The sequence below is a fragment of the Marinoscillum pacificum genome, from assembly GCF_024714495.1.
Lineage (GTDB): Bacteria > Bacteroidota > Bacteroidia > Cytophagales > Cyclobacteriaceae > Marinoscillum > Marinoscillum pacificum.
In genome coordinates, this window is the sequence record NZ_JAMZMJ010000008.1 from 173,015 (window position 1) to 226,466 (window position 53,452).

Below are 53,452 nucleotides of genomic sequence, written 5' to 3' on the forward strand. Positions count from 1 at the left end.
ATAAATTTAATAAATCCAACTATTAGCACTTTTGCATCAGACATCAATCAATTAAGAATATAAGATCGAAAGACATGATAGAATTAGCAGAAGACAACTTAAACGAAATCATAAATAGCAACGAACAAGTAATGGTGCAATATGGCGCGACCTGGTGTGGCAATTGCCGAGTTACCAAACCAAAGTTCAAAAGAATGGCGGGAGAGAATGAAGAAGTTGTTTTTGTCTATGTAGACGCTGAAAAACTTCCAAACTCGAGAAAACTAGCCGACGTAAGCAACCTTCCAACTTTTGCTGGATTTAAAAACGGGTCGCTAGTATCTCAAGCAGCAGGAAACAAAGTAGAAACCATAACCAATATCCTAAATGAGGTTACCAATAATTAAGCACATCATTGATTTCGTAGATCAGAATGATGAGGATTGGGTAGTAGAAACCATTGAATTATTAGAACACATGTCGGAAGCCAAAGGCATCAAAGATGAAGAACTGGATGTGATTGGCGAATTATTATCTAACATGTATGGTGCATTGGAAGTACACAAAGAAGTGAAAAACGGAACTTCTCAGAAAGAGGCACTGAACGGCTTCATGAAACGAGTCATGGGCTCAATCAACTAACACTGAAACTATCTTAATATATAGAAGGCTCCCAATAGGAGCCTTTTTCATTTATTTGATAACAGTAGGATCTAATATACCAGCAGCTAACCAAGCCAGAAAGATCAGAGCCATCAATATATTATGAGCTAATTTCTTTTTCACATCAAGCCCTAAAAAAGCAAATAATACAATAATCATTGCATACTGAGGAACTTGCGAAGATGGCGCCCATCCTGAAATGAACACATTCTGCAGATAGCTCATCACTACAATTGCGAACATGACTAAAAAGAGGGGTTTCCACTGATCAAAATAATACTCCTCTAAATCATTCTCATGACTTCTTAAACCAGTTGGGAACAACATACGAGCCAGCAAGTACAACAATATGGGATATACGAGCAAAAACATCACCAGCGGAGATGTCCACTCCTCAATCTCATGAGTATACTCATAACTATACCACCACTCCTGAAAGTGCATTAAAAAAACAATAAGCACCATCAACGTGTGAGCAAATCCCAATTTCACATTCTTGAGATTTGAAATAGCATCTGCCGCTCCGGTAAGAAGCTGCGCAATACCCAAACCCAAAATCAGCGATTGCAAAACAATGAAATACTCAAAAGGATCCATATTACTCTTATTAAAGTTACAGTATACACCACTACAATAAATAGGTTATTCTTTTGAATAAAATTATCCATTAAATGTCAATCAGTTGACTTTCGAGGCCTAAGCTATAACTACAAAACACCATAACAAGCTTACTTAGAAATGGCAAGCGACACCACATTAAGAAAACTTGAATGTATTTAAACAAGCCTTCTAATAAAAAACTCGATGAAATCTATCAGAACTGAAAGTGATAGGTGCCAAGGGATTGAATTTAGGCACAAAAACTCGTGGATCCACAATTTCGAACCGCATGGTTCTCAACCCACAAAAATAGGCATAAAAAAACCCTGACAGAATTTATCAGGGTTATAAGTGGTGGGCGCTGAGGGATTCGAACCCCCGACCCCCTCGGTGTAAACGAGGTGCTCTGAACCAACTGAGCTAAGCGCCCTTTTTGTCTTTTTCTGAGTTGCTTTTCTGTAAGCGTTTCAAAATCGGATTGCAAAAATAGTAAGGAAGTTTACTAATGCAAGGACCTAGTAAAAAATATTTGAAATAATTTTCAACTTACTGCCACAGCAAGGTAGTCATTGAATGGTTTCATCTGCTGAAATACCTTCACAACCTCCTCTACCACAGAATCTTGAGAAACATTTTGATCACTCACTTCTGTCATAACCGTATAACTTTTCAATTTCAAAAATTCTATGTTCGGATGATCCTTTGGATATCCTTTTGGAGCTGCTTTTAATTTTTCCCCTCTGATTTCTCCAAATACTTTATGAAAATCTGATTGCTCAACAATTTTTTTCAGCTCTTCTGGATTGTAATCTACCTCTTGACGGATCTTTTTTAAGATTTCACCTGCAGGCATGTAAATACCTCCTCCAATAAAGTTTTGACCAGGCTGTAAGTGGAAATAATATGAGGGGTTTTCGGAATGCTTACCACCTTCAGAAATAGCCGCTCCAAAATTGACCTTGTATGGCCTTTTGTCATTGCTAAATCGTATATCTCTATTGATCCTAAAAATGCATTTTCTAGCCTCAAGATCCGCAACAGCAGGTTCAAAAGCAGACATCTGCATTAAAACTTCAGAAATGACCCCAATAAACTCCTGCCTACACTCTTGATACCAAGCCTTATTAGCATCCATCCATTCCTTCGAATTGTGGGCATTTAATTCCGTTAGAAACCTTAAGCTATTTGATAAATTCATGTTGTTATAAACTGATCCAGTTGAAAGTGGTTGTCAGAGATTGACATTTTTTACTCTACGGAAATTAACTAATTTCAACACCATGTCAGACAATAATTCATCCAACAGAAGGAGCTTCCTCAAAAAAGCTAGCTCTGCCGCAGTTATAGCTAGTTCCACAGCCGGACTCACCTCCTGTATATCCGAATCCACAAAAACGGTCAACATAAACTTCAACAACACCTATAAATGGAAAATGACCACTACCTGGCCTCCAAATTTCCCTGTAGTTGGTGAAGGCTGTAAAATGATGGCAGAATGGGTGAAAGAAATGTCTGGCGGTAGAATGGAAATCACGGTTTATGGAGCTGGGGAACTCATTCCTGCATTAGAAGGATTTGATGCAGTGAGTAGTGGCGCTATAGAAATGAACCATGGTGCTGCTTATTACTGGGCCGGAAAACTAATATGTGCTCCTTTCTTCACTGCAGTACCCTTTGGCATGAATGCACAACAAATGGGATCATGGATTATCTCTGGAGGTGGACAGCAACTTTGGGAAGAAGTATATAAACCCTACGACCTCCTTCCTATAATTTGTGGAAACACAGGTGTGCAGATGGGCGGATGGTTTAACAAAGAAGTGAACTCACTTGATGATTTGAAAGGCCTGAAAATGCGCATACCTGGTCTTGGAGGAAAAGTCTTCGCCAAAGCAGGAGGAACGCCTCTACTTGTTTCTGGTGGCGAAATCTATACCAACCTGGAGCGTGGAGTGATAGATGCCACCGAATGGATTGGCCCATATCATGATTATAAAATGGGTTTTCATCAAGTAGCTAAATACTATTACTATCCTGGCTGGCACGAACCAGGACCCGTACTTGAATTGATATGCAACAAATCAAAATTCAATGAACTTCCATCTGACTTACAAGAAATAGTGCGAACAGCAGCTTACAGGCTCAACAGATGGATGATGGCTGAATTCGATTACAAAAACGGCGAATACCTTCAAAAAATCATTAACGAGACAGATGTAGAACTAAAGGCTTTTCCGGCTGAAGTAATGCACGGTCTCCAACAAGCTACCAAGGACACGATAGATGAGTTGGTTGAAAAAGATGAACAGACACGCAAGGTTTATGAACACTACTCTAACTTTAGAAATAACATCAAAAGCTGGATGAACATCAGTGAAAAGATTTTTTACAACGAAATAGGTTAAAAAAACACAGCCGATCTAAGGCTCAAAAACTTGAACTAAAGATCGGCCAACTCCCAACCAGCTATAGGAATTCTTCTGTGTCTTTGTAGTGATCTACCACAATCACTACCCCGTAATGCATATACCAAATCTAACGACACATAGTGACCACATCAAGGAAGGTGGGACGGATAGCCAAATACAGGGACAAAGAGCATTCAATAATAACGCCATTAGACTATTTACCATGCAATTCCCTTAATACTTCGGCTTTAAAATTTCTTGAAATAGGGATTTCCGCATTATTCTTCATTTTACACATATCCCTTTCAACCAACGAAATCTGCCTTTTATTAACCAGGAAGGAGCGATGAACCTGCAAATAATATGAAGGAATTTTATCCAAAATTTCTTTTAGAGTCAATCGCACTTTAATGGCGTTTTCATCCTCATTAATAGCATGAAAAATCAAATAATTTCTGGAAGACTCAATATGATTTATTTCTCTTAAGTCGATATTAAAAAAATGGCTTCCTGAGCCTACATGCAACTCATTAAACTCAACATCAATTCTCGCCTTTGCCAACTGGATTTGAGCTATCAATTGCGCCTGCGTAAATGGCTTGACCAAATAACCCAATGGCTCCACCAAAATAGCTTCTTTAAGCGTATCGGGATCTGAATAGGCCGTAATGTAAATAAAGGGAATATCCCTTTCTCGCAAATAACGACCAATCTGAACACCTTCTTTTCCTTCTCCCAGATTAATATCCAGAACAACCAGGTCCGGACACAAATCACTCATCAATTCTAAGAAGGCATCCTTAGAATACTCGCTAGCCACCACTTCACACCCCATTTCCTCAACATACTGAACAATGAGGTTATTGATAATCGCATCATCTTCACAAACAGCTAATTTCATTGCAATGGATAGTTGATGGACAGGTAAATACTATCAGAAATCCCATCATAAGTAATTGTACCCTTCAGTTGATTAACTAACATTTTAATCAATTTCAGGCCAACAGTCTGTGGATTACTAAAGTCAAGCACTTTTGAAACATCCACAGCACTATCAGCTATTTTCAGACACAACTTACCTTCATTTAATGAGACTCCAATATCGACTGTACCACCATTAATTGGCAGCAATGAATGTTTTATAGCATTGGTAACCAACTCGTTGATAATTACCCCTAATAAAACAGCCTTATCACCAGGAATAACAATGGACTTGAGGAGCGAATTCACATTCACTGACACATTAGATGTGATATTTTCAATTTGCATTTTGATTTCAGAAATCAAATAATTCAAATCTACCCCTTCAAGATTTCCTCTAGAAAGCAACGATGCGTGAAGCATAGCCATGGATTCGAGACGCTCCTTAACTTTATCTAATTCAACTTTTGCCTCCTCGCTGGATGACTGTGATTTTTGAAGTTGTATTAGACCGATTAAAAAGCTTAAATTATTCTTAACTCTATGATGCACATCCTTGAGCAATTGCTCTTTGTTGGTAACAGCCTCTGATAATTGACCATTGATTCGATTTATTTGCTTGTTTTTTGATTTCAAAGACAAATAAAAAATTAGCACAACAACAAGTAAAGCTCCAGCTGTGACTAATGCGATGAGGATTAAGTTAAATTTCTGACGTTCCCGTTCAGCTCTGGCAAGCTCTACTTGCAGTTCCAGTTTTTTACGCTCTACTTCTAAGTTTGCAGTCCTTACCGCAACCTCTTTATTAACTAGTGTAGAACGTTCCAAACTAACTGCTGCTTTGGCAGAATCTAAGTATCGATAAGCTAGCTTAATATCATTGGACAAGAGACTGATGGTTGCCAAATGCTCGTAGTAAGTATATAGGACAGAATACCACTGATACTTTCTTATTACCGGCATTACCTCATTAATTAATTGACTTGCCTTATCAAATTGACGCATTTCAATCCAATGGCTACATAAATTACCCGCAGCGCTCACCCAGTACCGATCATATCCAGCCTCCTTCCACAAATCAATAGCAGTCAACAGTAATCCTTCTATCTCTGCATCATCTCCCATTCGCGCCAAAACAGATGCCAATTCATTATAAGCTTCAGCCATCAAGACTTTATTCCCTGTTTTCTTAGACAGATCCAAATATTTCCTTGTAGTTATTAAAGCAGAGTCCAATTGGTTTGACTCATTGAAAACTGCAGCCTTTCTGCTGAACTTGTAAAGCTCCAACTCCATAGTGACATTTGAAGCGCTTGATAATTTATCCGCACCGTAGAGGTATTCTAATGCGAGCTCAAAATTTCCTATTGCTCGATAATATTCTCCAAGGTTCACATACAATATGACCAGACCAACGTCATCTTTTGTTAATTGATAAACCTTCAGTGCTTCTCTAAATGCTTCAATAGAATTAGCATAATCTCCAGTATACTTTAACAGCCGGGCCTTCAACACCAAACAGTCAGCCAACAAAGATTCATTAAGACTATTACTCATTAAAATAGCTAAATAATCCTTCGCTTCATCAAATTGACTTAGACCGCCCAAGGCTTTAGCTCGGAAATAAGAGAAAACTTGCTTTGATTCTGGACTAAAATCATCAGACATCAACAAACTATCAATCATCAATAAAGACTGAGAAGCATCACTAGTTAGCAGTCTTGCAAATTGATTCATTTCTCGATTAAAGGCTCTTCTCTCCCTCTCATCTATATTAATATCATATAAATCTATGAGTGTATGCACCGGTCGATACTGGTATGACGCTGAAGCACCAAAGAATAAATTTACGAGTGTGAATAGAAATAATAGCTTCTTCACCATTGGAGAATAAGATAGGCCTAAATCCTATTATTTAATAGATTAGCACAAAAAAACCGACTCCTCTTTTGGTGAAAAAGTTGAAGTCGGCTTATCCCAATCAGCTATGATTACTTTTTATTCGCTCTTTCTTAAGTCCCTGATTTTTTTAATCCCATACACTCCTCCCGCAGCAAGCAGCAAACTCAAGCCCCCGTCAATCGGTGTAGCAGGTGGAGCTGATGGCTGAGCCATCGCAGGAAGAACTAATAAAATTGCTGGAAGTATGAATAGGATTTTATATAATATGTTTTTCATGATTGTTTCGGTTATTTCAAGACTACTTTAAATGATTGCTTGCCATCTGTGACGAAGTATACCCCCGCAGGTACTGACATCTGAACTTGCGCTGAATGCTCCAAACTTAGAGTCATAACTTGTTGACCTGAAAGATTTAGAACCTTAAAGTTCCTTTTCACACCGTCTTGAATAGTGAAGTAAAGCGTATTATTAGCAGCATAAACATGCAAGTTATCATCAGTCAATCCAAGAACATTTCTGCTCCTAACAAGAACAAAACGACCATTATTCTGCCCTGACTGAGCCGAAAATTCATATCCAGCACCAGCATCTACGATTTCACCCGTCAGATTATCTCTCAGATATAAAAACTCTCCTTTTGATTCGCTAAAATCTAATTCAATCTTATAGATTCCTTGCTCTGACACATTAAAAGCCAATGGAATTTGCTCCTTTAAGTGAGTGATCGTTTGTATCGCCAATGCATCTTCACCTTTAATTGAATAGATGAGATTAGGTGATGAAGTACTAAATACTCTTCCATCATATCCTTTAGAAAACTCAGTGTTGCTTGCCTCATCATTCCACCCAACAATGGCTTGCTTGAACAGGCCATTGGCATTTGTCAAATTAACTCTAACAATTGATGCTTTTTCATCAGAAGATCTAAAGAAATTACCATCAGCATTGCTGGCACTTACCCTCATAGACTCTGTAAATTCCACCGAACCTGCGCTACCATCCATCTGAATGAAAAAACCTTGCATTGACCCGATATGACCATTCCATCTGGACTCATTATCAGGACCATTATTATCAGTAGCGCCTGTTTTAGTTACCACTATATAATCGCTATTGGACCCTCTTCCAGTATCCGATCCATTGTCATCCCAAACATAGAGCGTGCCTGTAATGTCAGAATTACCATCAATGAACTCATTTACATCTATTGCCGCAGGATAAGGATTACTTAATAAGTGAAATCCATCATTGACAGCAGAAGCAGTATAACTCACAGTACCATCATTTGGTCTTCCTGTGAATTCAATAATTTGCTGCTCTGCCTGGGTATAGCCTCTCCCTGGCACTAATGCATCACTACTTGCGTCTATCCATCTCGCTAAATCATCAGATATCTCTGAAGCTGACTCGTCATAGCTATACACATGACTTCCTAATTGGACCCCAGTTATGGTGCTTCCACCATTTTCCACAGGCACTCCCACAAAACTGTACTTACCGTCACTGTATCTTGTATTTCTAGAAAAAGTAATGTTTTCTGCAATGGTGTTCCCATCATAGGTAATCAAAGAGGAACCTGAAGACACTTCAAAAGTACCGTCATTTGTTAGGTCACCATGAACTTCAATGGACCCATTCAGCACTATACTTGCTCCTGATGAGATGCTTAAGTTATTGCATTCAAACCCAGCAGTATATGTTCCAGATGCCATAACTACATCATCATTAATAGAAGGACCAACACCATTACTCCACGACGATCCATTCCAGGTGATTACATCACAAGACTCTCCACCATCTAAAATGCTCCAGTTAAAATTGTCAATAAGCATTTGTCTGGCATTTCCTCCAGCGCAATAAGTGAGACCATTAGCACCCAGCGACAGGTTACTTTGAAGTCCAGTATTTTGAGCCCAACCGATCAGTGTGTTGTCATAGTTTTCTGTGCTCAAGCCAGCATTCTTAAAAATTCCTCCTAACGTGGTAACACTACTCAAATCCCAGTCTCCCAAGTCCTGATCAAACGAACTAGCACCTTCAAACAAACCACTTGTAGTAGTGACATTACTTACATCCCATGAACTGACATCCTGATTAAAGACGGTATTATTACTAAATGTGGAGCCCATCGAGGTTACGCTACTGACATCCCAGGATCCAATATCCCCATTGAATCCCGAGTAGGCAAATGCCCAATCCATATTAGTAATATTGCTAACATCCCAATCACTTAAATCGCTGTTGAAATTGGAACATTGATAAAATGCCCTAAACAGACTGGTTGCAATCGATAAGTCTGGTATATCTGTTGCAGTCATTTCCAGATTGGTGCACTGAGCAAAAGATCCATTCAAGTCCCACCACTGCGTATCTCCCCATTGCACAATTTCAATGAGTTGCTTCATCCCTTTATTGTCAACTACTCGGAAGGTATGATAATCGCCACTTACCGAAATTAAATAATCTCCATCAGCAGCATAGGTATGCGTGGCTTCTTTTACCACATCTTCAGACACCTGACCATCACCCCAGTCAATGTCAAACTTTCCAAGATATACTCCACTTGCATAGTACCTAACCTGGTTATAATCCGCAGTACCATCATCTTCTATATGCCACTTGGTGATGAAAGGATCTGGACAGACTTCTGTATCCCCTTCAATATTCCAATTATATGTATCAATCAAAGACGCTCTTCCATCTCCGCCTTCACAGTATTCCAAACCAACACCTCCAAAACGAACATTCGATTGTAAACCGCTCAACTGGGACCAGCTATTAAGTATCAAATCGTAATTGGAAGAACTAAGTGAAGTATTATCAAAAATATTCCGCATGTTGGTCATACTGGTCACGTCCCAGTCGCTTAAGTCCTGATCAAATGATGACGCGCCAGAGAACATAAAGTAAGCAATAGTAACGTTGCTAACATCCCAACCTCCAATATCTTGATTGAATGATGTAGCTCCAGCAAACATGCTCCCCATATTGGTAGCAGATGAAGTATTCCATCCACTGATATCTGCATTGAAGCCAGGCACATTCTGAAACATTACCGAAAAACTCGCCCCGGAACTAACATCCCAAGATGAAAGGTCGGCAGCAAATGCACTTGCATTTTCGAACATGTTATTAAAGCCCGAAACCGAAGACACATCCCAGCTCCCAATTTCTTGATTAAAAGCAGTGGCACCTCGGAACATGCTGGACATATTGGTCACATTACCAGTATTCCAAGACCCAATATCCTGATTAAAAGCTGTTGCATTGTAAAACATCAAATACATATTAGTCACCTGACTTACGTCCCAACCTCCAATGTTTTGATTGAATGACGAAGCGCCTCTAAATGCAGCATATAAATTGGTAACTGCTCCTACATTCCACGATGAAATATCTCCATTAAAATTAGTGGCATTATAAAAAATCTGCTGGAGATCTGTAACTGCACTCACGTCCCAGCCTGATATATCTGAATTGAACGAACTGGCTCCATAAAATAAACTATTCATATTGGTGACGCCACTTACATCCCAGCCACTAAGGTTTCCATTGAATGAAGATGCATTTTTAAAGACACTGGTCATGTCTGTAATCCCACTCACATCCCACGAGGTGAGGTCTGAATTAAAATCTGTAGCATTCTCAAACATGTTGTTCATAGCAACCAAAGCAGGGGTAGTCCATCCACTTAGATCACTCGCAAAACTAGAGGCTCCATAAAACATGTATGACATATCGGTCACACTACTCGGGTTCCAGGTACTTAAATCGGAATTGAAGGAGGAAGCTCCATAGAACATTCTATTCATATCAGTTACAGCACTAACATCCCAATCACTTAGATCTCCATTGAAGGAAGATGATCCTATGAACATTTCACTCATATTGGTAACACTACTCACATCCCATCCGGTAAAATCAACTGTACCAAGACCTGCGTTTTGAAACATATTGGACATGTCTGTCACGTTAGTAAGATCAGGAACATCTGTGGCACTAACCACCAGATTGGAACAATTACGAAACATCTGATTCATGGAAGCCCACTGAATATCTCCCCATTGAACCACTTCAACTAGCTCCCATGTATATGAAAAACTGAAAGGAAAATTCAGAATCGGATACTCTCCATAAATCTTAATGGTTTTCACTCCCGAGGTTGCATAATCATGCACCACTCCTCCACTGGAGGTTTTTGACTCAATAGTACCATCTCCCCAGTCTACGGTGAAGTTGTAACTGTAACTGGAATTTTGAGGAAGCACCACTCTTACTCCTCCATTAGTATCCCATTTAGTGATAAACGGATTTCCGGTAGGTTGTGAGAAAAGAGCAAAACTTGCCAGAAAAAGCAAGCACAATAGCGGTATAGTTTTATTCATCTTTTGCTGTTTAGGTTTATAAATCAGCAGTGAAGATGTCTTTAAATCAATAATGAATCATCCCGCTTTTAAGGGAAGAGCGAGTAAAACCTAGTAAAAAGAATGTTAAAATGAGTAAACGGAATCCCTACAAAACCGGCAAGCTATCCATAAAACTCTTGCGGTACGACTTACCAATCTGCACCTTATGAGCTCCAATAAAGACATATCCTTCAGAAATAGAATTGATCTTATCAAAATTGATCAAATGCGACCGATGAATTCTTCTAAAACCAAAAGGGAGCAACTTATCTTCAATACTTTTGAGGGTATGACTGATGAGATATTTTCCTTTATCGGTATAGATGAATGAATAATTGTCACTAGCCTCTACGAAAAGGATATCTGATGACATGACGGAAACCACCTCATTTCCATCTCTAACAAAAAACTTTTCCGGGGTACGATTGACGATTTCAGATTGTCTAGTAACTGAGCGGGACAGGGCAATTTCTAAATTAACAACCAGGTCTTTTTCGCTAAAAGGTTTTACCACATAGCCTGCCGGATTTGTCAGTTTTGCACGGTCTATTGTGGCCTGATCATAATAGGAAGTAAGAAAGATAAACGGAATATCTAAACGAGCAGCCAATTCTATCCCATCCATCTGTCCTTCGATATTCACATCTAGCAATGCAATATCGATATCAGATTTGGCAATCTCCTCTAAAGCATCGGCAGCCTCATCCACCATAGCCACAACTTCGTAATTGTTCTTTGTTAGTATACCCGAGATATCATAAGCAATCAACGGCTCATCCTCTACTATCAGTACTTTCGCTTTGCTCATCACACCAATTTATATCTACTCATTACCAATTCCACTGAGGTTCCTTCTGCATTGTTTACTGACAGTTTCCCTTTTACTTTTATGGACAAAATATTCACCATCTTCCACCCAAATGAATTTAAATTGGAGAGATCAACTTCATTCATACCCACTCCATCATCTGCTACTCTGGCGACTAATTGATCTCCTTGTTGCTCCAGTCCTACTTCTATATGACCAGTTTTGCCATCAGGGAATGCATACTTGATACAATTTGTGATCAGCTCATTAACAATTAATCCTAACGGAATGACAGTATCAATGTCCATTTTCAAACCCTCAGCATTTACCGAAAAATCCACCCGTTCTCTATCCACCCCGAAAGCACTGAACAGCTCACCACATAAATTCTCCAAATAGTCCTGAACATCCACTCCCCTGACATCATCAGCAGAATACAACCTTTGATGAATCAATGCCATGGATTTTACCCGATTTTGTCCCTCACGCACGGCATGTACTGCAGCATCATCTGTCAGTGTATCAGCCTGCAAATTGAGCAAACTAGAAATTACCTGTAAGTTGTTTTTAACCCGGTGATGAATCTCTTTCAATAGAGTTTCACGCTCAGCGAGGGACTCTGATATTTGGTTATTTTTGATTTCAAGAATCTCAGAAGTTCGTTTTTTAGTATTGTACTGATAAAACAAAAAGCCCGCAACAACCATCAACAACAAAAACCCTGAAATAAAAATATTACGCTGGTTATTAGACCTTGCTAATGAAAGTGCCGCATTTTTTTGCACCAACTCAAGCTCCGCAATTTTCTGTCTACTTTCTGCGGTCTCATACTTAATGTTAAGTTCTTGAACCAAAGACTCCTGACGAATACTGTGCAAGCTATCCTTGAGGTAATCATAGTACTCCATCATTTGTTCCGCTCGCTGATAGTTATTGTGCAGCTTTTCAAATTCCACATCAATCCCAAGCAACTTGATGTACACATTCAGGTCTCCAATTCTTTTTGCAAAATAATAGCCACTATCAAGACAAATCCGAGATCTTTCAAATTCTCCTCTTAAGAAATGGTATTGCGTAAGGTTTTGATAGACAATGCCAAGTGCAGAAAAATTACTTAGTTGACGATTATAGCTAATCGCTTGATCACTAAACTCAATGACTTTTTCATGATTGCCCAATTGATCATGAATGATCGCTCCATTCAAATATATTTTAGCCATCAAACGTTTTTGGTTTTGCAACTCCTTGTCTTGGAGTAAACCATTATAAATAGCTAGGGCTGAATCCGGCTTATTTATCCTACCATACCATGTTGCCAAATATATTCTTGCGGTATAATTCTTATCCTTTTCAAGTGCCAGAGATCTATCATAAAAACTTTTAGCTTTTTCCAGATCATTTGACCGCTGAAACAAAAAACCCATAGATGTATATACCTCTGCAACTCGATCAGGAATGCCAAGACTATCATAAATTCGTATTGCCTGAGTATAATATTTCTGAGCTATACTCATTCTCCCCAAAGAAAGATTCACATCACCTAAACCACTCATATTATGAGCCAAAAATTTTGGTTGTGCATTACCTTCCGCACTTTTTAACCCTAATTGATAATAAAACAAGGAAGAATCGTAATTGGCTTGAATCCAAAATGCTTTACCGATTAGTGCATTCATTTCGGATGATCTAAGAGAATTGTTCTTTGACCTCAATAACTCTTTAATATAATAAATCGCTGAATCGGGATTATTATCTAAATAATGCTCAGCTTTTTCTATGTATTCATGGTCCATTTGACAAAAACCAAAAACAGTCTGAGCATATAACACCATCAAAATGATGTATCGCAGTGAATAACGCATAGGGCCACGTTGTAATTAACTGATAAAAGATATAACCAAACTAAGAATAAATACTTTGAATTGGAAAAAATCAAAGACTCTATTAGACGAAACACGTCAAACAACCGTCTATTGAATCATACAACCTTACAATAAACGTACAATTTGCGTTTATTATTCAATAGCTATCTTAGACTGAACATTTCACAATATAACCTTATGAATCGCAACTATTTTGGATGGTTTTTCATCACCGTTTTATGTTTCAATTATTCTCTGTTAGTAGCTCAACCAACCAATACTGAGTGGAAAGATGAAACCATATTTCGTGTGAATAAGGAAAAACCACACGCCTGGTTCATTCCTTTTCAATCAATAGAAACTGCAAGATCAGGTGAAGCATCTAAATCAGATCAAGTCCTTTCTCTTAATGGAGATTGGAAATTCCAATATTATGAATCACCAAACGATGTAGAGATCGGCTTTGAAAGCACCAGTCTCAACGACAAGAAATGGGAAACCATTCCAGTACCGTCAAATTGGCAAATGCAAGGTTACGGTTATCCAATCTATGCCAATGTTCAATACCCTTTTGCTAACTGGGGTCTGGATGGATCAAAAGCACGCATTCCTGAAGCATACAACCCAACAGGTCTCTACAGAAAATCATTTACGTTACCGAAAAATTGGAATGACCGAGAAGTGATCATTCATTTTGGAGCGGTAAAGTCTGCATTCTACCTGTATGTCAATGGGCAGTATGTGGGTTACAGCCAGGACAGTAAGACTCCTGCGGAGTTCAACCTAACTAAATATTTAAAAGAAGGGAGCAATCTAATTGCGCTAAAGGTGATCCAGTGGAGTGATGGGTCTTATCTTGAAGATCAAGATTTCTGGAGAGTCTCTGGAATCGAGAGAGATGTTTTTCTTCTCGGAACCCCTAAAACTAGAATAGCTGATTTTGACATCAAATCAGGTTTAAATGAAGACTTTTCCAATGGACTGTTTGAATTGAACATAGACTTATTGAATGCAACAAACAGTACATCAGGTACAGTGAAACTCTTGGATGGAGATGAAGTTGTGTTCGAAAAATCGTCGGCTGCCTCTAACAATCAAATCAACTTCTCGAGCACCATAAGCAATGTTGCAAAGTGGTCTGCTGAATTCCCAAACCTGTACCAGTTGGAAGTTGAGATTAAGGAAGGAAATAACGTTTTACAAGCATTTGTTCAGCAAGTAGGTTTCCGAAAAGTGGAAATCAAAGATGGTATGCTTCAGGTAAATGGCCAACCGATCACCATCAGAGGAACCAACCTGCACGAACACCATGGCACCACAGGTCATGTGATTGATTTAGCGACCAGAATTAAGGATCTGGAAATCATGAAGCAAAACAATGTGAACGCTATCCGAACGAGTCACTATCCACAAGATCCAGTTTTCTATGAATTGTGCAACCAATACGGCTTTTACGTTGTGGATGAAACCAATATGGAAACTCATGGAATCGGATACAATCTTGACAAGACATTAGGAAACAAGCCCAACTGGCAAGCAGCTCATCTTGACCGATCCATCAACATGGTGGAGCGAGATAAAAACCAGCCTTCGGTGATTATCTGGTCTTTAGGTAATGAAGCTGGAAATGGCACGAACTTCTATGCTACTTATAACTGGATAAAAGAAAATGATCCAAGCAGGCCTGTACAGTATGAGCGTGCCGGACTAGAATGGAATACGGATATTTACTGCCCAATGTATGCGGGAATGGACTGGATGGAGCGATATGCTCAGCAATACAAAGATCGTCCGTTGATCCAATGTGAATATGCACATGCAATGGGCAATAGTCTGGGCAATTTCCAGGATTACTGGGATTTGATCTATTCATATGACAATCTACAAGGTGGATTTATCTGGGACTGGGTTGATCAGGGAATTCTCACCAAAGATGAGAACGGAAAAGAATACTGGGCATACGGTGGAGATTTTGGTCCTGACACAGTCGTTAGTGATAACAACTTCTGCATGAATGGTGTAGTCAATGCCGACAGAACTCCTCACCCAGCCCTGTATGAACTCAAAAAAGTTTATCAACCAGTTTATCTAAAATCAGTAGATCTAAAATCAGGAACGATTCAACTGATTAATCACTATTCGTTTGATGATTTATCCAATCTGGAAGTTCAATGGGAAATACTGGAGAACGGCACAGCAATCAAAACCGGTGAGAACAGTGGAGTTATTGTAGCTCCTGGTGAAAAAGGCTTGGTTTCACTTGATTATCCTGCAATTGATTTTAAAGTGAACGCAGAGTATTTCCTCAATGTCAATCTAAAAACGAAAGAAAAGAAAGGCTTGACGCCAAAAGGACATACAGTAGCCTATGAGCAGTTTTTCATTGGGAAATCCACAGTATCTAATCCCTTGGCATTATCTACTGATAAGCTTACAATCAATGAAACGAGTGACCAAATCAAGGCAACGGGAAATGACTTCAGCATTACTATTAGCAAAAAGACTGGCTGGATAGCGTCTATTATTCAAGGTGGAGAAGAAGTATTGTACAGTCCAGTAACTCCAAACTTCTGGAGAGCCCCAATTGACAATGACTATGGCAACAGAATGCAGAAAAGAACAGCAATTTGGAAAAATTTATCGGATGGTTTTGAGGTGAAAACAATCCAAACTACAGATCTAGGAAATTCAACAGCAGAAGTAAAAGTCAGATATAACATCAAGCCTATTAAGTCAACAGCTGAGATAACTTATTTAATCTCATCAGATGGTACTATTACGGTGGCTAGTGAGTTTCAACTCGTTGGAAAAGACCTCCCTGAAATCCCTAGAATCGGATATAATTTCCAAATTCAAAAGGAATTTGATGAGGTAAGTTATTATGGAAGAGGACCACATGAAAACTACATTGACAGAAACACCTCTGCCTTGATTGGTGTATATGAGTCCTCAGTCGCTGACCAATTCTTTGCTTATTCTCGACCACAAGAAAACGGATATAAAACAGATGTGAGATGGTTTGAATTAGAAAATGGAGCAAAAGCAATCAATTTCACTGCTGATGAGCCATTTGGTGCAAGTGCACTTCCATACAGCCAAGCTGATTTGGATGATGAAGAAGACAAAGAACAAAGACACCCTACCGACCTTACAGTTCAACCGTATACAGAGGTGCATATTGATAAAAAGCAAATGGGAATTGGTGGTGACAATAGCTGGGGAGCATGGCCTCATGACGAGTACTTGATTTACCCTGGAGTTTATCAATTTGACTTTACCATTAAACTGAAGTAACTAAAAAAAATCGGCCCTCTCTTATCAAGAGTAGAGTGGCCGATTAATTCCTAAATTCGATTCAACATCGATTCAGGACGCCCTATGCTTTCCACCTCATGAGTGACCAGCATGACATATCACGCTGGGATTCTGTCTATCACCCCAACCCCTCTCCTCGAGAAGGGACTTCCTATTAATTGCTCTTCCTATGATCTCTAAGCTTCTTAATACCGTAAGCACCGCCTGCAGCCAATAGGATACTTAAGCCACCATCAATTGGTGTGGCAGGAGGAGCGGAAGGCTGTGCCAAGGCTGGCAACACAAGGAATAATGCTGGTAGAACTAGTAAGCTTTTATATAGTAGATTTTTCATGGTATTTGCTTATTTAACCGCACCCCAAACCCCTCTCCTATGATGAGAGGGGCTTATCGGAGAAAGTTTTATTTCAAAATGATTTTATGTGATTGCTCTCCGTCAGTGATGATGTAGACACCTGGTGGGAGGTTTGTTTGGATCTCAGTAGAGCTTCTCAATTTCCTGGTGAACACTTGCTGACCATCAATACTCAAAAGCTGATACGTTCGCTCTTCACCTTCCGGTTGATTGATGTAAATCGTTTGATCATGTGCGTAAACTTGAATAGCGCGTTCATCTAACCCAAGAATACTCATATTTATCAATAGCTCAAACCTATTGGCAAACGAGCCTGCTTCTGAAAAGAAGGTATACTCATCTTCTACTGTCAAGTCGATGGTTTGCCCGGTGTGATGATCATACAGCACAGTTGATAAATTCTCATGGGTTTGGTTTTCAAAACTCATGGATAACATACCGCTTTCATTCACTTCGTAAGCAAGCCTGATGGTATCCTGCTGCCATGGTACAGGCCTGCCTTGAATGCCTAAATAATCCTTACCCAGCACAGAGGAAATGGATAGATTTTCAAATATACTAAGTCGGGGGGCATCAAATCGATCATCCAGTCCCACCAACGCATCACTGTGAAAACCAACCAGGGTTTCTGAATAGCTGGATTCATTACTTACTTTGACTTTAATGGTTGAAGCCACACTCTCAGCCTTCCGGAAAAACCAATTATCAGGGCTTGTGAAAGCTCCGTCCCTCATTTCAGGTGTGAACATTAGCGTTTTCCCAGGACCTGTGGCCCGCACGAAAAAACCCTGAAAAGTACCAAGCCAGCCACGGTAATCCGATGAGCGAGCCAGGTTGCCAGAAACCTCACCTAATTCATTGACAATTAAATAGTCAGCATTGGACCGTCTACCCAAATTACTCCCACCATCAGCCCAGATATAAATAGCACCAGTAATTGCGCCAGAGCCATTGGGGCCATTGACATCTAAAAATCCATCTAAATTTCGGACTTCATTATCTAATACGGTGATCCGCGAAGGATAGGGGTTGGACACCAGGTTCCAGCCATCATGGGCCGACTCATCTCCCGCACTCGTTGTATACGAAAGAGGAACATTGACTGTACCCGTATTTGGTACGCCCTCTACAGTGATCGTACCTGTGTAAGCTGAAAAATAAGCTGTGCCGGGCTCAATAGTCTCTGGGTCGGACACCTGAATAAAGCGATCCAGGCCTTCATTATCACCGTAATCAACCGACTCATCGTAGTAGTAGACCAGGTTTCCCAGGTTAGCCGTTGACCCGCCACTTACCGGACTCCCAACAATGCTATAGCGCCCCGTAGATTCATCAAAAGTGGTGTTTCTTTTAAACTGAAAATCATTACCTGAAAAAGAAGAACCAACCTCGTTGTAAAATGCTGAGCCCGATTCAAATATTAACGTGCCATTATTAACCAATGAAGCCCCAGCCTTCAAATTGATGTTTTTATGAATCTTCACCGTCACTCCTGGATCTATCGTGAGTGTACCGGATTCCAGTCGTAGGCCATTGTCGTTTTCTTCTAAATCCCCAACAAGGTTATATTGAGTACCATAAAAATAGATATTAAGGACATCAAATGCCTGACTCAGGAGCGAGCCATCAAAGTCTATTTCAACCTCCTCATCTGACCAGAAATAAAGATAATTGGTCTTGTAAATTGCATTTTTACTAAAGCGAAAGTCTCCGTATACCGTAAGCTTGTTCAGCTCAAATGTGGGGTTATTCGTCACATTCGAAGCAATGAAATCATGACAGTAATGATCTCCTCCACTTGGTGAACGCACCTCCTCAGAAGGACCTGTAAAACTATTTTCATCAAAAATGAGATCACAGTTCTCATCTGGCGCAAAACTATGCTGTGTACTTCCTCCTGATGTAGTGGCCCAGTGACCAGCATTTTCACCGTTTCCTGTAACGAAGAGGCCGTCTCCACCAACCCAAAAGTACTTGGCATAATCACTGGTAAAGGTCTTTGAAATCTCGGTTGCTTCATTGTAGTTATCATCCCCAGCCTGCTGTGCCGTAATGGTCACCTCACCTACCTTTTTAATTTGTAGCTCCCAATGATCAGTCACAAAAGAGGGTTCGGCCACATCGTTATCCGACGAAACAAAACTTACGTCCAATCCTGAACTGGCAGTAGCCTCCAGATCAATTACATCGCGATAAGTCGCAGAAAGCGTTTGACTCCAGGTGATGGCTTGATCGGCTTTATTAATGATGGTTTCAATGTAGTCTGTAGCGGAGCATCCGTTAGCGTTCGTGACAGTTGCTGCAAACTCTCCGGCTGTGGTAACGGTAATTTGCTGAGTAGTTTCACCTGTAGACCACAAGTATTCGGAATAGCCCGCCCCGGCATCCAGTTCAAAGCTATTTCCCTCAGGGTTATAAATCTGATATTCGTTGCTCCCCAAACTAAAATCTGGCTGAACACACAACACTGACATGTCTACTGAATTGATTCCTGCAGCCAACACAAAAACATTCTCGGAAGTAATAAAGCCCAAATTGGCATCATTCGAGTTCTCAGTCACTCCGTAAAAGGATTTTATTTGACCTCCTGTAGCTCCACGAAATACCACCTCACCAAGGCGTTGGCGATGGTTGTTTCCTTCATTATACTCTTCCACCAAAGTGCCTAGCACACCATAATAATCCCCAGAGTTTTTCTTATAAATCTTAGCCCCTACCGAGCTGTAAAATCCATGATCAGTACTACCCGATGAGGTTTCGTAAACCTCCAGAAATGAGCGAACGCCCGTAATTGCATTATATCGGGCAAAGACAAGCTTGTCAACAGACTCCAACTCGCTACTTCCAGTCAGATAAAGATCTGCACTATAGATAAAGGCATCCTTTACATCATCCAGGTCTGCTTCAGAATAAGTGTAAGTACTGCCACCCGAAAATGTGAGAAAGTCCGTACTCGATCCGGCATCCCGAACTACCGAGGCTCTGCTACCATCCGCAGAGGCTGTAAGTGCTACTATTTCATTCCAACTTACATCTACCAGCTGATCCCTATCGGGAGTAGTAGAATTTGAAAACACCTTATCCAGCTTGAGATAACGGAGGTCTCCAAACCCGGATTCATCCGGATCCGCGATGGCCATTATATGCAAGTGATCATCGCTTAAGGCTATTTTATGTCCGTATTCCTTGCTGTAGCCATTGTCGTAGGTCTTTACCGTGCGGGTACCTGTAGGGGTGAATTTGGCGATCAAAATGTTTTGTGTAACTGCCGCACCACTGTATTGAGTACCCACTGCATACAAATTGGATCCATCCCACTCTACATCATTATAAACCCCATCAAAGATACTGCTACCGCCCCCACTAAAGTTATAAGCACTGACCCACGCTACAGAACCAGTACTACTATATTTCACTACAAGCGCCTCTATTTTGCCAGCTCCATCTGCATCTGTAGAACCAATTACATAGGCATTGCCAACATCATCAACAGCCAGCCCGTTGGGCATATCGTCATGCCCACCATCGTAAGTTCGCTCCCATACCAAACCGCTGCTGTTATATTTTACCAGTACTATATCCGTATCAAAAGAACCGTTCTCCTCTGAGCCGAGTAAGTATACATTGCCGAGATCATCCACTCCCGCATCTATAAAGTCATCAAAATATGTGGAGTAGGTGACTTCATCACTCCATTTGTCGGTCAAATCCTGACCAGTTAAGGTACTGAGAGCCAGTAGAGCTAATAAAAATGTGTTAAGGTATTTCATAGGACGTGATTTGAATATAACTTCCAAATTGGCCCTATTCGGATTATTTAAACAATGCTATTTAGTAGGAATGATGATTCCTTTAGTAGGACACCTTAATTTTTTAGTAAGTCAAATCATCGTTAAGCGGTCCATAAGGTCTTTTCGAAAAGTCTTACTTATTTGAACCTTATGTCCTTTTAAAAAGACATAGTTTTCAGCGATGCTATCTATTGCTTCAAAATTGATTAAATACGAGCGATGCACCCTAAAAAAACCAAGATGCTGAAGCTTTTCTTCCACTTTTTTTAATGTATGACTAATAATGTATTTATTATCCGTTGTATAGATATTGGTATAGTTATCATAAGCTTCAGCATATAAAATATGATCCGACATTAGCGCGACAATTTCCTGATCCTTTTTTACAAATAACTTTTCAGGAGCGGTCAGCAAGTTCACTTTAACTTTCTTTCTTTTTAGCCCAAGCTCTACATTGGCTATTAAATCCGTATCCTGAAAGGGTTTTACCAAATACCCTGATGGGTTCACACTGCCCGCTCGCTTCAAGGTATCTTTATCATAATAGGAAGTAAGAAAAACAAAAGGAATAGTTAACTGTCGGGCCAAATCTATTCCATCAACCGAACCTTCAATGTTGATATCTAGAAGAGCCAAATCCGGGGCATATTGCTGGATGGCCTCTAAAGCATCAGAAGCTTCATCCACAATAGCACAGACCTGATAACCATGTGCTTCCAAAGTTTCTGAAATGTCATCTGCTATCAGCGGTTCATCTTCTACTACAAGTATGGAAGGCTTGCTCATAAAACTAATTTATATCTTGCCAGCGAAAGAGTTACAGTGGTACCCTGATTATTAATCACTTCTATTTCAGCCTTCACCTTTCTGGATAATGATCTGATCATCTTCCATCCGAAGGAATTATGCTGCTCCATAGCTGATTCATCCATACCCACGCCATTATCCTTAAGTACTATAATTAATCGATCACTTTGCTCCTCTACTGACAAATCCAGGCGAGCGTTATCCATATCTACGAATGCATATTTTAATGCATTGGTAATTAATTCATTCATAATTAGTCCCAAAGGAATCACTGTATCAATATCCATCTTCAAACCAGATGTATTGACGTCCGAGCTAACATCGATTGCCCCAAAAACCTGTTTAAGTTCTAGTAGAAGGTTTTCAAAGTAATCCTGAATATCCACTCCCCGGATATCCTCAGCACTATACAGTTTCTGATGGATCAGGGCCATTGATTTTACTCGATGTTGGCCCTCTTTAATGGCATCAACTGCAGCCTCATTCTGAAGAGACCCAGCTTGTAATTTTAGCAAACTGGAGATAACCTGTAAGTTGTTTTTTACTCGATGATGAATTTCCTTTAAGAGTATTTCTCGTTCTTCCAAAGCCTCTGTTATCTGTTGGTTTTTTACTGACAACAGGTCGGAAGTCTTCTTTTTAGTCTGATATCGGTACAGCAAAAAGCCAGCTGCTATGAAGAAAACGACGAAAGCTGAAATGAAAATATTTCGTTGGTTATTAGAGTTTGCCAAAGCAAGAGATGCGTTTTTTTTGTCGAGTTCGAGTTCTGCAATAGCTCTTTCCTTTTTCTCCGTTTCATATTTCTGATTTAACTCTTCTACTGCATTTGCTTTCTCTATTCCAACCAAACTATCATTCAAAACATTATATCGCAACAATAACTCATAAGCCTCCCCACTATTTCCTAAATGAAAATGAGCATCAGCGAGCCATTTCACACCATTCTTTGTTGTTTCCAAATGACCAATTTCCTCTGAAATTTCAAGCGCTTTTTGATGGTATTCCAGTGCTTTTGAAAACTCACCTCGATTATTGAAAATTTGCCCTATGTTATTATAGCTTATTGCCTGACCAGTTTTATCTCCCGCTGCCACCTGATAAGCAACCCCACCCTGGTATTGTCTCATTGCCTCATCATATTGGTTTAAAGCCATATACACATTACCCAAATTGCTTATGGCAGAACCAATTGCCTCATTGTTGTTGCTCTGCTTAGCTAAAGCCAGTGATTGGTTATATACATCAAGTGCCAGATCATACTGGTTGGTTTTCTCCAGCGCATTACCCATGTTATTCAATGAATTGCTTAACCAAAAAGTATCTTTAGCTGCTTCAAAAAGCTGAATTGCACTTGCATAATATCCACTAGCTTTTTGATACTCTTGCATCTCGAAATATACGGCACCTATGTTATTGGAAATTATGCCCGTATAACGATCATTTTCCGTTTTTTCCGATAAAGCCAGAGCCTGAAGATAATAATCCATTGCTTGCTCAAATTGTCCATTAAAGTAATAGGTTACACCTGTGAGAGTCAGACTACTCGCTATCTTCTGATCACTATTCATTAACTCTGCGGCTTTCAAAGCAGCTTTAAAGTATCCTCGTGCAGAATCTGGGTAGTCATACATTAATGCGTAACCGATCTCGGTATTAATCATATGTCTACTGGAGTCTGTGTCAGCTGTAGTCAAGAGATTCAAAAGACTATCTGTTTTTTGAGCGAAAACAGAGAAGGCAATTGATAAGCAAGTACAGACCAAAGAGAATTTCATTTGGGAAAAATAGGCTTTCTACCAAGAAATTGGAACAAATCAACTGTTTTGTTTCATGTTATCAAAACTTGCTAGCCATTAGATTTTTATAAAGTAAAATCTAAAAGACTTTCAACAAAAAAACCGACCCATACGAGTCGGCTTAATGCCTGAACCAGAACAAGACCGGTTCAGAACGCCCTATGCTTTCCACCTCATGAGTGACCAGCATGACATATCACGCTGGGATTCTGTCTATCACCTCACCCCAACCCCTCTCCTCGAGGAGAGGGACTTTCTATTAATTGCTCTTCCGATGATCTCTAAGCTTCTTGATGCCGTAAGCGCCACCTGCAGCCAATAAAATACTCAGCCCACCGTCAATTGGTGTGGCAGGAGGAGCAGAAGGCTGTGCCAATGCTGGCAACACAAGAAATAATGCTGGTAGAACTAGTACGGTTTTATGTAGTAGATTTTTCATGTTATTTGCTTATTTAACCTCACCCCAACCCCCTCTCCTATGATGAGAGGGGCTTATCGGAGAAAGTTTTATTTCAATATAATTTTATGTGATTGCTCTCCGTCAGTAATGATGTAGACGCCTGGTGGGCGGTTTGTTTGGATTTCGGTAGAGCTTCTCAATTTCCTAGTGAACACTTGCTGACCATCAATACTCAAAAGCTGATACGTTCGCTCTTCACCTTCCGGTTGATTGATGTAAATAGTCTGATCATGTGTATAAACCTGAATAGCGCGTTCATCTAACCCAAGGACTCTGGAATTGGTCAACAACTCAAAACGATCTGTGAAGTGGCCTGCATTTGTATTGAAACTGTAGCCTTTACTATTTAGGACCACTACTTCTTCAGTTTGTTTATCCCTCAAGTAAAGTGATTGGCCTTGCGCTTCTTTTAGATTCAAATGGATGGTATAAATACCTGCTTCTTCAACCTGATAAGTAATTGGAATTACTTCCTTATTTCTGGTGACCGTCTGAATGGCTAAAGCATGATCACCTTTCATCGAGTAGATTATGTTCGCACCTGATGTTCCGAAAACTTTTCCATCATAGCCTTTGGCCAATTCAGTATCGCTTACCTCATCATTCCACGCTACCACTGCTTGTTTAAACAGTCCTTCAGAATTGGTTAGGTTGATTCTGGCAAGTGGTTTCGAATAGTCACTTGTTCTATAGAAGTTGGCGTCTGCATTATTTCCCCTCACTCGCATGTCTTCTGTGAAAGTGACAGTCCCCGCTGATCCGTCCATCTGCACAAAAAACCCTTGCATGGAACCAATGTGGCCATTCCATCTGCTAACATCCGGATCTCCATTATCTGTAGCTCCAGATTTGGTTACTACGATGTAATCGCTATTGGATCCTCTTCCTGTATCCGATCCATTATCATCCCAGATGTAAATCGTCTCCGTGGTAGCCGCATTACCATCTATGAATGCATCTACATCAATTGCTGCAGGATATGGATTACCCACCAAATGATAGCCATCATGAGTGGCTGAAGCAGTGTAATTAATTGTGCCTGTGTTTGGTATTCCTTCAAATAAAAGTAACTGCTTGTTGGCCTGTGTATATCCTCTACCTGGAATTAGCTCATCAGTAGCGGCACCAATCCATCGACTTAGCGCATTCGGATCAGAGGAAGCTGCTTCATTGTATTTGTAAACATGCGCACCTAAATCTGAGCCAGTGACAGAAGAATTCTGTTGAACCGGTGTGCTAACAAAACTGTATTTACCATCTGCGTAACGGGTTTCTCTTCTAATCTCTATTGGGTTACCCGTCACCATATTACCTTCATAAGTAATGAGCGAAGAGCCGTTCAAAATTCTGATCAATCCATCATTTTCTATATTCCCATTGATCTCTAAGGTCCCTGCTGAATTCACATAGAGTTCACCATCTGAGGTAACTACCAGATTTTCACATTCAAAACTACCATTACCGAAGAAGGTGTAAAGCCCATCGATGATCACATCGTCTGACGGGAAAGGGCCATCAGTATTGCTCCATGCTGAACCGTCCCAGGTTACATAGCAATACACATTGCTAAAGGTAACTCCCGGATCATAATCGTATTCTGCAAAAGCGATACCCGTATCAAAAACTGTGGCACATGTCAGTGTTGAATTATCTCGAAGATCCACGTAATTTACACTTCCAAGAGTGACATATTTTAACTTGTTGCTTCTAACAGAAACTTGACCAGACTCACCATTAACCTGAGTGAGATTAACCTTGGCAAGACTATTATGATCCAAATCCACATAAGCATAATCCCCGGGGATATAAGGAATCTCAATCTCCTTCAGCCCATTATATTCTAGATTTAAACGTAAAGAATTGTAGGTTAAACTAGGTAACTGGATTGATTCTATACGGTTTGCTCGTAAATCAATATCTCGTAAAGATGGTCCTGAAGGTAATATCACCTCTGTCAAAGTACCAAACGCTGTTGGTACTCCTTCAGTCGATTCTCCAGCAGCATACAGATACTCCAAATTAGTGTTTGAAGACAAGTCTAAGGAAACAAGTGCCGCTTCCTCAGCCCTAAATTCTTCTAAGGTCAGAAAGGAGGAAACATCAATAGAAGTGACCAGCGTACCACTCATATCCAATGAAACCAAAGGAGCACTATCAGGCAGTGTCAGATCTGCTATTGGTGATCGCCTTAGGTTCAATGTCTCAAGCTGGGTATTGGCAGAAATATCCAGTGTGGAAAGCTGTATTTCCTGCAATTTCAACTCTACAAGCTGAGTACAAGTACTTAGATCAATCGTAGCTAAATCAAGTTCAAAAAGATTAAGAACTTCTAAATCAGGGTAATTTGTAAAATCAATACTGCTCAAATCGAGATTAGAAAGTGTAAGCTCAACTAACTCGGTATTCTCACTTAGGTCGATTGTACTGTAGGATTCATTAAGCGTTAAAATAACCAGCTCTTTCAGACCGGTATTTCCAGACAAGTCAAAATGATCAATATTCGTGTTGATAGAGTTAGAATAACTTATTCTATTGATGTTGGTGAACCATTCCAAACCTTCCAGTGATTCAGTAAGTGGATTAATACTGATATCACCAGTGAATTCTCCTGCCTCTGCATAAGATATTACACCATCTGAATTAGCATCACTGGTAAAAAGGACACTTCTCAGATATGTATCTGGAATAAATACCTCTGCATCTGGGTCGCAGAACCTATCAAAAGAAGCACCTGCAGGAATATCCGTCCAGTTGGCAGTAGAATAGTCCACATCATCCACTTCGATACAAGTCAGCGAGCTATTGCCGGTCACATCAAAGAAGCTAAAGTTTTCATTGTTATCATTTCTTACATCAAGATCCTCCAGAAGGTTATTGCTGGCATCCAGATAAGTTAGCATTCTATTTGCGCTCAGATCCAGACTGACCACCTGATTACCACTGACAATCAGTCCTGTGAGGTTTGAAAACCCTTCTATACCGGATAAGCTAGCAATACTACTGTTGCTAATATCCAGAGTTCCTGTAAAACCCACTACTTCACTTCGCCTAATCTCTCCATCAGTATTGGGGTCAAACGTTGGAGAATAGTTGACAAGTGCAGCAAGGAAATTGGCATCTTCAATGTCCAGCTTGGGATCATTACAATTCGTATCAAATATGACTCCATCATCCACTTCATCTGAAAAATTAGATTGGAAGTGTGCTGGATCACTCACATTGAAACAACTCAATTCATTACCACCTGCCCTAAAGATGGAAATATCTGAGTTATTTCCGTTCCTCAAATCTACAGATACCAGGTCATTATTTTGGAGATCAATAGAGGTCAACGTTGAGTTTTGAGACAGATCAAGTTCCGTGAGATTATTGACGTACAAAAAGATAGTCTCTAGTGCCTGATTGGGACTAAGGTCTATTTCACTCAATTGATTATCATATAGGTAAACCTGCAAGAGCGCATCGTTTTCAGCAAAAACCACTTCTGTCAGATCATTCTTTTGAAGATCTACTCTGGTCAGTTCAGTGTTTTGACTAAGATCAATGTGTGTCAATTCATTTTGCTCTAAAATCAGCGTAGTAAGCTTAGTATTTCTCGACAAGTCTACTTGTGTCAGATCACCATTAGCAATTCTCAAAAAATTGAGCTCGGGAAATGCTTCAATACCTGTCAGGTCAGCTATTGGAGAATTGCTAGCGGAAATAGTCCCTGAAAAAGCCTCTGCTTCACTTGTCTGTATTTCATTATCACCGTTAGTATCAATTGAAGCATCGGCAATCAGGTCAGCTTTGAAGATTGGATCAGGTATGTTAACAATACAGTCTTCACTTAACGAAAACCCTGCACCAGTAACCGTCCAGTTGGCATTGGCATACGCCAGATCATTCACATTAACGCAAGTCAGATCCGCATTGTCATCGAGTGACAGGTTTGTCAAATTCCCACTGGCCACATCATGAAACCTCACAAACTTCAGTTCATTGCCAGACAGGTTCAGATCTGTAACCGAAAGGTCGCTCAAGTCCATAACAAACCAATTCAAATGATTGTCACTAAGATCCATTTCTGGAACCTCAGTGAAAAACGAAAGACCTGACATGTTGCTTATGTCTTTGGAAGAAAGGTTAAGATTGGAAGTAAATGCATATGCTTCTGCAATACTAATACTGCCACTGGCATCCTGATCTATTGCGGGTATGTGGTTCAGAAGTGCCTCCTCAAGATTCTCATCTATAAAATTGATTGCACAATCCGTAGAAAAACCAGCACTAGATCCTATAGTTGAATATAGCGGAGCAAACTCCGGATAGGTAACAGATATACACTCCAGGTCTGGATTATTTTGAGCATAAAACATACTGATCGTATTTCCATTATTAGCATTTAGACTTAACAATGCGTTATCATTTGCCCTCAGTAAGTTCAAGTCTACCAGAGACGACACATCTAGTCTGGTCAGTTCATTTCGTGCAATGTCAACTATCTGGAGTCTACTGTTAGCCGAAAGATCGATCGTGGAAAGGTTGTTATCAGAGATATATAGCTGACTAAGCTTCGTATTACCACTTAAGTCGATAGTTTCAATATCACAGTTTAAACAGCTATAATAGTTGAGATCGTCAAACTGGCTTAGATCGACAGTAGCAAATGTTCCGCCGGTGGCATCCAGACTGGTGAGACCTGTGAATGCACTTATATCAAAAGTACTGGTAATAGGATTGCCTCCATAGTGCAATTGTGTCACGCTATTGGGTAGCGTCAATGAAGTAAGATTGTTTCCATTGCAATAGACCTGATTAAGTGATGGGTAATTAGTCAGGTCCAGTGATGTCAGATCATTGCCATCTATCCTCAAGATAGTGAGCGCATCGTTTTCTCCAAGGTCAATACTTGTGAGCAAATTGTTACTAACAGATACAGCAGGAATCTTTATGTTGGATAGATCTAAGCTCATCAACTGGTTATTGTTGGCCGATAGAAATGTAACACCAGTGAATGCTTCAATACCAGATAAGTCGGAGATGGACTTATTCAAAAGATTAAGTGTTCCACTAAAAGCCTCGGCTTCTGAAACAGTGATGGTACCACTTGCATCTGAGTCAATGGCTGGTGAGTGGGCCAATAATGCCGATTCGAAATTCGTATCTGCAAAAGACAACACACAATCCGTACCTGGACTGGCAGCAGCTGGGTAAGTCCAGCTAGATGTCGCATGCGAAACATCATCTACCGAGAAACATGTTAATCCAGCATTATCGGTTGCATCTAATGAAATGATACTCGTGTTATTTCCATTTTTGATGGACAAATAATGGAGGTCATTTTCAGAAATGTCTACGGAAGTCAAAGACACATTTGCATCAAGGTCAAGGCGATAAAGTGAATTAGCGTTCAAATTGATACTCGTTGCATTTACGAAAGCTTCCAGACCTGTAGCATCTTTGATCCCAAAGCCATCAAGAGTCAAAGCTCCCGTGAAAGCCAATGCCTCCGTTTCACGTATTTCACCATCAGTATCCACATCGATCACTGGATTGTGATTGAGCAAGGCATCTTCGAGAGCTGCATCTGGTATGATTACTAATGGATCAGCACAATCATCGGTAAATCTTATTGGGTTGTCCAACAATGATCGTGAGTCCCAATCAAATGTTGGGTCAGCGACTTCTACACATGCCAAATCGGGATTTCCACGCAAAGCCAGATAAGTCAAATCAGCGTATATTGATACATCTAAAGATGTCAGGTCACTGTTCTCAATTCGTAGGAATTCGAGGTTTGGTAGTACCGAATAGTCAAATGCATCAGTCCCAGGATTGTTACCGATCGATAGAGATACCAAATTGCTGTATGGCGATAAGTCAAAAGCAGCAAGCTGATTATCTTCTATGAAAAGTGCTTGAAGGGTTGCGCTGGTAGGTAGAGTAAGACTGGTCAGGTCATTGTCTGTGACATTGAGTGAAAACAACCTGGTATTACTACTCAAATCAAGACTAGTGAGGCTATTCGCAAACAGTGTCAGTACCCGAAGTTTTGTAAATGCTTCCAGCCCTGTTGCATCCGCAATGCTCAAACTACTGGCATTGATAGAGGTTACAGCTGCGGCCTCTGCTTCCTGAATTTCTCCATCACCGTTCTTATCAAAATTTGATACTAAATAGCTTTTTAAATTGGCATCAGGTATAGAGACATTTTGTGCTTGAACTTCTAATGAGAGGATCACACAAAGCAATGTAAAAAACATGAGCCTACTGCATGGCAGCCCCCAAGTCCTTCGTTTAAAATAATCATTCATAACATAAAATTTTTAGAGCGTTTTATGCTGTGAAATTGGCGAGGAGGACCTTTGGATCTGCTATCCAAATAGGGTAGTAATGCCACTACCCCATGGGGTAGTTTTGATTAAGCGCTGATAATCAAACCCTTATAACGTGGAGTTTTCTTGCTTTATAGCGAAGTGTAGTGCTTCCTTTCTATTGGCAACACCCAGTTTTTCGTATACTTTCTTCAAGTGAAACTTTACAGTATTGACAGAAAGGAACACTTTTTCCGCTATTTCGCTATTGGAATGCTGAGAAATAGCAAGCTCAAAAATCTCAAACTCACGCTCAGTAAGTGGAGTAACCAGTCGGTTGTTGAGCTCTTCTAACTCTATCTCAGGAGCTTCTGGAGATTGCTCAATTAAAGAGGTTATTCTAAGACGCAAATTGTCCGTTTCTTCAGTCAGCAATCTCTCCTTCAATCTTGCCTGACGTATGATGAAATATGTAACCGAAAGCCCTATGATCAAAAGAACAATGGCCGCAATGATAACAGTCATTTGCTCTCTACTTTTCTTCTCCAGGCTAATGGCCGAAAGTTCGTTTTGAGTCGTAAGTAATTCTATTTGCTGTTTCCTTTTTTCAGCCTGATATTTAGCTTCTAATTCACTAATTTGCTTTGACCTTTCCTTAGAAAACAACTCTTCTTTCACTTCGGACTCCTTAATCTCAAATTCATACGCAGCCTTAAAATCTCTTTGTGCTAGTGCAATCTGCTCTAACAAATCATACGTATAAACAACATCCTGGCTAAGAGAAAACTTCAAAGCAATCTCTAAAGCCTGATTGGCTAGCTTATTTGCCTTTCCAAACTCCTTATTTTTAAGGGCATTTTCTGCCCAACTTTGCAGGGTATTTTGAATTCCTGAATGATGCTGAAGATTTTGAAATTCCCCTAAGGCCTTCTTATACAGTGATTCCGCTTTCACAAATTCATTCTTCACGGTAAAAACTGTTCCTGAATTCATTAGCGTATTCGCATAACCATCTTTTTCACCTGTTAAAAGAAAGATTTCGGCCGCCTTCTCATAATACTCAAGTTCTGTATCATATTTCTCCAAAAGGCCGTTCATCATTCCCAAGTTATTCAGAACGTGCCCTAACCTTATGGAGTCATTAGTTATCACTGAAAGGTTCTCAACTTCAGAGAAATACTCGATCGCTTTTAAGTATTGATCCTGATACATATAATCAATACCAATATTGGTGTAAGCATCTATCATCGTAATAGTATCCTTGTATTGCTCGGACTTTCTTAAAGCCTTAAAAGAATACCTCATAGCTGAGTCATACTGTGCCAAGAAGCTCCAGGCTGTAGATTTCGCAATATAAATTTGCCCAAGAGCCGAGTCTTGATGATGTTCGATAGCTTGTTTAATTGCAAACTCGGTAAGCTTTAATGCTGTATCCGCCTTTATTTCCGCATATTCTTTTGCTAATAATGTTACCGTCCTTAAATAACGCCCAGTACCCTTGTCCATATGTGTCAATTCGTACTCAAGAGAATCTATTGGAGACTGACAAAATGAGCTCAGTGCAACCAGAATCGATAAAAATGGCATAACGAATTTCATCTGACTAAAATAGAACTAATAACGCAAAGGCATAAAAAAACCGACCCCTTAAAGAAGTCGGTTAAAATTCCCGAATACGATTCATTATCGATTCAGGACGCCCTATGCTTTTCACCTGTACGGTGACCAGCATGACATATCACGCTGGGATTCTGTCTATCACCTCACCCCAACCCCTCTCCTCGAGGAGAGGGACTTCCTATAAATTGCTCTTCCTCTGATCTCTCAGTTTTTTAATACCATAGGCACCGCCTGCCGCCAAAAGGATACTCAACCCACCATCAATAGGCGTAGCTGGAGGAGCAGAAGGTTGCGCCAATGCTGGCAATACACATAATAAAGTTGGTAGTAATAGGGCTGTTTTATATAAAATATTCATGACAATTCGATTTTAGGTTTTGAAATATCCCCTTGCCAAAACAAGGGGATGTTAACGGTGATTACTTCAATAAAATTTTGTGTGTTCGCTCACCGTCCATGATAAGATAGATTCCTGCAGGCAAGCTGGTTTCTATTTCCGTAGACTCTTTGATCATCTTACTCCACAGCTTCTGGCCGTTCATATCAATCAACTCTAATTGTCGACCCGAGCCATTTGCTAGTTTGAAATAAATAGTTTGATCATGCGCATATACCTGTAGTTTACTTTCCTCATCTCCAAGTACTCTACCATTTGCCAGCAATTCAAAGCGATCAACAAACTGACCTGCATTAGATGTAAACGAGTAACTCTCTGATGATAGATTAACCACCTTCCCTGTGTAATTATCTTTTAGGAAGAAGTGCTCGCCATTGGCATTGGAAAGATCCAGATCAATAGAATAAACACCTGCCTTTGCCACATTGAAAGCTAATGGAACTGCTTCACGATCATAACTAATCCCTTGTATAGCCAGTGCATGATCTCCCTTCTTCGTATAGATCATATCAGCACCATTTGAACTAAATACTTTCGCATCAAAACTTCTATCTACAACCTCATCGTTGATACCTCCAATTTTTCCAACTACGGCCTGCTTGAACAAGCCCCCCGCGTTGGTCAGGTTCACCCTAACGTAAGCAGGAATACCTTCTGATCTGAAGAAATTCTCATCAGCATTACTTCCTGTCACACGCATACCTGGTGTAAAAGTGATCTCGGTATCCACGTCATCAGCGAGTTTGACGAAGAACCCTTGAGCTGAACCCAGACTTCCATTGAAGCGTGATTGGCCTCCAGCCGGAGTGGTGTTAGTCGCAACTGTTCCATTGGCGATGATGTAATCTGAATTTGTGCCTCTACCAGTATCAGATCCATTGTCATCCCAGATATATACTGCGCCTTCAATATTAGACTGAGCTAAGAAGTCAGCTACATCTATAGCTGTAGCGTACGGATTAGAAACAAACACCCAACCTTCATTTTCTTCATTGGTCGCGTCATCATATGTTCCTGTGTAAGTACCTGCCACATTCACTGTCCCTACATTTGGAATTCCTTCGAAAACAATCTCCTGTTGAGATGCTTGGGTATACCCTACGCCAGGAATCAGCTCTCCACTGACAGCAAGCCATCTATCCAAGCCATCATTTGGATCAAATGATTGAGTTTCATCATAAGCATACACATGAGATCCTAAAGTGGAATTGGTCACATTGGATGTTTGCTGCACCGGTGTACCGACAAAACTGTAGCGACCATCCGCATATCTGGTATTCCTTTTGATGATCACGTCATTTCCTGAAAAATTCCCAGACTCAAAAGACATCAAATCTGCACCTGACTCTACTATAAGCGAGCCATTGTTAGTGATGTCTCCCACCACGTACAGGTAATTATCTGGAGCTACAGTCAAGGTCTTACCAGAGTTGATCACTAAACTATTTACCTCAAGCAAACCATCGTCTGCCGTATTGTAGTCTCCGTCGATGATCACATCATCAGAACCTGCACCTGGAGTGCCAAACAACCATTCGGCACCATCCCATGTCATTGTATTGAAGTCGATTCCAACAAAACTCTGATAACTGGAAGCTTTAGCCACATCCGAAGCTGAGGTGTTCTCAAAAGCACTATTCTCAAAGGAGAAAATCAAGCCACCAATATCATCGGAATCCAAATGACTTGATGAACTTCCCGAGAAGGTAAGTTCTGCCGTCAATCCATCTGCAGCGACTGTGAGCACTGGTGAAAGTCCAGAAGGAATATTACTGATTGAATAATCGGTGGAGTAGCTTAAAGTTCCACCAGCATTAGCAAAGAAATCATCTATTAAACGAATGGTAAGTGCCCCATCAATGGTACCATCATTTGAACTGTTTTCTACAAAGCCTTCATTGGTGAGATTGTATTGATTGATTTCATCTCCAGTAGTTCCTACAACAAACATCTTATCACCTTTTGGTGAAAAAATAAATCCTTGTGGATATTCCTCCTGGCTACTTACAGAGTATGACTGTCCAAGGTCAACAGTTCCTGTCAAATCATAAGGAGCTGCCAACTTTAATTCATCAATTCGGTCTGTAAGTGCACCTCGCAGTACAAAAAGACTCGTACCATCTGCATTGAAGCTTAAATCATAGAGAGATTCACTTTCAACTTCATATAACAAATTACCTTCTGGTGTAAGACCTCCAGAAATATCGTAAGGAGCAGTTAGCGCATAATAGTATATTCTTTCATTTGTATGAAACCCATTGGTAATAAATACTTTGGTACCATCATCATTGAAGGTAAATCCAGATGGATGACTAATCGCAGCTGACAAATCGTAAGTATTACCAGAATAGGTAACGCCAGTAGTGATATCAAATGCCTCGGTTAGATCATATTGAGCAATAAGGCTTCCAAAAGAAGATGATACATTATCACTCAATACCAGTAGCGTCAAACCATCAGGACTAAATTCAAGATCCATGGCATCCACTGTTTCATTTGAAATATCAAGCATTCCGATATAAGATACCCCACTTGTAATATCAAGAGGATTAGTAAGTGAATACTGGTAGATGGCATCATTTCTTCTTCCAGTTAAGAACAATGTCATTCCATCTTCACTAAATGCAAGATTTGTAGGGATATCATCCTGAGCAGAAACACTAAATAGTCCATCAAATGAGACATTCTCAAAATCATAATAATATCCATAAATCAATTCTGGCTTATTGTCTCTAAAATTCAAGGAAATATTGGAACTAGCACTCATGGCATTGGTAGTAAATGAAGCCTTGTATGTCCCAAAAGCACTGTCGTCAAAAGTGAATACCAAACTCTCTAGAGAATTCACTTCCTGATGATCTGTAACCTGCCCACTGATTGTTAGCTCGGCAGATAAACCATCAGCAGCCACTGTCATTGTAGGGGATAACCCTGAAGGCAAATTCGTAATCACATAATCAGTGGTAGGAGTCAAAGTACCTCCAGCATTGGCAAATTGATTATCTACAATGGTGATGGTAACGCTTCCTTCAACAAAGCCATCATTGAGATCAACCTCATTGAAACCTCCTATTTCAATATCAAACTGATAAACAGCACCTGCATCAGTCACATAAAACCTATCCCCATCACTATTGAAACAAAAACCTCTTGGATTAGTAGTCGCAGATGCAAAATTATATGTTGACCCAACGGTTACCCCAGTTGAAAGATTAAATGGAGCAGTTAGTTCATACTGTGTCACATCTCTGCCAGAAGCACCAACAATCAACATTTTGGATCCATCAGGACTGAAAGCCAAATCTCTTGGGGAAGTTTCCTCACCAGACACACTAAAGTTTGTTTCGAATGTGACTCCTGAGGTAATATCAAATGCATTGGCCAGACTGTATTGATTTACTTCAGAAACTACACTCCCTAAAATGAACATTCTGAAACCATCTACACTAAATTCGACACCTTGTGGACTATTGTCATGAGGAGAGAAATAAGATCCATCAAATGTTACTCCACTGGTAATATCAAAACTTGATGTCAAACTGTATTGATAAATATCACTGCCATCATCACCACTGATAAACATTTTCATACCATGTGAGGAGAAGGTTATCCCGCTTGCTGTACCTTCCTGAGTAGATATATCAAAAGGACTTCCGTCTGATGTGACTCCTGCAGAAATATCAAAAGCAGTGGTTAAACTATATTGATTAACCTCGTCTCCATCTGCCCCTACTATGAACATCTTAGTTCCATCGGTGCTAAACGACACTCCTGTCACATTCGACTCCTCTGCGCTCACACTTACGGGACTTCCCGAGTAGGTTGCTCCGTCGGTTATGTCAAAAGCATTTCCATATAAAATGATAGGGTTATTGTTATTAAAGTCAATACCTAAGTCACTACTGATACCGGAAACATTATCGATTAGTGAGAAATCACTTACAAATGCTGAGCTAGTCAAAGTAAATACCAGATCTTCAACATCGTGGATATTCTGGTGATTGGTAGCATTTCCTGACAAAGTTAAGGTCGCCGAAAACCCATCTGCAGCAACGGTGATTGTAGGGGTAAGTCCAGCAGAAATTCCGGTAACAGTATAATCGGTGGTGTTGGTCAACGTGCTTCCTGCATTGGCAAATTGCGCATCGAAGGCTCTCAGCACAATCGACCCCTCCACAGAACCATCATTGGTAGCAGATTCAACAAAGCCTCCGGCATTCAATGTGAACTCGGTTATTTTACAGACTGAAGACTGTACACTTGACACATACATTTTAGTGCCTGATGCATTGAATACCAGTCCATTTGCTGAGTACAAATAGGAGTTCATATCAAATGTTCCAATTTGAGTCACCGTACTTTTCAGATCAAATGGCTTGGAAAGACTATAACAATAAACTACATCATTTAATCCCACAAGAAACATAATGAATCCATTATCACTGAAGGCCATACCTCGCGGGTTTGACTCAAGCATACCTATTGTATATTTTGTCACATAATCCAGTCCAGCAGTGATATCATATGGAGTATTAAGCTCATACTGAAATACTCCCGAACTAGAACTAATCCCGCCAAACACATACAACATACTTCCATCATCATTGAACGTAATTGAATTTGGATAGGAAGCTCCATCAAAAGGTGTTTCATCATAGGTAACTCCTGTAGTTACGTCAAAAGGTGTACTCAAACTAAATTGGTATACCTTGTCATTGTCATTGCCTGCCAGATACATTTTGGTTCCAGCCGGATTGAACATAACGTCCGTAGGTGTCCCATCGTAAGATGACACATCAAAACTTCCTTCCAGGGTAATAGCTCCACCGATTTCATACGGTGAACCCAATGTATACTGTAGTATGGCATTTCCGGTATTTCCAACAACATACATTTTGGAACCATCATCATTAAAGGCCAAACCTTGGATGTTGGTATCATCATCTGATGGATTGAAGTAAGTGGAAAATTCGGCGCCATTTTCAAGACTGTAAGCATAACCATAGCTTATGAAAGAGTAGTTGTCCTCAAAATAGACTCCAATTCCACTCTCCGCTTTATTCGCATTCGCCACATCTGCATCATTACCTCCAGTAAAAGCTGAAGCCGCAAAATCAAAACCAATACTTGATACATCATTGATTTCTTGATGTGAACTAGCACTACCTGAAAATGTAAGAGTGGCAAAAGTACCATCAGCAGAAACAGTCATATTAGGAGTCAATCCCGCTGGCACATTACCCAAATCATAGTCTGTACTATATGACAATGTCCCACCTGCATTAGTGAAAGTCTCATCTATGGCATAGACAACTAGCTCGCCCTCTACCTCTCCATTATTCTCTTCAGTCTCACTAAATCCATTGAGTCCCAAGTCATATTGTGAAAATTTGTAACCCGAATACCCAAGCATCAGCAGTTTACCACCATTTTCAGAAAATAAGACCGCTACTGGTGCTGAAGATTGCCCGGACACATTTAACGTATGACTAAACTCAACAGAAGCGGTAATATCAAATGGTGTTTCCAAATCAAATTCATGGATTTTGTCACTGCTGGAACCTGTGATGTAAAGCTTTGATCCATTATCACCAAATTCCATATCATAAATAAACTCCTCATATGACTTTATTGATAATGGACTACCATCATTTGTAATAGTTGAGGATAAATCAAAAGAGCTTGTGAGCGAGAATTGATGAATTTGATCACTATTGTACCCTCCAAAATATAACTTACTCCCAGAAGAATTAAAGGTAAACGCATAAGGATTCGATTCCACAGAGGATATATCAAAAGACGTAACAAATACGGCAGTGGTAATGTCATAAGGAGAAGAAAGGGTGTATTCGCCAAGTTCTGCTGTGGATTGATTCAAAAGAAACATTTTTGATCCATCCTCATTAAATTCAACACCAGCCAAACTGCTAAATTCAGAGACCAATAGGTTATCACCCAAAGAAATACCACCGGCAATGTCATAAGGGGTACTTAGTACAACTTCATAAACTCGATCAAAATTTGTAGTACAGTAGAGGCGCGTTCCATCATCGTTAAAAGTCATGGATGTGAAATTTCCTGTCACAGATCCAGTTGCTTCAAGGATTGAGAGGTTCAATTCAAATGGTGCACCAAATCTTATTGCTGGATTGTTATCATCAAAATCAACAGCTATACCACTACTTGCTGCTATCGCATTGGTTACAGCAGAGGCATCACCACCTTCAAAAGCAGAATTTGCAAAAGTAAATTCAAGGCTAGCAACATCATTAATGTTTTGATGATCCGTAGCTGAACCAGTCAGTGTCAAGATTCCATAAGTTCCATTATCTCCTACAGCTAAGGAAGGATTGAGCCCAGAAGGGATATTTGAAATCGTAAATTCAACACCATGGGTCAGTGTCCCTCCTGCATTAGAAAATAAGTCTCCAGTGATCTGTACAGCTGCACTTGAGCCAATGGTACCATCATTTATTTCAACTTCAGAAAATGTCCCAATCGGAAATTGGTACTGATGTGCTTTCGCCAAACTCAATTCAATTATATACATTCTGGACCCATCACCACTGAAAGTCAATGTAAGAGGTGTAGCTACATCTCCGGAAACAAGAATGGTATTATCATCAAGACTAACAGTTCCTGTCAAATCATATGGAGTATCAAGATTATACTGATAAACTCTCCCCGTAAAACCTGTCAAGAAAAGCTTTTCACCATTATCACTAAACTCAAATCCTCTTGCATTACCATCCTCCGAGGCATAACTAAATGGGCTCCCTTCTACTGTTACTCCAGATGTGATATCAAAAGCTGAAGTCAACGAGTATTGATTGATATCATCCCCATTGAACCCCATAATAAACATTGTCATCCCATCAGAACTAAAAGCAACATCATAGGGCGCTGTGTCCTGAGCTGTTACATCAAAGGGGCTACCTGCATAAGTAACTGTAGAAGTAACATCAAATGCAGTACTAAGCGTATATTGATGTACAGCTCCCGTAGAGTAACCTGTCAAAAACATTTTTAGACCATCTCTACTAAAAGTGACTCCCTGTGCACCTGTTTCCTCGGTAATGGTATAGAATCCATCCTGAGTAATTCCAGAGGCAATATCATGGGGATTTGTAACTGTATATTGAGTAACTCTTGAATTATTAAGAGTAAATAGCTTGGTTCCATCTGTAGTAAAATACAGATCATTTTTACCTACAATAGAAGCAAAACCTTCGTAGCTTGCTCCATCCTGAAGCGAGAAGGATTGTTGATAGGAAACACTCTGCGCTCTAGCCATACCCATTCCTAAAAGAAACAACATGGCACTGAGAGTCTGTTTGAATAAAACTTTGTTCATAGCATAAATTTTTAGGACGTTTTATGCTAGTGAAATTCCCATTTATCCAAACGATTTTACCTGACCTTATGGGCTAGTTCTTTACCTACCCAGGTGGGTAGTTTTTATAATAGATTAATTGTCAATCAATTAGAAGTGATCTGAACGGCATACTTCAAAGCTTCCTTTCGGTTCGAAACGCCTAGTTTTTGATAGATGTTCTTGAGGTGGTACTTAACTGTGTTCACCGAAAGGTGTATTTCATCTGCAATTTGGTTATTGTTTTTATTACTCAGTGCAAGGTTCAGTATCTCAAATTCCCTATCTGTTAATGTGTCTTGAAGTGAGTCATTGATTTGCTCTTTTACGATACCTACTTCTTCTGGTTTGAACTCCAGAATTCCTTTTATTCTCGCTCTTAGCTCATTGATTTCGGCTTGTAAAACCTTCATTTTCATCCGTGATCTTATAATCACAATGGTTAATGCAGCAATGGCGACAATGACGATAAGAATCCCAAGTAAAATCAAGTTTCTAACTTCTGCTTCTCGCTCAGCCAGGTTGGCTTTTGTCACTTCATTTTCCATCTGAAGCAACTGATTTTCGCTTTCGATTTTCTCTGCATCATATCGGACACGCATTTGCTCGGTCGCTCTGTTAGTTTCCAGGATGGCAATAGAATCACCTATTGTTTTCACCAACTCAGCATATGAATACGCCTTTGAGAAATTATTCATTGCATCATAGGTCTTGGCGGTTTTTTCATAAGCTAAACGAAGCTCATAAAGCAATCCCAAATCTTGTGTTAACTGAACATTTTTAAGCCTTAGAACCAGCTCATCAGAGTACTTCTTCAATTGGTGATATGAATCTGCAATGGTCGAATTCGCCAATACCATGTTGCCACCGACAGGATAAGCCTCCAAGTAGTCTCTCGCATTTATTCCCCACTTTAACGCCTCTTTATACTTACCCAGACGGTTATTTATTCGAGCTAGTTGAACCCATTTATTGGCAACGTGGACGCTATCACTCTGCACACTGTAAAGTGATATGGACTTCTGAGTATAGATAACAGCACTATCCCAGTTTTCAGCTTCCATATAGGCCTCAGCTAGCAGTCCATATCGTTTAGCCAATGAATTATAATTCCCAGAACTAATAGCCAATATGTCAATAGATTCATTGTAATATTTTACGGCCGCCTGAGGTCGTCCCGTTTTAAGCAGAGCATTCCCCATCATGGTCAGATCAAAGCCAATAGCCGATGTATCCTTCCTCAAGACATCTATTTCATAGGCTTTTTGCAACAAATCCATTGACTCATCTAGCTTTCCTTGTGTCAAAAGCGTGGTAGAAATATTGTAGTAACAAACCGCTATTTCTGCTGAATCCCCGAGTACAAATGCTTGCTCTAATGCCGATCGGAAATATCTCTCTGCTTGCTGATCCAGGCCCAGTTCGCGATAACAAAAGCCTGCATAGCTGGTAGACTCTTCTTTTATCCTTCGGTTTTCAAGGTTATCAATCCCCGGTTGCTCTAAAGACAACAGGTAATTTCGCAAAGACTCTTTCAAGTCTCCAAGAAAATAATAGACATCCCCACGTTTAGAATAGTAATAAGCCCAGTTGGACTGTTGCGTCTCATCTGCAATTACCGAATCACACAACGCCAATGCCTCACGATACGATTCAGAATCAATTAACTGTTGCACTTTGGGGACAGGCTGTGCTTGTAGTATAGAGACAAACAACCAGCAAACAATAAGAAAGATGTTATGCCTTTTTAGCCACATACTCGAAAGCTTCTTTACGGTTATTGACACCCAGCTTGGCGTAGGTGTTTCTTAAATGAAACTTCACTGTACTCACCGATATGAATAACTCCTCGGAAATTTCAGAATTCGTTTTATTTTCTAAGCTCAATCGTAATATTTCAAACTCCCTTTCTGTCAAGTCATTATGGAGTTTTTGGTTGAATTGATCCAAGCTTATATTGATAAAAGTATCGGATGAGGACTGAATTTCCATGACTCGTTTTTGAAGGGCCTCAATCTGCAATTCCTGAGCTTCGCGTTCAGCCACGTGTCGTTTATGACGTAGCGTGAAAAAAACGATGACCAATATGATCGTCAAAACACTTCCAATACCTATTGCTAATTGAGCATTTCTACTTCTAGCAAGGTTGGCTTCATGCAACGAGTTCTCCAAACTTAATTGCTCTATTTCTGCTTCCTTTTTCTCTGTCTCATATTTAGTCTCCAGTTCAGCTATTCTCGACTTCACTTCCACTCCGCTAATGGAATCGTTAATTGCCAAACTAGCATTTCGATGAATTAATGCTTGTTTATAGGACTGATTAGTCATATAGATTTGATAGAGTAAATCATGAGCCTGACCAACACGATCCATAAAACCATTAGCAGAGGCTAACTCTAGTACCTCCTTTGAAAATTGTTCAGCTTTATCAAACTGATTGATCGTCAAGTATAATTCTGCAATCGAAGCTTTAGCAAAAATGATATCCTCCGTATTTGAAATGGCCATAGCCAGCCGCTCACTGACCTGAAACTCTTTAAGTGCCTCCTGGTTAAGATTCTGTCTTTGCAAAATCCCACCTAAAGTATTTTTAGCATAGAGAAGCATGATGGTATCTCGCTCCTCCGCTAGTATTTGCTCCGATACTCTGAGATGTTCAATACTCCGTTGGAGACTATCCATATCCATATAAATAATTGCCAACCGCAGATTACTAACTCCAACTCCATGATTAAGACCTACAGATTCAGAAAGGGAAATAGCCCGCTCCATATATTCGATAGCAGACGAAAAGTCTTCTAACTGGTAAAATACTCCAGCTGCATTCCCTATAATTTTAATGATTTTGATTTCTTCTTCATCCTTGGTTTCCGCTAGCCGTAATGCTTTATGAAATTGATTCAGAGATTCTTCAAAATCACCACTAGACATATAGACCAACCCTTTGGTGTTCCAGGCATCTATCAAAACTCGGCTACTGTCATTGGCTAACGCCTCTACTTGACTGAGGTAAAATAAAGAGGAATCGCTCCGCCCCAGTTGGCCATATGCAATACCCATAGCTAAATAAAATTGAAGTTTAAGCGAGTCGCTAACTTGACTCAGATCTTCTTTTATCTTGCCAAGAGCTGCAATACTCACATTAGGGTTTTGGGCATCATGTGCGCGTTTTAGTTCTTGTTCAAAATCCTGAGCATACAACGAAGAAGAGCCAAATAGAACAAAGGCTATTAAAACTTGAAGTAACAGTTTCATAAGTAAGATTAGGGCGTATATGCTAAAATAACCAAAATCATGATTAACACCCTTTAACAACACTTAACTGTACTTAACAATAATACTTTCTAATGTTGTATCATCGACTCAACTGACTAATGAAAAGTATACTATTCACCATCTTAACGCTATGCGGATCCATCTACCTGGCGAATAACCCACCACAGGAGGTCATTAAATTAATTGACCTGGCAGGTCAACTCAAATACAAATTAGCTACCAACTATTGGACTGATCTAGGTGAATCCGAAATGCCGCTATTGCTTATTGATGACGAACAGGAATTTGTATTTAACACTTCAGTAAATGATTCATCATTCATCCAAAACAGCAATGACTATCCATCCAGACCAGCTTCGTTCAACAAACAATTTCTAGCCACCTTTCCATTGCTCAACAGCAAACCAACCATCGTAGTGGGCACACCCGAAAACACAGGTAAAACTCCAGAAGCCTGGACAGCAACACTCATGCATGAGCATTTCCATCAGCTTCAAATGAATCACCCAAAATACTACGTCACACAAAAAGCTCTCAATCTTGATAAAGGTGATCAAACTGGCATGTGGATGCTTAATCATCCATTCCCATATGAAAACGAACAAGTCAACAAGCAAATGAAAAACATAGCTTTCAACTTATTGTCGACAGATTCTATGGATGTCCAATTCGTGCTGAAAAAGCATCAAACAGAGAAAGCAAAGCTTCATCAAATCATAGGAGATGAACACTACAAATACTTAAACCTACAGCTTTGGCAGGAAGGGTTTGCACGTTTTGTAGAAATGGAATTGACCAATGAATGGATTGATCATTTTGATGAAATTGAGCAAAATCAGTTCTCAAAAATTGACATTCAAGAACTATCAAAAGATCAAAACCAACAACTGGTTGTTCATTTAACTAAAAGCTCTCCCAAAGAACTAAAACGTGTGTATTTCTATGCACTTGGAGCAGCAGAAGCAAAGCTAATTTCTAAGACAAACCCGAAGTGGAAAGAACAATATTTCGATAGTCTATTTACAACTGATCACTTGATAAAGCTTCAGGACTAATAGGTAATTACAGCTCATAAAGCTCCAAAGGAAGATCATCAGGATCTGCAAAAAAGGTAAAACGTTTACCGGAATATTCATCAACTCGAATATCTTCAACTTTCACCCCACATTGCTCCAACCAGGCTTTGCTTGCTTCAATATCATTTACCTCAAATGCCAGATGCCTCAATCCTGCAGCTTCAGGCCTTGAAGTTCTTTCTGGAGGATTGGGAAAAGAAAATAACTCAATCACATAATGTTCATCTATGGCTAAATCTAGCTTATAGGAATCTCTTGCCTCTCTGTACACTTCCTGAATAACTGTTAGCCCAAGAATCTCCGTGTAAAACTTTTTAGATCGCTGATAATCCGAACAAATGATGGCTATGTGGTGAACTGATTTTAGCTGAAGCATAAGTAAACGGTTAAATGAAAAGAGCCACTGATGAGTGGCTCCAAAATCTTAGCAAATCAAAAAATTAATATTTCTGAATATTAGGGTCGATCTCATCTGCCCAGGCAAGGATGCCACCTTCCAAATTATAGAGGTTATCAAACCCATGCTGTTGCTCTAAAAATTGAATAGCATTAGCACTTCTTTTACCACTACGGCAGTGAACCACTACTTTTTTATCTTTTGCAATCTTATCTGCATTGTCAGGAATAGTAGCCAGTGGAATCAACTCTCCACCAATTTCTGCTACTTCATATTCATTCGGTTCACGAACGTCAATTAGCTGAAAATCATCCCCACTATCCATCCACTGCTTCAACTCTTTTACACTAATCTCTTTCATGTGTTATGCTATAATTATGTGCTGTAATTCAATTTATTGTTTAAAACTACTCATACTAAAAGCAAAAAGTTGTTTTTATCATCAATTTGCTGATTTAGCTTTGGCCTCCTGAGGAATCTATTCAGATTCTCAATGGAGCCTTAAAGATAAATGCGATGAGTGATAAAAAGTTCGAAACAGCTGCAATAAGACATCAATTAGAGCGATCTAACCAAAAAGAACACTCGGTGCCAATCTATGCAACCTCAAGTTTCAAGTTTGAAGATGCTGAAGATGCGCGCTCACTTTTTGCTGAAGAGAAAGAAGGAAATATCTACTCTCGCTACTCCAACCCGAATAACGACGAATTCATACAGAAAATGTGCCTTCTAGAAGGCGGTGAAACAGGAATGGCCATGGCCTCTGGTATGGCAGCTATGTATACCAGTATGGCAGCTTTCCTCAGCAGTGGCGATCATGTGGTGGCTTCAAGATCACTTTTTGGCTCTACTCACCAGATTTTGACCAAACTATTGCCAAAGTGGGGCATCACCTCTACTTATGTAGACATTTTGGATGATGAAGGTTGGGAAAAAGCCATCACTCCTAAAACTAAAATGATCTTTTTAGAGACTCCTAGCAATCCTGCATTGGATCTAATTGATCTGGAGAAAATTTGTCAACTGGCCAAATCAAAAGGCATTATTGTCAACGTAGACAATTGCTTTGCAACTCCTTATTTGCAAAACCCTATCAAGTGGGGTGCTGATATTGTGACACACTCAGCGACTAAATTCATCGATGGTCAGGGCAGAGTATGTGGAGGAGCCATCATTACCTCGGAAGAGCTTTTCCCTGAAATAAAATTTATGGCTCGACATACTGGACCGTCAATGTCACCTTTCCATGGTTGGATTTTATCTAAAAGTCTGGAAACACTTGCTGTCCGGATGGATAAGCACTGTGACAATGCATTGAAACTTGCTTCACATCTGGAAGGCAACGATGCACTTAGCCAGGTACGGTACCCGTTTCTTCCATCTTTCCCGCAGTATGAACTTGCTAAAAAGCAAATGAAGCAAGGTGGTGGTATTGTTACGTTCGAACTGAAAGGGGGAATAGAGCAGGGACGCAAATTCCTGGATGCGTTAAAAATGATCTCGCTATCAGCCAACCTTGGTGATACCAGAACTATAGCTACGCATCCAGCCTCTACCACTCACAGTAAACTATTAGAGGAAGAAAGATTGGCTGTGGGTATTACTCCAGGGTTAGTTAGAATTTCTGTCGGTCTAGAGCATATCGATGATATTATTGAAGACATAGAGCAAGCATTAGTGGCATCAAAATAAAGATGCCCTAATGCCAATAGTAAATGATCTGTAAGTGTACATGCTATTGGCTCTATCAATGCCCGATACCGTATTTTCTACAGGCTGAGTTCTACCATCATTAATACCGAACGATGTGCTTGCCAGGTTGTAGTCCGGACTATTGCCTGGATATGAACTGACCGTAAGCAAATTATTTGCAACCAGATACACCTGCACGTTACTCAACTTGGATGTTGGGTCACTTTTCACCTGATAAGAGAACTCAATATTGGATAGCCTGACAAAAGAAGCGTCCTGAACAAAATAATCAACGATGTATCGATCTCTAACTTGCTCTATTTCTCGATAGCTTTTTAGAAGATTATAAGTATTAAAACTGAGTGCGTTGGGTTGCTGCATAATTGCTGATTCATTCACTAATTGGTGACCAACAGCACCTGTAATCAAAAAGCTCAATCGGTAGCGATCCATACTGAACTCGTTGTTCCATCCAAACGTCAATTTTGGAATTGCCTGACCAACTATTTGCTGGTCTCCATAAAAATAATCAAAAGCGCCATTCCCATTTTGATCCAAGAAATTCCAACTTCCCTGCCCGTCTGGACCATTCACTTTCACAGCTGTAATCGAGCCAAAAGGTTCTCCTTGTTTGTAATAATTAAGAACAGGAATGGAGGTCAAATTAAAGACATATCCATAATAAGTACTATCCAGGTTGATATCGTTATCACCTTCTAGACTTTTCCATTTGGAGGCAAAAGTCGTCATGACCAAATTTGAACTCCACTTAATCCGCTCATTAATGTCTTGCTGATAACTAAGAGTTAGTTCCAATCCCTGGTTAGCTAATTTTCCAAAATTGCTATTCATTGGGCTAGCGTATTCCGGCTCTCGTGGACTTCTGTAATTGTGCAATCCAATCATTTCAGTAGCTACTTTCCAATACCATTTCACATCCACACCTAGTCGTTGATTTTTGGATCTCCAATCAAAACCAATGTCTGTGTTCTTGACCACCTCATTCTGCAATGATGAATTAGGCAGTTGATCAACAAATCCTTCAGGGCCATCAATTCTAGCAGACAAACCTTCTCTGTATGGTGTTAAACCTGACTTACCATGACTGAAGATGAAAAAATTAGACCCTCCGAATCCAAGCAACTTGGTCACATTCAATCGTGAATTAACCCAGGGAAAATGTTGCAGTCTATTATCCGCAGATAATGCAGAAGACGCTTCCAACCGATTACCTACCGAAAGATTCCATTTATCGGCAACTCCCATATCTGCTTGCAATGACCCTCCCATTAAAATCACATCATCATTATCGCTATCTGTTCTTAATTGTTTTCCTTCCAAATTCAAGACAGTTCTTGTGGTTGAAAAATCTTGTGAATAGATCTGATTATCAAAGGCCAGTGTAGGTTGAATCCACCAGTTTCCTGACTCGAGCGTCATTGATAGATCACCTCCAACTTGCGTCAATCGATATTCTCTGGACTCATCGTAATAATCATTGTACTCTCCTCTGTAATAGGATTCCTCATCAAACCTTTCTTCAAGCATAAAGTCTGAATAGGATTGCCCTACAAAAGCATTCACCTGAAGTTTGCCAATATTGCTTGACAACTTTAATTGGTTCTGTAAATTAGTTTTCACCAATTCATTGGTACTTAATCCAATAATAGCTTTGGGATTAAAACTATCGTAATAAATGTACTGATAATAGTCCCCTGACTCAAAATAGACAGGCATTGTAGGAGGCGCTGTTTGAGCAAAACGTGTTACCTGTACAAAGCCTGGGTCTCCCGTTTGACTGTTGAACGCTCCATTGTATTGGACTTTTAAGAATTTGGAAACGTTCAAACTTAAATTCAATGAACCATTGATCCGATCATAGCCCGTTTCCTGCTGTATGCCTTGAACTCCACGATAGTTCACACTTGCTCTATAATTCAATGCTTTGAATCCCTGACTAAATGTAACTCCGTGAGCATGCGTAAATGCAGGTCTGGTAGTTTCATCTACCCAATCTGTTTTGGCGCCTAAATCACGTCCACCTGCAGCCAGATAACTGTCAGCATTCAGTACTTGCTGCCGATAAATCTTCGTATCCACATTGGCAAAGCCATGATAATTAATTTGGAAATCCTTGCTAAATCCTTTGGTCGTAATCTCTATAACCCCAGAAGCTCCTTGCATACCATATTTAGCAGTTTCAGCACCACGCAATACTTTAATGGATTGAATATCATTTGGGTCCACAAAATCATAGCTGGGTATAATCAATCCGTCCAGTACGATTAATGGATTCGCTCTTCCATTAAGCGTATTAAAACCTCGGACACGGATTTCATAACCACTTAAATCAGTCGTGTTTGATTTAGATACCAGCATACCTGGCACCAAGCCATTAATCATTTGAATTGGCGTTTGAATGTTGCCTGATAACAAAGTAGAATCGGCAATTTCACCAACCGAAGTTTGAGCCTTAATAGATAAAGGCAATAGGACAATTAGTCCACAAGCAAAGAGTGGAAGTTTCATCATTTATGGGAATTTGGGTAAGATCAATATAGCCAAAATTCACGATTACACATACCTGCTCTTCACAAATCTTTCACATAGACCATTAATCAACTTATCTGCTCACCAGTCATTCTATTGACTACCAAATAAAGGAAACGTGCTATTTTGAAGATTGGATTAACTATTACCTAATTCGATAATCATGAAAATAAAATTGTTTTTTGCGTTTCTAGCAGGCTCATTTATAGCCTCATCTCAGTCTTTAATCCTGAAACCCAGCATTAGCCCCAATGGAGAAACTATTGCTTTTTCTTACCAGGGAGATATCTGGACCGTACCAAGTACTGGAGGAAGAGCAGACCGTCTGACCATTCATGAAGCCTATGATGCTTCACCAAAATGGAGCAAAGACGGTAAGCAAATAGCATTCGAAAGTGATCGTTATGGCAATTTTGACATCTTCACTATTAGAGCTTCGGGCGGTCTCCCTAGTCGACACACTTTCCACAGCAGCAATGATCAAATCACTGATTTTACGGCTGAAAATGAAATATTCTTTACAACAAGGAGGTTGTATTCTCAGGTAGAATGGGAAAATGAGCTTCAAAAAGTAAACACCACTGGTGGAACCCCTTCAATGGCATTAGATGCCCTGGGATATGATGCAGTACTTTCTCCTGATGGCTCTAAAATCGCATTTGTAAGAGGAACCTGTAGACTGGAAAGAGAAGCTTATCGTGGACCAGCCAATAGAGACTTGTGGATTTATGATATCAATAAAGATGAATACACACAACTGACAGATTTTGATGGCAATGATCATAGTCCACAGTGGAAGGACAACAACACGCTTTATTACCTAACTCCAGAAAGTGGTCGATACAATATTCAAGAGTTGACTATCGGCGGCAGTTCTTCTCAGGTCACCACAGAATCTGAGTTTGGAATCAATTCATTCAGCGTAAGCACTAATGGCACTATAGTTTATCAGGTTGCTGATCAGGTTAAGCTTTTTAAAGTAGGATCAACACCTGCTGTTATGTCTATTGATGTCAATTCAGATAATCGTTTTGATCAAAACATCACTAAAAGTATCAGTAATCAAGTTGATGACTTTGCTATTTCTCCAGACGGCAGGTACACAGCTTACATCACTCGCGGTGAAGTTTTTGTGAGGATGAATGATAAGGAATTCAACAGAAGCGTCCGAATCACCGACTCACCTTCAAGAGAAAGAAACGTTCAGTGGCTTAACAACGAAACATTACTATTCACATCCGACAGAAACGGTCAGTACGATATCTATGCAGCTAAGTCAGCAGACTCCAATCAAAAAGACCTGTTCAAAACATTAAAACATGAAGTATTCCGAGTGACGAACACCCCTGAAGACGAATCAAACCTGGTGGTTAGTCCTGATCAGAAAAAGTTAGCCTACCAGCAAAATAGAGGAATACTGAAAGTATCAAATATCAGTGAAGCTGCTGCCTTATCCAATACTGTTACTTTACAAGATCAATGGGATTCTCCAGGGAGAGTGAGCTGGTCTCCAGATTCTAAATGGGTTGCTTATTCTTTGTCAGACTTGAACTTCAATGAAGAAATATTCATCCATGCCGCTGACAATTCTAAGCCACCAGTCAATGTATCCATGCACCCGAAAGGCGACTCCAATCCTGTCTGGAGCAAAGACGGGTCTAAGCTTGGTTTCCTTTCCTCACGAAACAATGGCGATGTTGATGTTTGGTTCGTCTGGTTGAAAAAAGAAGATTGGGAAAAGACCAAACTTCAGAGAGACTGGTATCCGGAAGAAGAAGATAAAGCCAAAAAAGACTCAGATAAGGATAAAAACAAAGAAGAAGCTTCTGAGACTCCTACCATTCAAATTGATTTCGATAAAATATATAATCGACTGAGCCAAGTAACCTCCTTCGCTGGAAATGAATCGGATTTCACATTCGACAAAAAAGGAGAGTTCATTTATTATACCCTGGGCTCTGCGGGAAGAATGAACTATGAAGTGGAACGCAACCTGTATAAAATCAAATGGGATGGATCTGACAATAAAGAAATAGCAGGAGGCAACCTAAGGCCAAACGGCTTATCGCTAGACAATGATGGAAAATACATCTACCTCGTTTCTAGTGGAGGAAAATTGGAGCGTATCAAAACAAGTGATGACAAGAAAGAGACACTTTCTACTTCCTCCAGCCTAAATATCGATTATGTGGCTGAACTCAATCAAATTTTTGAAGAAGGTTGGAGAGCACTAGATCAAGGTTTCTATGATCCAAACTTCCACGGCTATGACTGGAAAGCGTTGAAAGAAATATACAAACCACTAGCACTTAAGGCGAGTACGAAAGAAGATTTTACGTACATCTACAACCAAATGCTCGGACAGCTGAATGCGAGTCACATGGGACTAAGAGGTGGTGAAAACCCGAAAGAGACACAATCTCAGAGAACCGGTCTTTTAGGTATTACTGGAGTGAATACTTCCAAAGGTTTTAAAGTGACTAAAATTCTTCCAGGAAGTCCTGCAGACCGATCTGAAAGCAAACTTTTAGTAGGAGATCTCATTACTTCAGTCAATCAGGAGCCCGTAACAGAATCTACCAACTTTTACTCATTGCTTGTCAATGAAAACAAGAATCCAATTCTGCTAGAAGTCAGCAGATCAGGAAAATCACAAGGAGTCATCATCTGGCCAGTCACCAGCTTGAGAGATGAATTATATGACGATTGGGTGGAAACAAGAAGACAGCTAGTAGATAAATACTCCAATGGCAAACTGGGCTATTTACATATCAGAGGAATGAATTGGACGAGTTTCGAGCGATTCGAAAGAGAGTTAATGGCAGCTGGATATGGAAAAGAAGGCATTGTGATTGATGTTCGCTACAATGGCGGCGGATGGACCACAGATTATTTGATGGCTGTATTAACAGTCAAGCAGCATGCTTATACTGTACCGCGTGGAGCTGCAGAAAGCCTGGAAGATGAACACTTAAATTTCAAAGAAACCTATCCCTTCTCGGAGCGACTTCCACTGGCGGCATGGACCAAACCATCCATTGCCCTTTGTAATGCCAATAGCTATTCCAACGCTGAAATTTTCTCCCATGCCTACAAAACTTTAGGGTTAGGAACACTTGTTGGACAACCAACCTTTGGAGCTGTTATTTCAACAGGAGGATATGGATTGATCGACGGTTCTTATGTCAGAATGCCATTTAGAGCATGGTACGTAAAAGCAACTGAAGAGAATATGGAACATGGTCCTGCGGTACCGGATATTATTGTACCGAACCCTCCTGCTTACAAAGCAAAAGGAGTGGATCCTCAATTAGAAAGAGCTGTAAGTGAGCTACTTAATGCCATTAGATAAACTATCATGTGAAAAATTAATTAGTTACAATTAACACTTTTTAGACTGGAGTTTATAATTTCGATCTTTTAATTCATTAATTGCCATGAGATTATTCCTAATTTATAGTTCCATAGTCTTCATTTCTCACTATTCGAATGCACAAAATGGAGTTGGTGTAGGAACCAATGACATTGAATCCGATGTAATTTTTAAAGTTCATAGTGAAGAGACCAATTCCGGAGTATTAATCCCGAAAATGACTTCAGATCAAAGAAAAAGTGGGTGGGTAAAAACTGATGGAGTAATGGTTTTTGATACTACAAATGATGCTTTATTCTATTTCAACAACAATAGCTGGCACCAACTTGGCTCACCAATTGGCTCTATAATAATGTGGTCTGGTTCTTCAGTTCCTGAAGGGTGGGCTCTATGTGATGGAAGCTGGTATAATCCTGATGACAATACAGACATTGGGACTGAGTCAGAAACCCGAACTAGAGAAATTCCCAATTTGAGTGGTCGGTTTATTGTCGGATTTGATGAGGACAAATCTGACTATAATACCATTGGAAAGACAGGAGGTCTTGAAATCAATGAGCTAGATGTGAATGACATTCCAAAACATAAGCACAACATTTCTGGAACTATAACAGGAGGAAGTCACTCTCATTTAGTTCATGACCCAGGTCACGTTCACAAAGTAAGAGGATATAAAGCTGATGGGGGCGATAATGATATTAAAAGAGGTAGTGGAAAGAATGGAGCAGATTTCGACTCGAAAAGTTCCCCTACAGGAATAACAATCCCAAGTTCAGGAAGCCATTCACATAGTGTTAACTTAACTATGAGTGATGTAGGCACTGACAACCCTGAATTAGAGAACCGTCCACCATATTACGTTCTTGCTTACATCATCAAATTATAACATAAAAAAGAGGCTGTCTCAAAAGGCAGTCTCCTTTTTTATAAAAAGAAAGCCGGGAACAATTAAGTTCTCGGCTTTTTTTGTGACTAACTGATTAAATTAGTCGTGTGCGTAATTCAAATTTAGTCTTTAAAGATTACACTCCATCGCAAGTGATGCTACTTCCTCCATCCCTTGAGGAATTAATAGAAGAAAATCATCCGGTACGGGTGGTTAATGCTGTAATCGACCAAATCAATGTGGAACCTTTATTGAAGCAGTATAAGCCTGGAGGAACTTCGGTATATCATCCTCGGATGCTATTAAAAGTGCTTGTTTATGGATATCTGACCAATATTTACTCGTCCAGAAAACTGGAAGCTGCTTTAAAAGAGAATATCCATATGATGTGGCTTTCGGCAATGAATCGTCCAGATCATAATACAATTGCCCGATTTAGAA

At 39.9% G+C, this 53,452-nt stretch carries 31 protein-coding genes and 1 tRNA gene; 9 read left to right on the top strand and 23 right to left on the bottom strand.

Features of this window, described 5'->3' with window-relative positions; genetic code table 11:
* Positions 1 to 74: 74 nt before the first annotated feature.
* Positions 75 to 386 (top strand): thioredoxin family protein, encoded by a 312-nt coding sequence (locus NXS00_RS18035; RefSeq protein ID WP_258100656.1) that lies wholly within the window; start codon positions 75 to 77, stop codon positions 384 to 386.
* Complete coding sequence (locus NXS00_RS18040; RefSeq protein ID WP_258100657.1) at positions 367 to 621, top strand: DUF6952 family protein; 255 nt, start codon at positions 367 to 369, stop codon at positions 619 to 621. Before NXS00_RS18035 ends, NXS00_RS18040 begins: the two co-directional genes overlap by 20 nt.
* 51 nt (positions 622 to 672) lie before the next feature.
* On the opposite strand, the gene NXS00_RS18045 is transcribed toward NXS00_RS18040, so the two are convergent.
* The 3 genes from NXS00_RS18045 to NXS00_RS18055 form a co-directional block, all read right to left on the bottom strand.
* Positions 673 to 1,239: a hypothetical protein gene (locus tag NXS00_RS18045; protein WP_258100658.1), complete on the bottom strand. Its 567-nt coding sequence runs from the start codon at positions 1,237 to 1,239 to the stop codon at positions 673 to 675.
* Between the two features lie 355 nt (positions 1,240 to 1,594).
* A tRNA-Val gene (locus NXS00_RS18050) sits at positions 1,595 to 1,672 on the bottom strand.
* A gap of 111 nt (positions 1,673 to 1,783) precedes the next feature.
* Complete coding sequence (locus NXS00_RS18055; protein ID WP_258100660.1) at positions 1,784 to 2,440, bottom strand: DUF2461 domain-containing protein; 657 nt, start codon at positions 2,438 to 2,440, stop codon at positions 1,784 to 1,786.
* A gap of 82 nt (positions 2,441 to 2,522) precedes the next feature.
* Here NXS00_RS18055 and NXS00_RS18060 point away from each other — a divergent pair, with 82 nt between their 5' ends.
* The gene (locus NXS00_RS18060; protein ID WP_258100661.1) at positions 2,523 to 3,647 is read left to right on the top strand and encodes a TRAP transporter substrate-binding protein; all 1,125 of its coding nucleotides are present in this window, start codon (positions 2,523 to 2,525) and stop codon (positions 3,645 to 3,647) included.
* 217 nt (positions 3,648 to 3,864) lie between these two features.
* Here NXS00_RS18060 and NXS00_RS18065 read toward each other — a convergent pair whose 3' ends face one another.
* The 6 genes from NXS00_RS18065 to NXS00_RS18090 form a co-directional block, all read right to left on the bottom strand.
* A complete protein-coding gene (locus tag NXS00_RS18065) occupies positions 3,865 to 4,551 on the bottom strand; it encodes a LytR/AlgR family response regulator transcription factor (RefSeq protein ID WP_258100662.1) in 687 nt (228 codons plus the stop codon).
* Positions 4,548 to 6,308 carry a tetratricopeptide repeat-containing sensor histidine kinase gene (locus NXS00_RS18070; RefSeq protein WP_258100663.1) on the bottom strand — a complete coding sequence of 587 codons (1,761 nt, stop codon included), beginning with the start codon at positions 6,306 to 6,308 and terminating at the stop codon, positions 4,548 to 4,550. The genes NXS00_RS18065 and NXS00_RS18070 overlap by 4 nt, the downstream gene beginning before the upstream one ends.
* A 261-nt stretch (positions 6,309 to 6,569) precedes the next feature.
* Complete coding sequence (locus tag NXS00_RS18075) at positions 6,570 to 6,749, bottom strand: PID-CTERM protein-sorting domain-containing protein (RefSeq protein WP_258100664.1); 180 nt, start codon at positions 6,747 to 6,749, stop codon at positions 6,570 to 6,572.
* Between the two features lie 11 nt (positions 6,750 to 6,760).
* Positions 6,761 to 10,858, bottom strand: a complete 4,098-nt coding sequence (locus NXS00_RS18080; protein WP_258100665.1) for a BspA family leucine-rich repeat surface protein — start codon at positions 10,856 to 10,858, stop codon at positions 6,761 to 6,763.
* 127 nt (positions 10,859 to 10,985) lie between these two features.
* Positions 10,986 to 11,687, bottom strand: a complete 702-nt coding sequence (locus NXS00_RS18085; protein WP_258100666.1) for a LytR/AlgR family response regulator transcription factor — start codon at positions 11,685 to 11,687, stop codon at positions 10,986 to 10,988.
* On the bottom strand, positions 11,687 to 13,549 hold the full coding sequence (locus NXS00_RS18090) for a tetratricopeptide repeat-containing sensor histidine kinase (protein ID WP_258100667.1): 1,863 nt from the start codon (positions 13,547 to 13,549) through the stop codon (positions 11,687 to 11,689). Before NXS00_RS18090 ends, NXS00_RS18085 begins: the two co-directional genes overlap by 1 nt.
* A 198-nt stretch (positions 13,550 to 13,747) precedes the next feature.
* Between NXS00_RS18090 and lacZ the strand changes: the two genes are divergently transcribed.
* A complete protein-coding gene (lacZ, locus tag NXS00_RS18095) occupies positions 13,748 to 16,843 on the top strand; it encodes a beta-galactosidase, LacZ type (protein ID WP_258100668.1) in 3,096 nt (1,031 codons plus the stop codon).
* A 175-nt stretch (positions 16,844 to 17,018) separates the two neighbouring features.
* Here the strand turns inward: lacZ and NXS00_RS18100 are convergent, their stop codons facing one another.
* From NXS00_RS18100 to NXS00_RS18150, 11 genes are all read right to left on the bottom strand, one after another.
* Entirely contained in the window at positions 17,019 to 17,198 is a 180-nt protein-coding gene (locus tag NXS00_RS18100) for a PID-CTERM protein-sorting domain-containing protein (RefSeq protein WP_258100669.1), read from the bottom strand.
* 68 nt (positions 17,199 to 17,266) lie between these two features.
* Positions 17,267 to 20,989, bottom strand: coding sequence for a T9SS type A sorting domain-containing protein (locus NXS00_RS18105; RefSeq protein ID WP_258100670.1), 3,723 nt, complete (start codon positions 20,987 to 20,989; stop codon positions 17,267 to 17,269).
* Positions 20,990 to 21,100: 111 nt separating this feature from the next.
* A complete protein-coding gene (locus NXS00_RS18110) occupies positions 21,101 to 21,796 on the bottom strand; it encodes a LytR/AlgR family response regulator transcription factor (RefSeq protein WP_258100671.1) in 696 nt (231 codons plus the stop codon).
* Positions 21,793 to 23,595: a tetratricopeptide repeat-containing sensor histidine kinase gene (locus NXS00_RS18115; protein WP_258100672.1), complete on the bottom strand. Its 1,803-nt coding sequence runs from the start codon at positions 23,593 to 23,595 to the stop codon at positions 21,793 to 21,795. The genes NXS00_RS18110 and NXS00_RS18115 overlap by 4 nt, the downstream gene beginning before the upstream one ends.
* Positions 23,596 to 23,875: 280 nt before the next feature.
* Positions 23,876 to 24,055 (bottom strand): PID-CTERM protein-sorting domain-containing protein, encoded by a 180-nt coding sequence (locus tag NXS00_RS18120; RefSeq protein ID WP_258100673.1) that lies wholly within the window; start codon positions 24,053 to 24,055, stop codon positions 23,876 to 23,878.
* Positions 24,056 to 24,123: 68 nt separating this feature from the next.
* Positions 24,124 to 30,300 carry a leucine-rich repeat domain-containing protein gene (locus NXS00_RS18125; protein WP_258100674.1) on the bottom strand — a complete coding sequence of 2,059 codons (6,177 nt, stop codon included), beginning with the start codon at positions 30,298 to 30,300 and terminating at the stop codon, positions 24,124 to 24,126.
* Between the two features lie 201 nt (positions 30,301 to 30,501).
* Positions 30,502 to 31,959, bottom strand: coding sequence for a tetratricopeptide repeat protein (locus tag NXS00_RS18130; RefSeq protein ID WP_258100675.1), 1,458 nt, complete (start codon positions 31,957 to 31,959; stop codon positions 30,502 to 30,504).
* A 211-nt stretch (positions 31,960 to 32,170) separates the two neighbouring features.
* The gene (locus NXS00_RS18135; RefSeq protein ID WP_258100676.1) at positions 32,171 to 32,350 is read right to left on the bottom strand and encodes a PID-CTERM protein-sorting domain-containing protein; all 180 of its coding nucleotides are present in this window, start codon (positions 32,348 to 32,350) and stop codon (positions 32,171 to 32,173) included.
* 61 nt (positions 32,351 to 32,411) lie between these two features.
* A complete protein-coding gene (locus NXS00_RS18140) occupies positions 32,412 to 39,743 on the bottom strand; it encodes a DUF8693 domain-containing protein (RefSeq protein ID WP_258100677.1) in 7,332 nt (2,443 codons plus the stop codon).
* 125 nt (positions 39,744 to 39,868) lie between these two features.
* Positions 39,869 to 41,437: a tetratricopeptide repeat protein gene (locus tag NXS00_RS18145; protein WP_258100678.1), complete on the bottom strand. Its 1,569-nt coding sequence runs from the start codon at positions 41,435 to 41,437 to the stop codon at positions 39,869 to 39,871.
* Positions 41,438 to 41,498: 61 nt separating this feature from the next.
* Complete coding sequence (locus NXS00_RS18150; protein ID WP_258100679.1) at positions 41,499 to 43,016, bottom strand: tetratricopeptide repeat protein; 1,518 nt, start codon at positions 43,014 to 43,016, stop codon at positions 41,499 to 41,501.
* A gap of 119 nt (positions 43,017 to 43,135) precedes the next feature.
* Here NXS00_RS18150 and NXS00_RS18155 point away from each other — a divergent pair, with 119 nt between their 5' ends.
* Complete coding sequence (locus NXS00_RS18155) at positions 43,136 to 44,092, top strand: hypothetical protein (RefSeq protein ID WP_258100680.1); 957 nt, start codon at positions 43,136 to 43,138, stop codon at positions 44,090 to 44,092.
* Between the two features lie 7 nt (positions 44,093 to 44,099).
* Here NXS00_RS18155 and gloA2 read toward each other — a convergent pair whose 3' ends face one another.
* Together gloA2 and NXS00_RS18165 are read right to left on the bottom strand one after the other, a co-directional pair.
* Positions 44,100 to 44,489 carry an SMU1112c/YaeR family gloxylase I-like metalloprotein gene (gloA2, locus tag NXS00_RS18160; RefSeq protein WP_258100681.1) on the bottom strand — a complete coding sequence of 130 codons (390 nt, stop codon included), beginning with the start codon at positions 44,487 to 44,489 and terminating at the stop codon, positions 44,100 to 44,102.
* 64 nt (positions 44,490 to 44,553) lie between these two features.
* Positions 44,554 to 44,871 (bottom strand): rhodanese-like domain-containing protein, encoded by a 318-nt coding sequence (locus NXS00_RS18165; RefSeq protein WP_258100682.1) that lies wholly within the window; start codon positions 44,869 to 44,871, stop codon positions 44,554 to 44,556.
* A 155-nt stretch (positions 44,872 to 45,026) separates the two neighbouring features.
* On the opposite strand from NXS00_RS18165, the gene NXS00_RS18170 reads away from it, so the two are divergent.
* The gene (locus NXS00_RS18170) at positions 45,027 to 46,202 is read left to right on the top strand and encodes a trans-sulfuration enzyme family protein (RefSeq protein WP_258100683.1); all 1,176 of its coding nucleotides are present in this window, start codon (positions 45,027 to 45,029) and stop codon (positions 46,200 to 46,202) included.
* On the opposite strand, the gene NXS00_RS18175 is transcribed toward NXS00_RS18170, so the two are convergent.
* Positions 46,194 to 48,734, bottom strand: a complete 2,541-nt coding sequence (locus NXS00_RS18175) for a TonB-dependent receptor plug domain-containing protein (protein WP_258100684.1) — start codon at positions 48,732 to 48,734, stop codon at positions 46,194 to 46,196. The genes NXS00_RS18170 and NXS00_RS18175 overlap by 9 nt on opposite strands.
* Before the next feature lie 181 nt (positions 48,735 to 48,915).
* Here NXS00_RS18175 and NXS00_RS18180 point away from each other — a divergent pair, with 181 nt between their 5' ends.
* The 3 genes from NXS00_RS18180 to NXS00_RS18190 form a co-directional block, all read left to right on the top strand.
* Positions 48,916 to 52,104, top strand: a complete 3,189-nt coding sequence (locus NXS00_RS18180) for a S41 family peptidase (protein WP_258100685.1) — start codon at positions 48,916 to 48,918, stop codon at positions 52,102 to 52,104.
* A gap of 85 nt (positions 52,105 to 52,189) precedes the next feature.
* A complete protein-coding gene (locus NXS00_RS18185; protein WP_258100686.1) occupies positions 52,190 to 53,011 on the top strand; it encodes a tail fiber protein in 822 nt (273 codons plus the stop codon).
* Positions 53,012 to 53,118: 107 nt separating this feature from the next.
* Positions 53,119 to 53,452, top strand: a 334-nt coding sequence (locus NXS00_RS18190) for a transposase (RefSeq protein ID WP_258100687.1), incomplete at its 3' end; no start/stop codon positions are given.

What these genes read in the sequence shown, in the direction of transcription:
- NXS00_RS18140 (WP_258100677.1), bottom strand. Translation starts at nt 39,743, where the DNA reads ATGAACAAAGTTTTATTCAAACAGACTCTCAGTGCCATGTTGTTTCTT.
- NXS00_RS18040 (WP_258100657.1), top strand. Translation starts at nt 367, where the DNA reads ATGAGGTTACCAATAATTAAGCACATCATTGATTTCGTAGATCAGAAT.
- NXS00_RS18075 (WP_258100664.1), bottom strand. Translation starts at nt 6,749, where the DNA reads ATGAAAAACATATTATATAAAATCCTATTCATACTTCCAGCAATTTTA.
- NXS00_RS18180 (WP_258100685.1), top strand. Translation starts at nt 48,916, where the DNA reads ATGAAAATAAAATTGTTTTTTGCGTTTCTAGCAGGCTCATTTATAGCC.
- NXS00_RS18105 (WP_258100670.1), bottom strand. Translation starts at nt 20,989, where the DNA reads ATGAAATACCTTAACACATTTTTATTAGCTCTACTGGCTCTCAGTACC.
- lacZ (WP_258100668.1), top strand. Translation starts at nt 13,748, where the DNA reads ATGAATCGCAACTATTTTGGATGGTTTTTCATCACCGTTTTATGTTTC.
- NXS00_RS18085 (WP_258100666.1), bottom strand. Translation starts at nt 11,687, where the DNA reads ATGAGCAAAGCGAAAGTACTGATAGTAGAGGATGAGCCGTTGATTGCT.
- NXS00_RS18150 (WP_258100679.1), bottom strand. Translation starts at nt 43,016, where the DNA reads ATGAAACTGTTACTTCAAGTTTTAATAGCCTTTGTTCTATTTGGCTCT.
- NXS00_RS18165 (WP_258100682.1), bottom strand. Translation starts at nt 44,871, where the DNA reads ATGAAAGAGATTAGTGTAAAAGAGTTGAAGCAGTGGATGGATAGTGGG.
- NXS00_RS18070 (WP_258100663.1), bottom strand. Translation starts at nt 6,308, where the DNA reads ATGAATCAATTTGCAAGACTGCTAACTAGTGATGCTTCTCAGTCTTTA.
- gloA2 (WP_258100681.1), bottom strand. Translation starts at nt 44,489, where the DNA reads ATGCTTCAGCTAAAATCAGTTCACCACATAGCCATCATTTGTTCGGAT.
- NXS00_RS18055 (WP_258100660.1), bottom strand. Translation starts at nt 2,440, where the DNA reads ATGAATTTATCAAATAGCTTAAGGTTTCTAACGGAATTAAATGCCCAC.
- NXS00_RS18045 (WP_258100658.1), bottom strand. Translation starts at nt 1,239, where the DNA reads ATGGATCCTTTTGAGTATTTCATTGTTTTGCAATCGCTGATTTTGGGT.
- NXS00_RS18065 (WP_258100662.1), bottom strand. Translation starts at nt 4,551, where the DNA reads ATGAAATTAGCTGTTTGTGAAGATGATGCGATTATCAATAACCTCATT.
- NXS00_RS18170 (WP_258100683.1), top strand. Translation starts at nt 45,027, where the DNA reads ATGAGTGATAAAAAGTTCGAAACAGCTGCAATAAGACATCAATTAGAG.
- NXS00_RS18035 (WP_258100656.1), top strand. Translation starts at nt 75, where the DNA reads ATGATAGAATTAGCAGAAGACAACTTAAACGAAATCATAAATAGCAAC.
- NXS00_RS18175 (WP_258100684.1), bottom strand. Translation starts at nt 48,734, where the DNA reads ATGATGAAACTTCCACTCTTTGCTTGTGGACTAATTGTCCTATTGCCT.
- NXS00_RS18130 (WP_258100675.1), bottom strand. Translation starts at nt 31,959, where the DNA reads ATGCCATTTTTATCGATTCTGGTTGCACTGAGCTCATTTTGTCAGTCT.
- NXS00_RS18135 (WP_258100676.1), bottom strand. Translation starts at nt 32,350, where the DNA reads ATGAATATTTTATATAAAACAGCCCTATTACTACCAACTTTATTATGT.
- NXS00_RS18185 (WP_258100686.1), top strand. Translation starts at nt 52,190, where the DNA reads ATGAGATTATTCCTAATTTATAGTTCCATAGTCTTCATTTCTCACTAT.
- NXS00_RS18090 (WP_258100667.1), bottom strand. Translation starts at nt 13,549, where the DNA reads ATGCGTTATTCACTGCGATACATCATTTTGATGGTGTTATATGCTCAG.
- NXS00_RS18100 (WP_258100669.1), bottom strand. Translation starts at nt 17,198, where the DNA reads ATGAAAAATCTACTATATAAAAGCTTACTAGTTCTACCAGCATTATTC.
- NXS00_RS18110 (WP_258100671.1), bottom strand. Translation starts at nt 21,796, where the DNA reads ATGAGCAAGCCTTCCATACTTGTAGTAGAAGATGAACCGCTGATAGCA.
- NXS00_RS18060 (WP_258100661.1), top strand. Translation starts at nt 2,523, where the DNA reads ATGTCAGACAATAATTCATCCAACAGAAGGAGCTTCCTCAAAAAAGCT.
- NXS00_RS18115 (WP_258100672.1), bottom strand. Translation starts at nt 23,595, where the DNA reads ATGAAATTCTCTTTGGTCTGTACTTGCTTATCAATTGCCTTCTCTGTT.
- NXS00_RS18080 (WP_258100665.1), bottom strand. Translation starts at nt 10,858, where the DNA reads ATGAATAAAACTATACCGCTATTGTGCTTGCTTTTTCTGGCAAGTTTT.
- NXS00_RS18120 (WP_258100673.1), bottom strand. Translation starts at nt 24,055, where the DNA reads ATGAAAAATCTACTACATAAAACCGTACTAGTTCTACCAGCATTATTT.
- NXS00_RS18155 (WP_258100680.1), top strand. Translation starts at nt 43,136, where the DNA reads ATGAAAAGTATACTATTCACCATCTTAACGCTATGCGGATCCATCTAC.